Source organism: Ornatilinea apprima (genome assembly GCF_001306115.1).
GTDB classification, from domain to species: Bacteria; Chloroflexota; Anaerolineae; order Anaerolineales; family Anaerolineaceae; genus Ornatilinea; species Ornatilinea apprima.
The window spans coordinates 222,926-277,448 of record NZ_LGCL01000024.1 but is presented as its reverse complement, the minus strand read 5'-3'; the positions used below and the strand labels follow the sequence as shown (position 1 = coordinate 277,448).

The window sequence follows — 54,523 nt, the reverse complement described above, 5'->3', positions numbered from 1 at the left end:
TTCCAGCGCGTTCATTTTGAACTCTGGTGGGTATTCTCGGTAATTTCTCTTTTCCATGCCTGATCTCCATTTCTTTAGTTTTACCCGATCAGGACATTTTTTGTGTCCACTTTTTTGCACCATTCCAGCCGCGATATTTCCCCGCTGACGCAGGGACGGGTGAGCAGAGTGCAAGTCACCTCCCCTGGCTTGCCGGATGGGCAGTGCGAATGCCCCATCCCCGCGGCTGCGCCGCGACCCTTCCCCGCTGACGCAGGGAAGGGTGAAGAGAATGGAAGTCACCTCCCCTGGCTTGCCGGGGGAGGCTGGGAGGGGGTCGTAACTCGCATGCCTTTTGCGCGCGTCAGTGAGAGACTGCAAGAAAATCCAAAAAGGTGGATTTGAAATGGCAAATTTATCCAAAAAGCAAATCAGCATGATCCACGCGCGAGAAATGAGGAAATTACCAACACCCGCAGAGGATAAGCTCTGGCAGCGCATTCGTCATCACCAGATTAACAACATCCATTTTCGACGGCAGCATCCCATTGGCGACTACATTGTGGATTTTTGCGCTCCAGCAAGAAAGCTGATCATTGAAATTGATGGCGGGTTTCATGCAGGACAATTCGATTATGATTCCGAACGGACCGCAATTTTTGAGTCCAAGGGGTATAGTGTCTTGCGTTTTCGTAATGCTGAAGTCCTGGAAAACATCGAGCAGGTGATTCAAGAAATCAAAAAAGTGGTGAAATAAAGTGGCCTCATCCCCGCGTCGCAGGGAAGAGGCTGAAGACCAGGTATCCTCATAACCGAGATTCTCTCCCCCGCTGTGCGGGGGAGCCGGAGGGGGAAAGTGAATCTTTTTCCCGCGGCAGGGGCACGGCTCTTAAAAAATAAAAAAAGCTCTTTGGGCATTCTTCTTCTCCCCTGGCCCATGAGCTTTTTCTTTTTTGTCCGGAGGGGCTCCCCTCTTCCCCTGACCCGGACCCGGATGGCGTGTTCAGATATGACCATGATATCCGAATCACTCGTCCGTATTTGTGGGTAAGTCTGCCAATTTGGAGCGGTTTTCTACATCGAGTCCGTAAATGGCTGCCATTCCACGGGTGCGGTCCACCATCATCTGGCGCAATTCGGGGCAGCCCAGCACTTCGCAGCCGTCGCTGTACGAGAGCAGCACCTGGGCGGCCTCCCACAGGTTATCGGTGGTGGCGGTGATTTCGGCACGGCCGTCGGGCAGGCGTGTGATGTGGGTATTCTCAAAGTGATGGCTGATCTGCCCGCGCGCCAGGCGCGGCTCAAGACGGTAATGCACTTCGTAGCGCGGCGGGGTGCGCGCAACGCCCGGCAGGCGGGTGGGGCTGATGATGAGCTTTTCATCGGCGCAGATGTATTGGACGCGGAAGTTTTTATAACCGCTGTCAAAGCGTTCTTCACCATAGGGGTCGCGGCTGTAGAGGTCGAAGGCGTACAGGTACCAGTGGCCGCGCTGAAAGCGCATTTGCGCGGGAGCGGCCTCGTGGTAGCGCGGCAGGCGGTCTTCGTGGCGCGGGGAGATGTAGTTAAAGCACAGCTTGCGCTGGACGCGCACGGCGCGCTCGACGGTTTGCCACACCACTTCCGGGATGGAGCCGCGGTCTACGTCTTGCTGCAGATCAAGGTCAACAGCCGAGTTGAGAGTCTCCAGGCGGCGCTGATCGGCCGGGGAAAGGCGGGTGGTCAGCTCCTGCAGCAGGGCCTGCACCTCCTGGCGCGCGCCCATTTGGCCGGTGAAGGCTTCGGAGAGCAGCCGCACGGCGCGCAGGGCGGAATCGGAGAGGTGCAGGCGGCCAAACGGACCGGCCTGGGTGAGGGCGTATTGGCGCGCGGCCGGATCGTAAACAAAATCGGCGTCGAGGTGCTGGCGCAGGTGGTCGCGGTCATGCTTGAAGGCTGCCGCGCGGGCAGATGGGTCTGGCGGGTAGGCATCCGGCCCCAGGGCGTCGCAAACGGCCTGCACCAGCTCTTGGGGCGAGGCAGGACCGCGCTGCAAGCGCGCTACAAGCGCCAGGCAGCGCCTGACGACCATCCAATCACTACCGCGCGCGCCGCGAGGGGGCATAATGGGTCTCCTTTGGCCGGTAAACGTGAAAAAAACCAGCCGAGAAAATGACAGCTGTACAGCTTTTTAGTATAGCGAAATTCGCTTTCTTTGATAAGAATCCTGATATAATACCATCTAAGACGTCCTCATACGAAAAGAGATGCAGAGAATTGATGCAAGCAAAAAGCAGCCTGATCGGATGAGAAAATATTTGACCCAGTTCAAAGGAAAAGAGAAATGAATATTTACGTTGGCAATTTGCCCTACAGTGTAAGTGAAGATGACGTCCGACAGGCTTTTGAGGCTTTCGGTGAAGTTGCTTCCGTATCCATGATCAAAGACAAAATGACCGGCCAACCGCGCGGTTTTGGCTTCGTCGAAATGAATGACGATGGTGAGGCGCAGGCCGCCATTGACGCTCTGAATGGCAAAGACCTGAAAGGCCGCGCCATGGTTGTGAATGCAGCTCGCCCGCGCGAAGAGCGCCCGATGGGCGGTGGCGGCGGCCGCGGTGGTTTCGGCGGTGGCAATCGCCGGCCTGGTGGTGGTGGCGGCTTTGGCGGCCCTGGCGGCGGCAACCGTCGTCCCGGCGGCCCCGGCGGCCAGAAGCCCCCGCGCCGCGAGTGGTAATCCACAGGCAAGTTTTCCCCCGACCATCTGGCCGGGGGATTTTTTAGTTAAAGGTTGAGCGCCTGTGAAGCGGACAGGTCACAGGCGCTCTAGAAAAGGGATCTTCCCCCTGATTCCCTTAACCGTCTTTATTCGTACATATCCAGGAATGATGGGTTGGAGTAATGAATGGTATCGTCGAAGTTGATCTCCATTGTGGTGGTGCCAAAGATTTCCGCGGTGTAGGCGATGATCTGGGTACTGAACTGCCCCAATTGGTTTGAGGTGCCACCCACGTTGACATGCCCATCGGGTGCGTAAACCGTGCCTTTGTATTCAGAAATGCTGTTGCCGAGCAAAGAGATACTGCCTTTGTTGCCAGAGGCCATGTAAATCAACATGCCGTACCACGGGCCGGACCGCGGGGCGCGGATGTTAATTTGCGCATCGCCGCTGGAATCGAAGTTGGTATCTTTGCTGCCGTCTTTCTGTAGATAAAACATCACATCATCGCCGGCAATAATGCCTCCCGTCAGTTTAATGTCTCCGCTGACGCAGTACAGGCCGGGCTTCAAATTCACTTTTCCTTTACTGACGGATATGCCAGTGTATCGCCCCGGGTTAAGAGTTACATTATCGGAGTCGTTATTGATTTTCACCTCACCATACGCACTCAATTTCGCGCAGTCGGCGTCGGCAGGCGGGTAGGTGAAGGTGGGCAGCTCTTCGGCCGTCTGCGCGGGGGTGGGACTGATGGTTACGCCGCCGTCGGCGCTGTAACCATCGACAAAGCGGATGCCTTCATCGGCGGTTACCTTAACGTTACCGTTGCCTTTCATGCACGAGTTGGAGAACATGCCGGAGTTGTTAATGGTCACCAGAGAATTGCCAGACACCTTGAGGTTACCGTAGTTGGCCTGGCAATCTTTGCTGAGGACCGCGATGGCGTAGCCAAAGGCGCCCGAGGTGCGCGGTTTGACCCGCACCACGGCTTCAACCGAATTGCGGAAGCCGCCGGGGTAAAACATGTGGGCAAAGGTGGTGGCGACGTCGGAGGAGATGTCGACCATCACATCGATGTAACCCTGTGTCCAGGCGTCGTGGTCTTCTTCGCCGCAGGCGATGTAAACGCCGTGTTTGGCCGCGTCCAGGTCGGCCTGGGTGGGCAGCTCGGTGAGGGTGAAGCGGTTATCGAGCGAGCGGTCAATGGCGGCGTCGGCGGCGTCTTGCATGGCGGCGATCACTTTGCTGTCGCTGCATTCAAAACTGCCGTTGGTGATGTATTGGTTCTCAATGCTCTGGGCAGCGGCCACCGCCCCGGCCACCGCCGAGGCGTCGGCGGCGCTCTGGTCAAAGCGCCGGTCGGCAAAGATCGTGCCGCCGTCGACCACCAGGGCGGCAAAACCCAGCAGGCCCACCAGCACCAGGGCCAGAATGACCATAACTTGTCCGGATTCGCGTTGTTGGTTGAAATTCATAACTTTTCTCTCTTCTGGCATCAGGGTGAAGCCATACCACAGGGAGGCTGGATGACGGTGCCGCTGACATCAGCGGTTAAATTAATGGTTTGGCGGCCGATAAACGCGCCCAGCAGCGGCATGGTGACGGGAAAATCGGGCTGCGAAACGCTAATCTCAATTTCATTGCCCGAACAGGCCACCAGCTCAACATCGGCGTCGCCGCAGGAATAGGTGGAGCTGCCGTCGGAGTATCGAATTTCCATGTCCACCATCATTCCCGGGTTGAGGTTGTCGATGATGCGGTCTTCAATCTGGTTGCAGTGGCCGGGAAAGGCCGATCCGTAGGCAACGCCTTCCATGGCGGCATCGCGCAGCATGATAAAGGTATAAAAAGCGCGTCCCAGGTCTACCACACCGGCGAGCAGGATGAGCAGCAAGACCAGCACCAGGCCAAACTCCAGGAAAGCCTGGCCTTTTTCGTTTTTGGGGGATGGGTTCTTGAAGAGTTGTGATCTCATCTTATTTCCAATTCACGATCAATGATCTAACGGGGCAAGTTCTCAATGGGTGTGTGGATGGGTGATGGCGTTTCGCCCTCCAATGGCAGCGGCGTAAAGGTGGAAGTGGGGGTAGGCGTATTGGTGGGGGTATTGGTGGGCGTTGGTGTGAAGGTATTCGTCGGCGTAGGGGTGTCGGTGGGCGTGTTGGTGGGCGTGTTGGTAGGCGTGTTGGTAGGCGTATTGGTGGGGGTATTGGTCGGCGTTTGGGTAGGCGTGATGGTGGCGGTTCGGGTGATGGTCGCGGTGCGGGTTTGCGCGTAAGAAGGTGATGGAGCCGGTGTGCCAATAACGCTGGCACGGATGATGATGGTGCGGGCGCTTTCGATGGTTATAGGTACTGCCGGGATCTTGACGAGCCCGGCTGCTGGCTGGTAGCTGGCGGAGACGCGTACCACCACCCGATCGCCAAGGTTGACATCGTGGGTGGGCGGGCAGGCGGTGTCGAAAGGCGTCTGCCCTGGCCCGTGATCGTAGCGGATTTCGATCTGGCTGGGGTCATTGACCGATAAAATCCCCACGCGCATGGCTGCAGCCTTGATTCCATCGCAGTCCTCGTAGAACTGCAGTCCGCTTCCGCTATCCCCTACTGCCGAACCGTATCGCGCAGCTTCGCGGCTGGCGCTGTATGCCGAGATATAAATGGCGAACAACCGTCCGAACTCCATGATGCCTAGAATGAGCACGAGCAAGAGCGGAATCACCAGGGCGAATTCCACCATCCCCTGGCCGCGGCGTTGTTTCAATAATGGTTTTCTGCTCTTTTTCAACTACGTTTTTCCTTGTACCTTGTTTCAATCAATCAAAAGACCCTCTGGACTTGGTTCTCCAGAAGGTCTGCATATCGTTTTCCCTTTGATAAGACTTCCCCGAAGGCTACTTTTCTTTCTTCTCAGGCTTTTCAGGCTTGTCGGGTTTGTCTTTGTCTACCTGACCAGGCGGCACTTTGGTTGGCTTCGGTGTTTGGGTGGGTTTGGGTGTCGCGGTCGGGATGGACCTTTTTTCGGGCGTGCTCAATGTGGTGGGCTTGCCCTTTTCGGGAGTGTTGATGTCTTCTGGTTTCCCTGCCGGTTTTTCTTTTGTCGGTTGAGGCGTTACCGTTTTTTCTGGTTTTCCTTTGGTCTCCTGCGGCTCCAGGTCGCTTGTCGATTGAATGGCTTTTTCAATCGCCGGGCGCGCGCTTTCAGGGACTTTGTCCAGCAAGCTGGTTAATACCTGAATGCGGTTATTGTGCGCGGTTTCCAACAACAGTTGGTGGGCTTCAGACCGCTCCGGGCTCTGCGGCGGCAGGCTGGCCATAGCGTTTGCCAGATCGGAAACTTCGCTGTCAAAGGTAGCCAGAGCAACCTGCAAATCTTCAAAGCGGCCTGCTTCAACCAGGGCTTCAATTTCCTCCACGCGGGTCTCTAAATTACCGTTAATTTGCTCTACCCGCTGTTCCGGAGAGGCGACAACGAGCTGCGCCTGCTCTATTAAGATTTTGATGTTGTACAGTGAATCACCGGGCAGCGCGTCGCTGGAGGCCAGTACAATGTTGGTTCCGCCCACCGATAACATAGCTACCAATAAAACGATGCTCATCAACACCAACGCGGTGCGGCGTTTGATTTTGAATGAGCTAAGCCCTTCAGTAAATATAAGACGAAGCCCTTGCCAAAATGTTACAGGCTTAGGCTGATCAATCTGTTTGAGAATGCGCTGGCGGCTTTGCTGGCGGAACTGGGCAGAGGGTTCTGCTTTGGGCGCCTGGGTGATCCAATCGGCAACGGCCAGCAGCTCTTGCAGCTCTTGTTCTTCGTGTTCCAAGAGCGGCAGCGGCACATCTCCCTGCTCGCCGCGGTTATCGAGCAGGTCGGCCAGCCGCTGGGCTGGTTGGGTGTTGCCGGGTAAGGTGTTCTTTAAGTCAGGCATTTAATAAGACCTTCATCTTCTTCAACGCGCGATATTGCAAGACGCGCATGTGGTTTTCGCTGATACCCATGACGGTGGCCGCGTCGGCATGGCTGAGCTGGTTGACAAAGCGCAGCAAAAGCACCTCGCGCGAGATCTCATCCAACTGGCTTAAGGCCTGTGCCAGTTGTTGAGCGCGCTCATCCTGCTCAACCTGCTCCTGCAGCCCAGGATGATTGACCTGTAAGCGGTCAATATCCTCAATGGAGACGGCGTGACGTGCCATGCGCTGGTGATCGATGACTGTGTTGCGCGCGATGCGGTACAACCAGGCGCGGAAGTTCTGCAGCGGCTGCCGGTTGGGGCGTGGGCGGGTCAAACTCTCCCAGGCTTTGATAAAGACTTTTTCGATCAGGTCTTCGGCTTCCATGTGGTCCATCACCCGGTAATACACATACCGGTAAATTTCGGCCAGATACAATTCATACAAAGCCGCAAACGCAGGTTTGCTGCCGCTTTCAGCCTGGGTGATGAGCCCTGCTTCCTGTTCGACTTGCAATGACATGAGCGAATCGCTTTACGTTAATTAAGACGAATACTTTACAATTCCATTACAGAATCGGTTAAAGTTGGGCATAGAAATTGCCATGAATCGGTAGTGAAGCCCCCCTTTTTGCCTTTTCTGCAGCAGACGATGTTAAAAGTATAACCTGCTTTTTCCCTGAGAGATGGATTCCGTTTCAGGAATGAATATGTTTAACACCAAAAACTTCCCGCCTTGAAGCGGGAAGTTGAATGGGTTGGCTGCTGGCGGGCGGATTATTTCTCGCCCAGGCTGTTGAGGGTGCCCACGCCGTCAATGTCGCGGGTGATTTCGGGCTTGCCGTAGTAAGCCACTTCTCCGCCGCCGCTGATCTCCACGTTGAGCGTTTCGATGGCCCACACGCTGGCCTGCCCCACCCCGCTGATGGAGATGCTGACCGAATCAGCGCGCAGGTCTTCGGCATCCAGGCTGCCGCCGCCGGACGAGTCCATGCGCACCGAGCGCGCTTCGCCGTCCAGGTCCACGTTGCCCAAGCCGCTGATGCTGATTCGCACGTCTTTGGCGGTCAGGTCGCGCAGTTTTACCGAGCCGCCGCTAATGCCAATGTACAGGTCTTGCAGGGCCAGGTCGTCGGCTTCCACATTGGCCAGGCCGGAAATTTGCAGCTTCTGCAGGTCTTTGACCTGGATGGTGAACTTCATTTTGCTGGGCAGGTTAATGTTGTAGCCTTTCTCGATGCCGATGACCAACGTGCTGCCTTTCACCTCGGTGGTGATGAGCGGCAGCAGATTGTCGTCGGTGGTGATGGTGAGACCTTCTTCGCTGCCCTGCACAATTTCCACGTCGCCCAGGCCGTTGAATTCAATACTGTTAAACCCCGACACGTCGCGGGTTTCGGTGGTGATATTGCCCGAGCCTTTCACAAAGCGCCCGTCATTGTTGATGTTAATTTCCCATCCGCCCGCGCTGCAGGCCAGCATAGCCAGCATCAGAGCCGCCAGAGACAATAAAAGTGTTTTCTTCATAAGATTAAGAGACTCCTTATCATGGATGCGGCTTTTGTTTTGCCGCGGATATGTTTTTGCTTACACTGCATATACGCTGGCCGGCGGCTTTGGTTGCACAAATTCCGAAAAAAGACCGCCATTGGCAGAAAACGGGCCGGACTTTGCCGCGACTCACGGTATAATTTTTGCAATCACAGGAAGCGAGACGTAGAAGAATGAAGATGACCCCCCGGCGCGAAGACGCGCGAACCGTCTATTCCACGGAATTGGGGCGCGTATGCCCCGACTGCGGCCGGCCCATCGACGCGTGCGCCTGCCGCAAGAAGCCCGCGGCGGCGGCCGGCGACGGTAATGTGCGCGTGCGTCTGGAGAAGAAAGGACGCGGCGGCAAGGCGGTTTCGCTGGTCAGCGGGCTGCCTTTGGCGGAAGAAGACCTGCGCAAGCTGGCCGCTGAATTAAAGAAACGCTGCGGGGCGGGCGGCGCGGTGAAAGACGGCCAAATTGAAATTCAGGGCGATCACCGCGACACGCTGGTGGCCGCTCTGCTGGCGCTGGGCTACCGCGCCAAAAAGGCCGGGGGGTAAAGACCGGAGCGGATGAAATTTCCCCCGCCGGGATGACCCTGGCAGGGATTGGATGGATGGTAATAAAGGAAGAGGTATGGCGAACGAACCCAATAAAGTGATTTATTCCATGGTAGGGGTGAGCAAGTTTTACGAGAAAAAACCGGTGCTCAAGGATATTTACCTGGGCTATTACTACGGCGCGAAGATTGGCGTGCTGGGCCTCAACGGCGCGGGTAAATCCAGCCTGCTGCGTATTCTGGCCGGGGTAGATAAAGAGTTCAACGGCGAAACGCACGTCTCGCCCGGCTACACCATTGGCTACCTGGAGCAGGAACCCCGGCTGGACGACAGTAAAACTGTCAAAGAAATGGTGGAAGAGGCTGTGGCCGATAAGATTGCCCTGCTGAAAGAGTACGAAGAGATCAGCAACCGCTTTGCCGAGCCGTTAAGCGACGATGAAATGAACGCGCTGATCGAGCGCCAGGGCGAGTTGCAAGAGCAGATTGATCACCAGGATATCTGGGACCTGGACGCGCGCCTGGAGATGGCGATGGACGCCCTGCGCTGCCCGCCTGGCGACACGCCCATCAAGGTGCTTTCGGGCGGCGAGCGCCGCCGCGTGGCGCTGTGCCGCCTGCTGCTGCAGGCCCCCGATATTCTGCTGCTGGACGAGCCGACCAACCATCTGGACGCCGAAACAGTCGCCTGGCTGGAGCATCACCTGCAGCGCTACGCCGGTACGGTGATCGCCGTGACGCACGACCGCTATTTCCTCGATAACGTGGCCGGCTGGATTCTGGAACTCGACCGCGGGCAGGGTATTCCCTGGGAAGGCAATTACTCTTCCTGGCTGGAGCAGAAGAAGAACCGCCTGGCACAGGAAGAGAAAGGCGAGAGCGAGCGCCAGAAAACCCTGGAGCGCGAGCTGGACTGGATTCGCATGTCGCCCAAGGGCCGCCATTCCAAATCCAAAGCGCGCATCAGCGCCTACGAGAAGCTGCTCAACCAGGAAAGCGAAAAGCTGGCCCGCGACCTGGAAATCTACATCCCCGCCGGGCCGCGCCTGGGCGATGTGGTCATCGAGGCGCAAAAGGTGAGCAAGAGCTACGGCAGCCGCGTGCTGGTGGAAGACATGAACTTCAGCATCCCGCCCGGCGCGATTGTAGGCATTATTGGCCCCAACGGCGCGGGCAAAACCACCCTGTTCCGCATGATCACCGGCCAGGAGCAGCCCGACAGCGGCGTTCTGCGCCTGGGCGAGACGGTGCAGTTGGCCTATGTTGACCAGTCGCGTGATGACCTGGACCCGGAGAAGACCGTTTGGCAGATGATCAGCGACGAGCAGGAGACGATTCAACTGGGCAACCGCCAGTTCAACTCGCGCGCTTACGTCTCACGCTTCAACTTCACCGGCTCCAGCCAGCAAAAATTGGTCGGCGAGCTTTCGGGCGGCGAGCGCAACCGCGTGCATCTGGCGCGCATGCTTAAGTCGGGCGCCAATGTGCTGCTGCTGGACGAGCCGACCAACGACCTGGACGTGAACACCATGCGCGCCCTGGAAGAAGGCCTGGAGAATTTCGCCGGCTGCGCGCTGGTCATCAGCCACGACCGCTGGTTTTTGGACCGTGTGGCTACCCATATTATGGCCTTTGAAGGCGACAGCAAGGTCTTCTGGTTTGATGGCAATTACACCCAGTATGAGGCAGACCGCAAGGCACGCCTGGGGGTGGAAGCCGACCAGCCACACCGCATCAAGTACCGCCAGTTGACCAGGGATTGACCGCTACGAACCCCGCCCCAAGCCCTCCCCAAAATGCTGGAAAACGCATTTTAGGGAGGGTGGTTTGTATTCATGGGTCGGGTTGCCGCTCAGGGCGGATTCTTTGTAGGGCGGGTAGAGGGCGGAGCAACGGGTTTTAAGTATTGGATGGCCTAAAGAAGAATCTGAACCGTCGTTCTTATGTAGGGGCGCGAGGCCTCGCGCCCGTTTTTTGGGGTGCCTGCGCCCGTGATTTTTTCGGCCGGACGGCCGTCCGCCCCTACCGAAGAGTATTGCATATGCGGGCTGCATAGCTGCGCGTTCAATGATAACTTTGTGGCGTCAAACAGGGCTGCGGATGAATTGAAATACGGCGGATTTCGGGCAATTCGAGGGGAATTTGTCAGGTTGTGTTTGTTTGCCCTCAATCCGCCCTACAAGAATCTTGGGATGGGGGTAAATCACCGCTGGTCTGGTTTACTCTTTCCTGGCCGTGAGGATTAAATTGGGGCTGGTTTGCGGGTCGAAGGGCGCGCCCTGTATATCTCCATAGCGGATCACTTCGCCAAAACCGGCGGCGGCCAGGGCGGGTAGCAATTCACTTTCGCGCTGCGGCCACAGCCAGGTGGTGGTGAGCTGCTGGCTCCAATTGCCCTGTGGCGAGCGCTCCAGGGTGAGGATATTGAAGGCAATTTTTCCATCGGGTTCAAAATCGTAGAAGCGCACAAAGACCCATTCGCGCTCCTCGTCGCGGAAGCTCTGCGGCTCCATCCAGCGCTGGCGGCTCTCCAGCACGGCGTCAAAGTTGCGGTTTTGCACCAGCAACAGACCGCCCGGCCGCAGGCAGGCGGCGAAATCTTCCAATGCGGCGGCCAGTTCGGCCGCGCTGAGCACATGCGGCAGCGAATTTCCCAGGCAGAGCAGCACGTCAAACGCTTCGGATCCAAAGGCGGCCTGCAGCTGGCCAAACCCCGCCGTCTCAAAGCGCGCCGCCACCCCGGCCGAGACGGCGTTCTCGCGCGCGCGTTCAATCATCTTCGCGCTCAGGTCCGCGCCGGCGGCGGCATAACCGCGCCGCGCCAATTCGATGGTGTGCATGCCGGTTCCACAGGCCGAATCCAGCACGCGGAATCCGCCGCCAGATCCGCTGCGGCGCATTTGCTGTTCCAGGAAGGGCATCTCGTAGGCCAGGCGCGACTGCCAGTTCACGAAACGGTCATAATGCGTGCTGAATTCGTCGTACATATACACCTCTGCTGTTTATTGAGGACAACTTTTATCTTATTATCGCATAAAGTGGATTAAATAGAAGAGGCTGCCCTCTACGGACAGCCTCTTTTGCGGCTAAAGATCATTTATTTAGCCATCTGCTGGTCTACATAGAACGCCATCGCTTCTTGCAAAAACTCCGGCAGATCGGGGTGGATTTTGGTGAAGGTGGCGCGGAATTTGGGATCGTTTACATACAGGTCGCCCAGGCCGCGGAAGATCTCCAGCGTGCAGGTGTAGAAGACGTTGAAGTGATCATGCAGGGCGGGCATCCAGCGCTGAACTTCCGCGCTTTCGGGGCCGTACCCCTGCTGCATGCAGTCGAATACACCGGCAAAGATTTCTTCGCCGCGCTGCCCGAGGGCCTGTTTTTGTTCTTTGCTCATGCTTTTCCACCGCTTCCATGATTCATCGACCACTTGCGGGTCGTACAATTGGCGCGCTTCGGCCTCGTATTGTTTCTCTTCTTCTTCGCTAAACCCTTCGAATAATTTCTTTTGGCTCATGGTTGTGTTTCCTTCCAGATATTGAATCGTGTTTTCCACGGTTTGAATCAGGAGATTCAAGCGCTTCACCTGCTTGTGCAGCGATTGGCGGTGGTCTTTGAGCGAGTCGAGCACATTAAAGTCCGGCCGGTCCAGAATGGCTTTGATCTGCTTCAAGTCCAGGCCCAGTTCCTTGTAGAACAAAATCTGCTGCAAGCGCAGAAGGGATGCCTCATCGTAATGTCGGTAGCCGTTGCCGCCATATTCGGGCGGGGCCAGCAGACCGATCTCGTCGTAGTAGTGCAGGGTGCGCGCGCTGACGCCTGCCATTTTGGATAACTGTTTGACGGTGTAGGGCATCGTTTGATCTCCGAAGGATAGTCTAAACTATGACGTAACGTTAATGTCAAGAGGGAATTGTAATTGAAATTTAGAAGATACTCTATCTGCGCCACTTCTATTAATTAAGGATGCATCCTGGCCTAGAAGAAAAATTTTGTTCGAAGAACTATACCTTTCGGTTGACAATAACGTATTCCAAGTTTACAATACAATTCAACAAGTTGACAATAATAATTATATCTTTTGACAATAAAAGGAAACCGGATGTCTCAAAAATTTGATGATATTACTAATTTTATCCTTCGGCATGTTCGAGAATACCCGAGCGAGGTCACAAGAATGGCTGTGGATCATTTTGGGATTTCTCGCCAAGCTGTGAATCGGTATATGAAATATTTAGTGAAGGAAGGTGTTTTATCTGAATCAGGCAATACTCGCAGTCGAAAATATACGATAAACCCAATCCTTAATGAATACTGGGATTTAAATGTAAAAGAAAACCAGGAGGAAGATAGAGTCTGGCGGAATTTGTTAAAACCTTATACGACGAATTTACCGAAAAATATTCAAGAAATATGTCAATATGGATTTACGGAAATTTACAACAATGTCATTGATCATTCGGAAAGCCAAACAGCAGTCATTTCACTAACAATATATCCTGATTGGATCAGAATAACTGTTAAGGATAATGGAGTTGGAATATTCAACAAAATTCAATCTCATTTTAACTTGGATGATCCCATGCATGCCATCCTGGAATTGTCGAAAGGAAAATTATCTACAGATCCAGGAAGGCATTCGGGGGAAGGAATTTTTTTTACATCCAGGATGTTTGATACTTTTTCAATAGTCTCCAGTCATCTAATTTTCTGCCACTCAAAAGAAGGTGGAATGGATGCTTTGTTTGAAGAAAAGGAATTTTCTGCAGGTACAACCGTAGTTATGGAGACTTCTTTATTTTCTTCAGCTACAACAGAGGAAATATTTAATGAATACAGTATAAATGGAGGATTTGGGTTTGATAGAACCGTTATCCCTGTTTTTTTAGGGGGATACGGAGATGAAAACCTGGTTTCACGATCCCAAGCAAGACGTTTGCTGGCACGAATCAATCGATTTAAGCTAATAGTCTTTGATTTTAATAAAGTAGAGATGATAGGCCAGGCATTTGCAGACGAAATTTTTCGTGTTTACGCTAATGAAAACCCAGCTATAAAGTTGATGTATGTGAATGTCAATAAAAAAGTGGAGGGAATGATAAAACGCGTGATTGATGCTAGGATTGGTGATTAATAAAGCGAAGGCCTCATTTCCCTTGCCCCTTCCAATTGTGTTAGAATCTTTCATCAATGGAGAAGCGCAATTTTTTACTGGCTTCAAATTCGCCGCGCCGCCGCGAGATGCTGGGCTGGCTGGGCTGGCAGTTCACGGTTTGCCCTGCCAATATTGATGAAAGTCCGCTGCCCGGTGAAGCGCCCGAGCCGTATGTGCTGCGCCTGGCGGGCAGCAAGGCGCTGGCCGCCCTGTCGAACGCCGAAGCGCATCAAACCGTGCTGGCTGCCGATACGATTGTGGCCGACGGCGACGTTTTGCTGGGCAAACCGGCCAACGCCGCAGAAGCGGCCGCCATGCTGCGCCAGCTGCGCGGGCGCAGCCACACCGTATGCACCGCCCTCGCGGTGATTTTCCCCGAAGACCGCGCCAGCGTGCGCCGCGCGATTTGCGTCTCGCAAGTGCCGATGCGCGCTTATTCGGAGGAAGAAATTGAAGCCTATGTCACCAGCGGCGATCCGCTGGACAAGGCCGGGGCGTATGCCATTCAGCACAGCGGGTTTCACCCTGTAGAGGGCTTTGCGGGCTGCTTTGCCAGTGTGATGGGCCTGCCGTTGTGCCATCTGCTGCGCCTTACCGGCCAGACGGCCGACCCTTATGCGATCTGCAAATCAAAATTAGGCTATGATTGTCCTATCTCTGCCGCCGTGTTGCGCGGCGAAGCGCTGGGATGACCCTCTCCGCGCTGCTTTGAGGAACTGAGAATGAAGATGAAGAAATTCCTTTCATTATTGCTATTGACGGTTGTGCTGCTCTCTTCCTGCCGGCCGCAGCCAGCGCCGGCTGAAGCCACGTTGACGCCAGATAATCCGGCTGGCGAATTGCCCCAGCCGGCTGTCAACACTACCGCCGCGCCCGACCCGCAGGCAGCCGCCCGCGCTTTTTTGGATGCCTGGCAGCAGGAGAACTACGAAGGTATGTACGCGCTGCTGGCCCAAACGAGCCGCGACGCTATTCCGCAGGAAGACTTCTCGCAGCGTTACACCAGCACTGCGCTCAGTTTGAGCCTGGTGGAGCTGACGTATGAGCTGCTTTCCACCCTCACCAACCCGCGCTCGGCCACGGTGGCTTACCGGGTAACCTTTTCTACTGCCCTGGTGGGCGAGCTTCAACGCGATATGGAGATGGGGCTGGTGCTGGAGAACGGCGAGTGGAAAGTGGAATGGGAAGATGGCATGATTATGCCTGAACTGCGCGGCGGCAACCGCCTGGCGATGGACGTGAGCACCCCTTCGCGCGGCGAGATTTATGACCGCGAGGGCAATGTGCTGGTGGCCGAAGCCGACGCGGTAGCTCTGGGGATTGTGCCCGATCAAATTGAAGACGGCCGCGAGGGGCAACTGCTGGACGAGCTTTCGCGCCTGACCGGTAAAACTCCTGAGTCGATTCAGGCGCTGTATGAAGATGCGCGCGGCACCAACTGGTACTTCCCGGTGGGCGAGACCTCGGCCGAAGAACGCGATTTTCGCTACGATTCGCTCTCTGGCCTCGGCGGGCTGGTGATGAATGATTTCCGCTCGCGCTATTATTTTGACGGCGGGATTGCCCCGCATGTAACCGGTTATGTGCAGCCGATTCCCCTGGAGGAACTGGAAGATTATCAGCGCCAGGGTTACCTGGGCGATGAAAAAGTGGGCCGCTCTGGCCTGGAAAAATGGGCGGAGAGCTACCTGACCGGCCAGCGCGGCGCGTCGCTGTATGTGGTGGACGCGCAGGGGCAGATTGTAACCCGCCTGGCGCAGGTCGATTCGCGCCCGGCGAAAAACATCACAACCACCCTGGAAAGCGACTTCCAACTGCAGGTGCAAGACGCCATCTCGGGCTTTACCGGCGCGGTGGTGGTGCTGGAGCGCGACACCGGCCGCGTGCTGGCGATGGCCAGCTCGCCCGGATTTGACCCCAATGTGTTCGAGCCGAGCAACTACAACCGCAACGCCATGCTGCAAGAGCTGTTCAGCAATACCAACCAGCCGCTGCTCAACCGAGCCACCCAGGGCGGGTATCCGCTGGGATCGGTTTTCAAGATTATCACCATGGCAGCGGCGCTGGAAAGCGGCATCTACACCCCCGATACGATCTATGAGTGCGGCTACGAGTTCAACGAGCTGCCTAACCTTACCCTGTATGACTGGACCTACGAAAAAGAGGTGGCTGCCAGTGGAACGCTGACCCTTTCAGAAGGGCTGATGCGCTCGTGCAACCCCTACTTCTGGCATATTGGTCTCGATCTGTACCGCCAGAACCAGCCCAAACTGGTCTCGGAACTGGCGCGTGGTTTTGGCCTGGGCAAGCCAACCGGCTTTGAGCAGGTGGCCGAAGATATTGGCAGCATGCCCGACCCGGCCAACGAAGGCGACGCGGTGCAGCTGGCGATTGGACAGGGCACCATGCTGGTAACGCCTTTGCAGGTGGCGCGCTTTGTGGCAGCTATTGGCAACGGCGGCACGCTTTACCGCCCGCAGGTGATTGAGCAGGCCGTCTCACCCGACGGCGAGGTGGCGCTGCAGTTCAAACCCGAGGCGCAGGGCGAGCTGCCCATTTCGGATGAGACGCTCAAAGCCGTGCAGGATGCCATGCGCATGGTGGTCAATGCCCCGCGCGGCACGGCCCGCCGGGCGTTCTCCGGCCTGGAAATTCCGGTGTACGGCAAAACTGGCACGGCGCAGAACCCGATGGGTAAGCCGCACGCCTGGTTTGCCGGTTACACGCGCAACGAAAACCCCGATCGGCCGGATATCGCCATTGCGGTGATTGCCGAAAACGCCGGTGAAGGCTCGGATATTGCCGCGCCGATCTTCCGGCGTGTGGTGGAGCTGTACTTCTACGGCAAGCCGCTGCGCCTGTACGATTGGGAATCGAAGTTCAATGTAACCGCCACGCCTACGCCGCTGGTCACCGAAACCCCTCAGGCGGAAGAATAAAGGCCCCAGGGAGTTTATGGCACACCCGCCGCGCATTGAAGGTCTGATCACTCGCTACCAATCTGGGTTTTACGCTGTTCGCACCGCGCAAGGCGAAGCGTTGTGCCATTTGCGTGGGAGGTTGAAGAAGCAGCGCGCGGGCAGCGACTTGTTGGCGGTGGGAGACCGGGTGGAGATCAGCCTGCAGCCCGACGGCAGCGGGATGATTGAATCCATACACGCGCGCGAGCGCGCCCTGGTGCGCCTGGCACCCACGCCGCGCGGCGATTATCGCCAGGTGCTGCTGGCCAACCCCGATCAGATTGTGCTGGTGTTCGCCTGCCGGCAGCCCGACCCGCACCTGCGCATGCTGGACCGGTTTCTGGTGATCTGTGAGAAAAACCATCTGCCGGTGGTGATTGTGGCCAATAAAACGGATTTAATCGCGGCGGAAGAAGCGCGTGAGCTGTTTTCGATTTACCCGCCGCTGGGTTACCGGGTGATTTTCGCTTCGGCGCAGGATGGTGAAGGAATTGAAGACCTGCGCGAGGCGCTGCGCGGCAAGCTTTCCGGGTTGGTGGGACCTTCGGGGGTGGGCAAATCTTCCTTGTTGAACGCCGTGCAGCCCGATTTGGGGCTGGCAGTGAGTGATGTGAGCGACCAGACCTCGAAAGGCCGCCACACCACGGTGGTGCGCGAGCTGTTTCCTTTACGCGAGGGCGGTTTTGTAGCTGATCTGCCAGGGCTGCGCTCGCTGGCGCTGTGGGACACCGAGCCAGAGGAACTGGACGGCTACTTTCCAGAGCTGCGTGAGCTGGTGCGGCACTGTCAGTTTAGCGACTGCACCCACCAGCACGAGCCGGGCTGCGCCGTGCTGCAGGCGGTGGAAGAAGGGCGCGTTCACCCGCACCGTTATCAATCGTATCTGCGCCTTCGTTTTGGCGACGAGCTGGACGACTGAGCCGCGGGCTGTTTCTGATCATTTTCCAGGGAGGGATGTATGGGAGAATCTCAAGGGCGGGTACGCTGGCAGCAGCTTACCTTGCAACTGCGTAATCCATTTCGCTTGTCCTACGGGGTCAGTGATACCCGCGACGTGTACTGGCTGCGCCTGGAGGGAGACGAAGGCTGGGGCGAGGCGGCCATCCCGCCCTATTACGGAGTAGACACGCCGGCGATGATCGCTGTGTGGCAGCGCGCCGCCCATAATTTGCAGCCGTTTCCCGACGAACCGCAGGCGGTAGCCGCCTGGGTGGGCGGTGACGGCCCCGCCCCGGCACGCTGCGCGCTGGAACTGGCGTTGTATGACCGCATCGCGCGCCGGCAGGGTGTGCCCTTGTGGCAGTTACTGCACCTGCCGCAGCCCCAAAAAATAGCCACCTCTTTCACCATTGCCATCGACACTCCCGAAGCGATGGCCGAAATGGCCAGCGGAATTGCCAGCTTTCCGATTATTAAGGTCAAGCTGGGCAGCGAAGATGATGAAGCGCGTCTGGCCGCCATCCGCTCCGCGCGCCCGGACGTGAAGCTGCGGGTGGACGCCAACGCCGGTTGGACGCTGGAACAGGCGCGCGATCTGGTCGACCGATTGTGCCGCTACGACCTGGAGATGATCGAGCAGCCCTTGCCCAAAGAGCAAATCGAAGCAATGGGCGCGCTGCAAAAAAAATGCCCGGTGCCGGTAACAGCGGATGAATCGGTGCAGACCTTGCAAGACGTGGAACGCCTGGCGGCCGCCGGTGTGCAGGCGATCAATGTGAAGCTGATGAAAGTGGGCGGCATCACCCCCGCGCTGCACATCTTCCGCCGCGCGCAGGAGCTGGGGCTGCGCGTGATGTTGGGACAGATGATTGAAACCTCGATTGGCGCCACAGCCATGGCACACTTCACCGGCCTGGCAGAGTGGGTAGACCTCGACTCGCCCATGCTGGTGTCCAACGATCCTTTTGAAGGGATTTTGTACGACGCTCATGCGGTGATTCAAATGCCCGCGCGTGTGGGGATTGGTGTGCGCGGCCTGGAAAGCGATTAGGAGATGATGATGCGCGAAGATTTGGAAGCCATCTTAAAAGAACTTGCAGAGCGGTTCGCGGATACCCGCGCTCACCTGTTTGAGGTCAACGTGCAGTCGCTGGAGGGAAACACTGCCGTGCTGGCGGGGCGGGTGCTGGAAGAGGCCACCCTGCAGGCGCTGCGCCTGGCGCTGGCCGAAACACTGCCCGGGCTGCGGGTTGTGGATGACGGCGTGCAGGTGCTGCGCCAGGACAACCCCAAAATCCTGTCTGTGGGGACCAATCTTACCGGGTTGTACGCGCAGCCCGAGTTTGGCGAGCTGCTGAGCGAGCTGATGTACGGCTGGGCGCTGGAAATTGTGGAAGAGCGCGGCGATTGGGCGTTTGTGCGCCAGCTGGACGGCTACCTGGGGTGGGCTTACCTGCCTTACCTCACCGATGATCTGATCCCCGTTCCCACGCACCTGGTGATGGAACCGGTGGGCCTGCTGCGCGCTGAACCGCGGGCCAACGCCCCGCTGCTGGGGCGGGTATTGGGCGGCACGTCGGTGCGGCTGCTGGATCTGAAAGACGGCTGGGCGCGCGTTTCGGCCAGCCCCCACGGCTGGCTTCCCACCGATGCGCTGCGCGCGTTTGAAGAACTTCCGGAAACCGCCCTGGAAAAACGCGCCCAGATGATGCAAGACGCGGCGCGCCTGACTGGTGTGCCTTATTTGTGGGGCGGCTGCTCGGCAAACGGCATTGATTGCTCGGGGTTCGCACAACTGCTGCACCGCTGGGTGGGAATAGCCACCCCGCGCGACGCGGACATGCAGTACCGGCACGGCAAGCCGATTGAGCCGCCGTTTTTGCCCGGCGACCTGCTCTTCTTTGGCGACACCGATACCAGCCGCATTACGCATGTAACCATCAGCCTGGGTGGCTGGCAGATCATTCACTCCTCGCGCGCGCGCAACGGCGTGTATGTAGACGACGTGCAGAGCGTGCCGCACCTGAAGGAAAGCTATCTGCGCGCCTGCACCTACATGGATGACCGCGAAGGCTAATACAAAAAATGGCCCCTCCGCGGGCCATTTTTTTGTTACGTTACCTATAAGGCTTACCAGTAAACGGTTCCTGCGCCAGCGCGTTACGGCTGGCGACTGAGCAGGTAATCGATCATGATCTGTTTTTCTTCTTCGCTGATCTGCGCGCCGTAGCCGATCATGCGGTCGAGGGTCTCTTCCCACTCTTCGCGGGTTTTCACGGCGTTGAAAATACGCTCCACGTCGTGATTGCCAGCCACTTTTTCGATGATCAGGGCTTCCACGTCGATTTCAGCGGCAGCAGGCTCTTCCATCTGCGCGGCGGTTGGCTCTGGCATGGCTTGGGTGGGGGCAGGCTCTTCGGCTACCGGGGGCTGCGATGCAGCCGGGGGCTGGGTGGGTTCTTCTGCAGCCGGGGGCTGCGACGCGGCCGGGGGCTGGGTTTCCGCGGCAGGCTGGGCAGCCGGGGCGCACGCGGCTAAGACCAGAACAGCGATACTCATTAACACAGCGGCGGTGACGAATTTCTTTTTCATACGTTTCTCTCCTGAAAGAGCAGTCAATATCCGTTTAATTAGATAGATATTATCTAATTAATAATTTGATGTCAAGCAGATCAGGAGAGATGTACAACGTCAGGCGTGGGCCGGGTTATTCCGCCCCTTCAACCATCAACCGCCCGGCCTGACCGAAGATTTCCAGCATGGGAAGCTGGTCTTGCACTTTTTGGGTCAGCAAGAAGATGCGGCAGCGGTCAGTGAAGCCCCAATCGTGCAGCACGCCGGGGATAAAGCCGGGCTTGTGGTAGAAAACCAGTGAATCCAGCTCGATGCGGCGCATCAGCAGGCAGTCGGCCTGCACGCACATCATCGGCAGAATCCAGGCGCGCTCGGCCGGGGTGAGCTGATCAAAGAGCTGGTAAAAGCGGATGCAGTCGCGCGCGCCGATCCAGTTATCCAGTCCGCGCTCGCGGGCGGCCAGGTCCATCAATTTACGCTGCATACGGGTATGCTCCAGGCCGAGCACATCTTGAAATATCTGGTTGACCCGTTCCAGGCCAATGCGCTGCACCACCAGGTTGGTGCACAGGTTGTCGGAGAGAGAGATCATCATCATCAAGATATCGTGGTACGGCAAGCGGCGGGCGTGCAGCATCCACGAGAAACCGGCGCCCTGCACCTGCGGCTCGTCATCCAGACAGCACATCTCGCGCTGGTCCACTTCACCGGCGCGCTCAAGGTGCGCCCAAGCCAGCAGCAGGGGGATTTTGATGACAGAAGCCGATGAAAAAACCTCGCAGTTGGAGAAAAAGACCGGCGGCTGCCCGTTGTTGGCCTCGAAATAGAAGGCAAATTCACTATGACTTTTGACCAATTGATTGTGCAGATTTTGGATCATCATGGCATAATTATATATATATTTCATCATTCAAACAGGTGATGGCTATCCTGTGTTGTTTGACACTCTAATTAATTCGGGTTATACTTTTCATCATCCCGAAATCTATTCTAGATCTTTTGAAGGTATGAAGATTGATATTGTTTTCTTCTTTTGCTTCCCCAAATCAAAATCCAATAAAGGATAAGGTTGCATGGCTGATCTTCTGAATGTGCAAGGCCTTGAAACACAATTCAAAACGCGAGAAGGAATTGTGCACGCGGTTAACGGTGTTTCATTTCGACTCAAAGAAGGTGAAACGTTAGGAATTGTGGGCGAAAGCGGTTGTGGTAAAAGTGTAACCGTTATGTCGATGTTGAGTCTCATCCCCACCCCTCCGGGAAAAGTGGTGGCGGGCACGGCTCATTACCAGGGTAAAGATTTAATCAAAATGTCCGCGGAAGAAATTCGTCATATTCGCGGGTCGCAAATCAGTCTGGTCTTTCAAGACCCGATGACTTCCTTTAACCCTGTGCTCACCATTGGCCGCCAGGTGGCCGAGCCGCTGGAGATTCATAATGGCGTGAGCCGCCAGCAGGCGTTTGACCGCGCGGCGGAGATGCTGGAAATGGTGGGCATCCCCAAGGCCAAAGAACGTCTCAATGATTATCCGCACCAGTTCTCTGGCGGCATGCGCCAGAGAGTAATGATTGCCATGGCGTTGATCTGCACGCCGCAGATTCTTATCGCCGACGAGCCCACCACCGCGCTGGATGTTACTATTCAGGCGCAAATTGTGGAGCTGGTCAAACGCCTGCGCGATGAGCTGGGAATGGCCATTATCTGGATTACGCACGATCTGGGGATTATCGCCGGCCTGGCCGACCGCGTGATGGTGATGTACGCCGGCCTGGTGATTGAAGAAGCCAATGTGAAAGATTTGTATGCCAACCCACAACATCCCTATACGCTGGGTTTGCTTGGCAGTTTGCCGCGTGTAGACCAAAGAAAAGAAGAACGGCTGATTTCGATTGACGGCTTGCCCCCTGTTTTGATGGAGCGCCCCAATTTCTGCCCGTTTGCTCCGCGCTGCACCTACGCCGTGGAGCGCTGCTGGAAAGAAAATCCAACGCTCGCAAGCGTAGGCTCAGAACACAATGTGGCCTGCTGGGTTGATCCTAAGACTGGGAGTGAACGCTCATGACCTCGAATTCCAAAGAAGTACTGCTTAAAGTTAATAATCTCGTCAAGCATTTCCCCATCACGCAGGGCATTGTCATCCAACGCCAGGTTGGGGCGGTCCACGCTGTGGACGGCGTCAGCTTTGATGTGTATAAAGGCGAAACCCTGGGGCTGGTGGGCGAATCGGGCTGCGGCAAGTCGACCACCGGACGCACCATTTTGCAGTTATACCGCCCCACTTCGGGAGAGGTGCTGTTTGAGGGGCGCAACCTGGTGGATTTAAAAGGCGAAGAGCTGCGCAAAACCCGCCGCCGCATGCAGATGATTTTCCAGGACCCGTATGCCAGTTTGAACCCGCGTATGACCGTGGGCGAGATCATCGGTGAGCCGATGCTGATTCACCGCACGCACACCGCTCAGGAAATTCAAGACCGGGTTGCCGACCTGCTGGCGCTGGTCGGGTTGAATCCCGCTTTTGCCAACCGCTACCCGCACGAATTTTCGGGCGGCCAACGGCAGCGCATTGGCGTGGCGCGCGCCCTGGCGCTGGATCCCTCTTTGATTGTTTGCGACGAGCCTATTTCGGCGCTCGACGTTTCCATTCAGGCGCAGGTAGTTAACTTGCTGGAAGATTTGCAGCAAGAGCTGGGCCTGACCTATCTGTTCATTGCCCATGACCTTTCGATGGTGCGTCACATCAGTGACCGGGTGGCGGTGATGTATCTGGGTATCATTGTGGAACTAGCCGATCGCGATGAACTCTACAACAATCCGCTGCACCCTTACACGCAGGCGCTGCTCTCCGCGGTTCCAATTCCGGACCCCGTGGCCGAAAGCAAGCGCCAGCGCATCATTTTACAGGGCGATGTACCCTCTCCGGTTAATCCTCCCTCAGGGTGCCGGTTCCGAACGCGCTGCCCGCTGGCGGTCGAGGTTTGCGCGCAGAAGAAGCCGGAATTCAGGGAGATTAAACCAGGCCATTTTACGGCCTGCCATTTGGTGTAGTTTGAAAGGAGGTGGCTGCGGGACAGTACAACCAAAAAATACTAGAACGCTCTATCTCTTTGAAGAACCACCAACTCCATTTCTAGTTCTTTCATCTTAAGAAGGAGGAGAAAGAATGCAATCGAAGAAACTGTTTGTGTTTGCTGCGTTGCTGATCGTTGCCAGCATGCTGTTGGCAGCCTGTCAGCCGGCCGCTGCCCCTGCTGAAGCGGTGGCAGAGAAGAAAGTGTTGAACCTCAATATGGGTCCTGGTGACATCCCCACCCTTGACCCCGCTCTGGCCACCGACACCTCGTCGAACCAGATTATTGAGCTCATCACCGTGGGCCTGACCCGCCAGAATGAAGTCACCACCGATGTCGAGCCTGGTATGGCTACCAGCTGGTCTATGGCTGATGATGGTGTAACCTACACCTTCACGCTGCGCGAAGACGTTCCGTGGGTGAAATACGACGCCGTTTCCGGCGAAGTTGTCCAGGTGATGGATTGCGAAGGCAACCCGCGCATGGTTACCGCCCAGGACTTTGTGTATGGTATGCTGCGCACCCTGGCCCCCGCCACCGCCTCTGACTATGCCTATGTGTTGGCCTTCGCCCTCAAGGGCGGCGCCGAGTACAATGCCGGCACGCTGGTGGATGTTGCTACCGGTGAAGTGATCGAAGACCCTGAGACCTTCGAAGGCGAATCTGCGCCCATCGGCCCCGAAGTTGTGGCTGTCAAGGCGATTGACAACAAGACCGTTGAGATGACCTTCAACGAGCCGGCTGTCTTCAACCTCAATATCGCTGGTATGTGGGTTGCCCACGCTATGCCTGCGTTCCAGATTGACGGTGACGACTGCACCGAAGCCAAAGGCGACCGCTGGACCGAGACCGGTTTCAACGTCTCTTACGGCCCGTACGCCCTGAAGGAATGGGTCCATGACTCTTACATCACCCTGGTGAAGAACCCCTTCTGGCCTGGACAGGACAACATCCCGCAGGCGAAGATTGACGAAATTACCTGGAAGATGCTGGATGAGGTTCCCGCCTACTCTGAGTACGAAGCTGGCACCCTCGACATCGCCGCTGTTCCGCTGGCCGACATCGACCGCGTAAAGGCTGACCCGACGCTCTCGAAAGAGCTGGTTATCGCCCCTGACCTGTGCACCTACTACTACGGATTCAACACCACCGCCCCGGTTGTGAACGACGTCCGCGTTCGCCGCGCCCTGTCGTTTGCTGTTGACCGCCAGAGCCTGATCGACAACGTGACCAAGGGCGGCCAGGAACCCGCTGGCTGGTTCTCTCGCCCCGGTCTGGCTGGCGCCCCCACCCGCGAAGAATATCCGGATCTTGGCGCGAAGTTCGACCCCGAATACGCCAAAGCCCAACTCCAGGAATACCTGGATGAGACGGGCCAGACGGTAGCCGACCTGGATATCAGCCTGATGTTCAACACCGGTTCCGGCCACCAGAAGATCGCCGAAGCCATTCAGGCAATGTGGAAAGAGAACCTGGGCCTGGACGTGAAACTGGTCAACCAGGAATGGAAAGTCTACCTCGAGACCATTAAGGGCGAAGAGACTCCTCAGATCTGGCGCCTTGGCTGGTGCCAGGACTACCCGGATGCCAACAACTTCATCCGCGAGGTGCTCGCGGTGGGTGGTTCGGCCAATACCGCCAAAGACGGTGTTCCGTTTGGTGGCGTAACCTGGAAGAATGAAAAATTCGAACAGGGTGTTCTGGATGCCGCTCGCGAGCAGGATCCTGACAAACGCACCCAGATGTACGCGGACCTGGAACAGTTGATCACTGTTGAAGACGCCATCATGATCCCGATCTACTGGTACACCCGTGTATCCACCACCAAACCGTACGTCGAGCGCACCTTCTCTGTGTTGGGCGGCCTCGAGCATATGGAAAAATGGGACATTAAGAAGTAAAACTTTGCTGTAAACATGGGCTGTTCGAGGGGGGGACTGTGTCCCCCCCTCATCTCCGCACCGTTTGATGGTGCAATCTTATTTGGAGGGCCTGCATGGGTCGTTATATTGTCCGACGTTTGTTATATATGGTTGTTGTGCTTTTTGTGGTATCGGCCATTACCTTTGGCCTGATGCACGCGGTCCCTGGCGGACCATTTGACCGTGAGAAGGCGCTGCCGCCTGAGATCATGGCCAACCTGGAAAAGCGGTATCACCTCGATGATCCGCTGCTGGTGCAGTATGGTAATTATCTGTACGATGTGTTTATTCCGCAATTCAGTACCACGGCTCCCACCCTGTCCATTGAGGACGACGCTTTGTTGAAGTTTAACGTGGGTGGCATTTATGTGAATTGGATGAACTTTGGTCCATCCTTCAGTTCACGCAGCCGCACCGTCAATGACATTTTCCGCGATCAGCTGCCGATCTCCATTCAATTGGGTATTTTGGCGCTGCTGGTGGCGATTATAATTGGCATGCCGTTGGGCATTCTCAGCGCGCTGAAACAGAACACCATTTTCGACTACCTGGGTATGTCGGTGGCGATTTTTGGGGTGTCGGTGCCGGTGATTGTATTGGGCCCGATCCTGATCTGGATTTTTGGTGTGCTGTTAAAAGTGCTACCCCCCACCGGCTGGGGCACCAAACCCCCGTTTTTACTGGGTTTCCTGCCCACCGACTATAGTTGGGAAGGTTTTTGGAAATATACCATTATGCCCGCCATCGCGCTGGGGCTGGGCAGCTCGGCGATTATCGCCCGCTTGACCCGCGCCAGTTTGCTGCAGGTGGTGCGCGAAGACTACATCCGCACTGCGCGCGCCAAGGGCTTGCGGGAAAATCTGGTGATCACCCGCCACGCTCTCAAAAATTCTCTCATTCCGGTTGTTACCATTCTCGGCCCCATGTTTGCCGCCCTGGTTACTGGTACCTTTGTAACCGAGTTGACCTTTGGCATCCCTGGTATGGGCCGTTATTTTGTAACCAGCATCACCAACCGCGATTACCCGGTCATTATGGGCACGATTTTGCTCTACGCGTTTTTCCTGGTCATCGCCAACCTGATTGTCGATATGGTTTACGCCTATCTTGATCCGCGCATCCGCTACGATTAAGCCAGGCCAAAATTTTGAGAGAATTGCGCTGCCGGATGAATACTCGGCAGCAGCTTGAGAGGAGGAAAAATGACTGCACAATTAAAAGTGGAGTCTCAAGATCACAGCCGCGGAGGCCAACCGCTGACGCAAAAACGGGAAAGCCTTTTTGCCGACGCATTCCGGCGCTTGCTGCGCAACCGCGCGGCGGTCATTGGCGGCAGTATCATTATCATTTTGATTGCTTTGGCGGTGCTCGCTCCGTATATTGCCCCCGCGCCGTTCGATAAACAGGTGCTGGAAGACCAGAACACCATTCCCCAGTGGCTGACGAGCGTTTTCCCCACCATGGCACCCTACGCGCGCATTTCAAACAATTACCCGCTGGGCGCTGACTATGTAGGCCGCGACCTGCTGAGCCGCATCATCTACGGCGCGCGCATTTCGCTGACGGTGGCGTTTATCGGCCCGATCATCAGCCTCATCATCGGTGTTACCTACGGGTCCATCGCCGGTTTCTTTGGCGGGCGCGTGGATAACATTATGATGCGCTTTGTGGATGTGCTTTACGCCTTCCCCAGCCTGCTGTTCATCATTTTGTTGATGGCCTTTTTCCGCTCCACTTTCTCCAAGCCAGACCCTGGCTCGATCACCTATGCGATCAGCCAGTTAGATGCCAAGATGGGCGGCATGCTCTTTATCTTCATTGGCATTGGTTTGACCGCCTGGGAGACGATGGCGCGCCTGACGCGCGGCCAGGTGCTCTCGGTGCGCGAGAAGGAATATGTTGAGGCTGCCCGCACCATTGGCGCGACCAACGGCCGCATCATGTTCAACCACATCCTGCCCAATATCGTAGGTCCGCTGGTGGTAGCCGAGACGCTGGCCATTCCCAGTTATATTTCCACTGAGGCGTTCCTGTCCTTCATCGGTCTGGGTGTGAACCCGCCCACGCCGTCTTGGGGCGCGATGATCTCGGATGGGGCGCAGATGGTGCGCACCTACCCCAACCAGACCATCTTCCCGGCGCTGGGGCTGGCGATTACCATGTTCGCCTTCAACTTCTTGGGCGACGGTCTGCGCGACGCGCTCGACCCGCGCCTGCGGGGCACGCAGTAATTCTCTTTTTCCCCATGCAGCTTTCGGCCTTCCCGCACCCCGGGAAGGCCTTTTTCTTAAGTACCCAGATTCCATCTGCGCCTGAATCGCGTTCAATGGGAGGTTATTGGTTATAATAAAGCGTGCCTGCGCGCCCTTGGGCGGCGCGCGGATGGATTTCAACGAACAAGGAGTAAGCATGCGTTCCCAAAAAACGCTTTGGATATTCATCGCTATATTGATGGCTGCCGTCCTGACCGGCTGCCAGGCGCAGGCAGCCGTAGAGCCGACTGCTACATCGGAGCCTTCTGCCACCCCCGTTCCGCCCACCCCCACCCCGCTGCCTGAGCGCTCGCTGGTGGTGTGCCTGCAGCAGGAACCGGCCACCCTTTACCCCTATGGAGCGTCTTCGCGCAGTATGTGGAGCGTGTTGGAGGCGGTATACGACGGCCCCTTTGATACCAACAGCTTTTCGGCCCAGCCGGTGATCCTCGAAAAGATGCCCTCCCTGGCAGACGGAGACGCGCGCATTGAGGCCGTGGATGTGAAAGCCGGCGATACGGTGATCAACGTCAACGGCGATCTGGTGGCATTAGGGGCCGGCGTCAGCGTTCTGCCGGCAGGCTGCACCGGCCCAGACTGCGCCGTGCAGTGGGACGGCGCTTCTGCCTTGCAGATGGAGCGTCTGGTGGTAGATTTTCAACTGCGGCCGGGTATCACCTGGTCAGACGGCGCACCGCTGACCGCCCAGGATTCGTTGTATTCCTTCCAACTGGCCTCCGACCCGGCCACGCCGGTATCGCGCTACCAGGTGAACCGCACCGCCGCCTACGAAGCCGTGGATGAGCAGACCATCCGCTGGACGGGTGTGGCGGGTTATATGCCACAGCGCTATGAAACTCTGTTTTGGATGCCGCTGCCTGAGCATGCCTGGGGCCAGACCGCGCCGGCCGACCTGCTGACTGCTGATATTTCGGCGCGCGCGCCGCTGGGCTGGGGCGCGTATGTGGTCAGCGAGTGGGTGGCGGGCGACCATATTAAACTGGTCAAGAACCCGGCTTACTTCCGCGCTGGCGAGGGGCTGCCTTATTTTGATGTGCTGGTCTACCGCTTTACCGGCGAGCAAACTGACAGCAACCTGGCGGCCATGTTGAGCGGTGAATGCGATGTGGTCGACCAGGCCGACCTGATGGATGAAGAGATTGAAGTGGTTTCTGACCTGCAAAAAGCAGGCAAGCTTAAAGCATACGTGGCGGTTGGCCCGGAATGGGAGCAGGTAAGCCTGGGGATTAAACCCGCCAGCTACGATGATGGGTATAACCCGGCCAGCGGCGACCGGCCGGACCTGTTTGCCGATGCGCGCGTGCGTCAGGCGCTGGCCATGTGCATGGACCGCCAGCAAATTGTGAACCGCTGGCTGCAGGGCTTCTCCTCGGTGCCGGCCGCCTATCTGCCGCCGTCGCACCCGCTCTTCCAGGCCGATCTGACAGCCCTGCCCTATGACCCCATTCAGGGCGCGCTGCTGCTCGACCAGGCAGGCTGGAAAGATTTTGACGGCGACCCTGCCACTCCGCGCACGGCGGCCGGGGTGCTGAATGTGCCCGATGGAACGGTTTTCTCGATCAACTATGCCACCACCAAGGCGCAGCTGCGGGTGAAAATTGCCGAGCTGATGGCCGAAAACCTAGCCGAGTGCGGTGTGCAGGTGAATGTGCAGTATTACGAGCCGGGCGACCTGTACGCGGCCGGCCCAGACGGTCTGCTTTTTGGGCGCAAATTTGACCTGGCGCAGTTTGGTTGGGAAAGCGGCGTGGTGCCGCCCTGCCAGTTCTTTGAGACCGCCCAGATCCCCGCGCCGGGCAACAACTGGCTGGGGGTGAATGTATCGGGGTACAGCAGCGCCCAGTTTGACGCGGCTTGCCAGTTGGCGCGCCAGACACGCCCCGACGCGGCCGAGTTGTACGCGTCGCGCCAGGCTGACGCGCAGCGCCTCTTCGCCAGCGATCTACCCGCAATTCCGCTGTATTACCGGATTAAGATCGCCCTGTCGCGCCCCGACCTGTGTGCGATGGAGGCGGACGCTTCGGCGCGCAGCCAGATGTGGAATATTGAAAGTCTGGATTACGGCGCGGCCTGTCAGTAAACCAGTTGCCAGAATGAACGCTGCAGAGGCGCGCGGTCCGCGCGCCTCTGTTGATTCTTTGTTGATGATCTACACTTTGATCTGCAATGGCCGCTGGCTTCACCTCGCGCGGCGTTTGCCGCTATAATTAAGGCAGCGGGGGAATCAATAGCCCTTGACACTGACGGATTGAGGATAAGGGGTATGCGAAGAGTGCTCATCGTTGAAGACGCGCAGGAACTGGGGAGGCTGCTTCAGGCATCACTAAAAACGCTCCCATTCCCGATTGAGAGCGTAATCGTTCCTTCGGCGGAAGAGGCCATGCTGGACGCGCGCCAGCACCCGCCGGACTTGCTGGTAACCGATATCCGCCTGCCGGGCATGAGCGGGCTGGATTTGATTCAGAAGCTGCGTGATCGCTTGCCGCAAACCCGCTATGTGGTCATTACCGCCCTGGCTGAAGATGAACACCGCATCCGGGCGCGCAAGATGGGTGTGCGCGCTTATTTTCAAAAGCCGATGGAGCTGGCCGATTTTCTGGCGGCGGTAACGGCGGCGCTGGAAGTGAGCGAGTCGGAATTTGAATCGGAATCGCCGCGTGGCGCGGAGAAAACCTTACGCCCGCCTCACAACGCCTTTTCCATTTCAGAATGGCTGGCCAATTTGCGCGCCGGGTTGAAAGCTCAGGCGGTGCTGGTGCTGGACGATCACGGGCGGATCACCGGTCAGGCCGGCGACTTTCCGTCCCCTGATGTGGAGCAGCGCTGGATTCCGGCCATGATGGCGGCCAACAGCTCGCATCACCGCCTGGCCCACATGCTGGGCGAGGCTCACCCGCACAGCCTGCAGGTATTTGCCGGCCGTGAATTTGATCTGTTCCTGGCCCCGGTGGGCGATTACGCTCTGGTGTTGGTATTTGGAGTGGGCAGCGCGGCCAGCTTTACGGCGCAGGTGTATGGCCAGATTCTGGAAGCCCAACTGGCGCTGGTTGAGTCTTTCAGCCAGGTGGGCGCGCATTTTCAGCAAGAAGAACCGTCTGCGCCTGCGCCAGCCGCCGAAGAAGCCGGGGAAGCGCCGGAAGAGGACAACCTGAGCGCGCTGGAGGCACTGCTGGCCAACCCTGGCGAGTCGCTGCAGGTGCAGGATGCCGACGCGTTCTGGCAAAACACCAACGGTGAGCCTTCGTCGGGCAGGGTAACCCTGCCGGGGGCCATCTCTTACGAACAGGCGCGGCAGTTGGGGCTGCTCCCCAAAGATGCCCAGGAAGAATAAAAAAAACAGCGCGTGGAAACCCCACGCGCTGTTGATTTGAGCGAAGCTTCAGCCGCTTACTTCAGCGTCCACTTCTCGTAGCGTTCGTAACCGGTTACCGAGGGTTCCATCTGGAAGCGTGATTGGCGCAGTTCCAGGCTGCTGTACCAGTACAGCGGGGCAACCACGGCTTCGTCACTGACCAGGATCTGCTCAGCGTCAGCGTATAATTGCTGGCGTTTGGCTGGGTCGGTCTCTTTGGCAGCGGCGGTAAGAATTTCCACAAACTTTTCATGCGACGGGCCAGACCAGTCGACCACATCCGCGAAACCGGCGCCGGGGATGCCGAAGACTTCCATGAGGAAGTTGTTGGCGTCCGGGTAGTCCTGAATCCAGCTTGAGCGGTAGATATTCTCCCCGCCTTCGGTGCGGGTTACTTTGTACACTTTCCATTCCTGGTTGGTGAGCTGCACATCGAGGCCCAGATTTTCTTTCCACATTTGCTGGATGGCTTCCGCGCGCATCTTGTGGCCTTCGGAGGTGTTGAACATCAGCACCATGTCGAGGTCTTCGCGGGTGAGGCCTTTTTCGGTCAGGTAGTCGTCCAGCAGGGCGTTGGCGGCTTCGGGGTCAAACTTCACACCCAATTCCGGGAATTTCTCGGGGCTGGGCGCACCGGTGGCGCCGGGGTGGGTGAAGAAGGGCGCCACAATGCCTTCTTTGATCACTTTCACCAGGGCTTCGCGGTCAATGGCCATCGAAAGGGCCTGGCGCACGCGCACGTCATCGGTGGGGGCTTTCTGGGTGTTGAAGCTGTAGAACTCGGTGCCTAGCTCAGTGACGGGGAAGAGCATGTCTTTGTATTTGGTGTCCGAGACGATGCGGTCGAAATCGCCGGAGGGGATTTCGGAGATGTCGGCGGTGCCGGCTTCAAACTCGGCCAGGCACGAGCTGCCGCTGAGCGTGGTCCATACAATTTGGTCAACGGTGGGGCTGGGCACAACCGCGTCGCCTGGCCAGTAGGGGTTCTTCACCAGCGTCAGGCGTGAGTCGTGGATCCATTCCTTGAGCACAAAGGGACCGTAGCCCTGGAAGAAGCCGGTCTCTACCCAGCGGTTTCCCACGCCTTCGGTGCAGTCGTCGCCGTCGATCAGCCAGGAAGGCTGGGCGTGGGTGAACCACAGACCGATGATGCTGAGGTTGTACACGTTCGGTTCAAGGAATTTGATTTCCAGGGTGGTGTCATCGATGGCTTTGATACCCACACCAGAAGCATCTTCAGCCTCGCCGGCAGAGTAGGCTTCAGCGCCAGCTACCGTCAGGCCGAGCACATAAGCATAATCAGCACCGGTATCGGGGTTGGCAGTGCGCAGCATACCGTACTCAAAATCTTTGGCGGTCACTTTGCGCGGGTTGCCTTCGCAGTCCAGCACTGGCACAACTTCTTTGGCCACGCCGTCCCATTTGACCCACTGGACGTCATCACGGATCTTGAAGGTGTAGGTGAGTCCGTCATCCGAGACGGTGTAGCTGGTGGCCATGGCCAGTTCATTCTCGGTGGTTACTTCGTTCTGGCGGGTGAGGCCAACCGTGGTTTCGTCAATGATCTGGATGGAAATCACGTCCCACGCCAGAGCGGGGTCGATGGTGGGAATATCGCCGGCGGTGCTGCGGCAAATGTTCAGCACAACCGGTTCGGTCCCGGCTGCCGGGACTTCTGCGGCAGGGGCGGGCTGGCAGGCAGCCAGCAGCATGGAGGCAATGAGCACAACGCTGATAATCAGCCAGGTTTTAACACGAGACATCTTCTGTTCCTCCTCAAAGGTGATTGTTCGGAAAGTAAAACAACATGGAAAGGGTATGCGGTCAGGCTTGTGAGGGTGACTCCTTTCTATATCCTGTTCTCCTGTGGGATATGGGCAAATAAAAACCGCTAGCAAAAATTTAACGGGCTGGGCATGCCCGATAAAAGCATCCAATAAATGGTTTTAGGCTGTCAGGAAAATGTGGGAGCAGACGGGGAACCCTTTGGGCTGTCTCACCGCCCGACCCTGATCTGATCAAGGCAATCTATTCAAAAGCCGCCTGTATTGGGAGACAACCGTCCTGGCAGGGTTACTGATGAATAGCGAGTTAAATTTCATAAATAAAGAATTTTATAGCACAAAATGTCTTACAAGGCAACCGCACTATTGCCAGTTTAGCAAGAATTGTGTTAAAATTCAATCCTGATGACCTGTAAACACAGGGGCGTGGTGCAATGGCAGCACACCAGACTTTGAATCTGTTGATCTTGGTTCGAATCCGAGCGCCCCTGCCTGAGACTTTCGCTGCTCAAAAGAAAAACAGGCTTTGCGTCGCTTTGTCGGCAGCGCAAAGCCTGTTTTTGTCTCATACACTGCTGTCTTGCCTGGGAGGAAAACCAAAATGAATGTTAGTGCTGTGATTCTCGCGGCTGGTCAGGGGACCCGCATGCGCTCCAAATTACCCAAAGTGCTCCACCCCATTTGCGGGCGCCCGCAGATCGAGTACAGCTTGCGGGCTGCCGCCGGCGCGGGCGCGGAAACAATTGTAGTGGTGGTTGGCCACGGCGCCGAGCAGGTGCGCGAGGTGGTGGGCGAGCGGGCGGTTTTCGCGCTGCAAGAGCAGCAGTTGGGCACCGCCCACGCGCTGCAATCGGCGCGCTCGCAAGTGAGCGGCAGCGCAGGCCTGGTGCTGGTGATCAGCGCGGATATGCCCCTGCTGACCGGCGAGACGCTCTCCGCGCTGGTGGAGGCGCAGCGCGGCAGCACGGGCGCGCTCAGCCTGCTGACGGTCATCTCTGACCATCCGCGCGGCTTTGGACGCGTTGTGCGCGGCCCCGATGGATTGGTGGTGGCGATTGTGGAAGAGCGCGACTGCACGCCCGAACAGCTTGCCATCCGTGAGCTGAATGTGGCCGCCTACTGCTTCAACGAAGCCTGGTTGTGGGGCGCGCTGGAGCGCGTGAAGAAGTCTCCCAAGGGTGAATATTACCTGACCGATGTGGTGGCGCTGGCCGCGCAAGACGGTCTGAAGGTCAACGCGATTGTGCTGCAAGACCCCGCCGAAGCGATGGGGATTAACACCCGCGTGCATCTGGCCGAGGCCGAAGCCGTGATGCGCCAGCGCATCAATCAGCGCCACATGCTCAATGGCGTAACGCTGATTGACCCGGCCACCACCTTTATTGAAGACAGTGTGCAGATCGGCATGGACACAGTGGTGTGGCCAAACACCTACCTGCGCGGCAGCACGCACATCGGCGAAGACTGTCAGATTGGCCCGAACACGATGATGGACGACTGCCAGGTGGGCAATCGCTGCAAGGTGCTGGCGGCGGTGATGGAAAAGGCCGTGCTGGAAGACGACGTGGATATGGGCCCCTTTGCGCGGCTGCGCAAGGGCGCGCACCTGGCCCAGCACGTTCACATGGGTAATTTTGGCGAGGTGAAAGACTCGTATCTGGGGCCCGGCACCAAGATGGGCCATTTCTCATACATTGGCAACGCGCAGATCGGCCCGGACGTGAACATTGGCGCGGGCACCATCACCTGTAATTACGACGGAGTGAAGAAACACCCCACCGAGATTGGCGCCAATGTGTTTATTGGCAGCGACACCATGCTGGTCGCGCCGCTGAAAATCGGCGATAATAGTAAAACAGGTGCGGGATCGGTGGTAACGCATGACGTGCCCCCCGACACGGTTGTTGTGGGTGTGCCGGCCCGCCCGTTGACGAAGAAAACTGAAAGGCACGATGGATAATCTTTTGTGGATGGGTCTTGGTTTCGCGCTGGCGGTTGACCTGCTGGTATCGATGGCGCGCGCCAGCCTGGTGCACGCGCGCCTGCCGCATCTGATCAGCCGCCGCGAAGAAAACCAACCGGCTGTGGACCGCGCGCTGGCTCTGTTGGAAAAGACGCACCTGATGGCCAGCTTGCGCTTCAGCCTGGCGCTGGCGCATTTCATTCTGGCCGGGTTTGCCTGGCTGCTGGCCAGCCAACTGCTGCCCGCGGCAGGCCTGGGCGTGCTGCTGCTGGTGGCTTTGGGGGCCGCGCTGCTGGCAGTAGCGCTGGAGTTTGCTCTGGAGGGCGCTATTCTGCGCGATCCGGAAGGTTGGGCAATGCGCCTGGCCCCCGTCTCGGCGGTGTTGGTGTGGGTGTTCCGCCCGGTTTCATGGCTGCTGCTGCGCTTGCTGGGCTCACCCGAATTGCTGGTGCGCTCGCCGGGGTCGGTAACGGAAGATGAGCTGAAGAACTGGGTGGAAGAAGAACAGCCGGAAGGCGGGCTGGAGATGGGCGAGCGCAAGATGATCTATTCCATCTTCCACTTCAGCGACACGCTGTGCCGCGAGATTATGGTGCCGCGCATCGACGTCTTCGCCCTGGACGTGAAATCCACGCGCGAGCAGGCGGTAGAGGCCGTGCGCCAGTCGGGCCATTCGCGCTTTCCGGTGTATGAAGAGACCATCGACGAAATCATTGGCCTGCTGTATGCCAAAGATATGCTTGAAATTGATAACGGCCATCCTCGCCCCATCCGCGAGCTGCTGCGCCCGGCCTATTTTGTCCCTGAAGCCAAAAAAGTGGATGAGCTGCTGCGCGAGATGCAGGCGCGCGGGGTGCACATGGCGGTGGTGGTGGATGAGTATGGCGGCATGGCCGGGCTGGTCACCCTGGAAGACATTGTGGAAGAGATCGTCGGCGAGATTCGCGATGAGTATGACGAAAAAGAAGAACTGCCCTTCCAGAAGATCAGCGCGGACGAGTATTTATTCCAGGGGCGCATTGACCTGGACGATATTAACGAACTGCTGGGCACGCACCTGACGAAAGAGATTGCCGATACGCTGGGCGGATTTTTATACGGTGAGATTGGCGGCGTGCCCCTGGGTGGTGAAGAAGTAACAATTGAAGGTTGGAATTTAACCGTGGAACAGGTGAGCGGGCGGCGCATTCGCCTGGTGCGTGCCGCGCGCCGGCCTGCCGAGTCGCTATTGGAGGAGAAAAACCATGACGCTGACCGCTGAAATGCGTGACCGCCTGATTCAAATGGCGATCGAAGCGCGCAAATGGGCGTACGTGCCCTACTCGCATTATCCGGTAGGGGCGGCCCTGCTGACGGCTTCGGGCAAGGTGTATGACGGCGTGAATATTGAAAACGCGGCCTACCCCACCACCATCTGCGCCGAGCGGGTGGCTGTGTTTAAGGCTGTGTCGGAAGGTGAGCGCCAGTTTGAGGCGATTGCCGTGGTTACCGATAACGGCGGTTCGCCGTGCGGAAGCTGCCGCCAGGTGCTGGCCGAGTTTGGCCTGGATACGCTGGTCTATATCGCCGATAAGGACGGGCAGGTGCGCATGGAAACCACCGTGGGCGGCCTGCTGCCGGGGGCGTTTACTCCCAAAGATTTACCCCGCGATTAACCCGCATGCCCAATGAAGTTCGCTCGCTGCGCGTGGAGGGGGTGGTGCTGCGCCATTCCGATTGGGGTGAGGCTGACCGCTTGCTGCTGGTCTACACCCGCGAGCGCGGCAAGCTGCGCGCGCTGGCCAAAGGGGTGCGTAAGCTGCGCTCGCGCAAGGCAGGCCACCTGGAGCCGTTTACCCGCGTGGCGCTGATGCTGGCGCGCGGGCGGGATATGTGGATTGTAACCCAGGCCGAAACCGTGGAGGCCTACCTGCCGCTGCGCGACAATCTGCTCAAGCTGGGGCAGGCGGCCACCGTGCTGGAATTGGTGGACCGCTTTGGTTATGAAGAGGGTGAAGACCCCGGCCTGTACCAGCTGCTCACCGCCACTTTGCGGCGCATCTGCGAAGAAGAAGACGCGTTTCTGGCACTGCGCTATTTTGACCTGCGCGTGCTGGACCTGTTTGGCTTCCGGCCGCAGTTGTTTCATTGCGCGCGCTGTGGGGCCGAAATCAAAGCGGAAGACCAGTTCTTCTCGGCGCTGCAGGGCGGAGTGCTGTGCCCGCGCTGCGGTCCGCAAGACCCTACCGCCCGCCCGGCTTCGGTGGAGGCGCTGCGCTTTCTTCGCCATATCCAGCGCAGCAATTACACCGAGAGCAAACGCGCCAATATTCCCGCGCCCATTCGCAGCGAGATGGAACAACTACTGCAATATTACTTTACCTATCACCTGGAACGAAAGCTGAACAGCCCGGATTTTCTGCGCCGTATTCGCCAGAACGGCAGAAACGGCAGCGCAGAAGGCTAGCCGCTGGGAATCACCCAGCAGCCGGCCTTGGTGGGGTGATCTTCCACCTGGCTGGCTGGCGGCACCTGCCGCAGCAGCCACAGCACCAAAAAGTCGCCGCTGGCGGCAAAGGTGAACACCGCGCCCCACAGCATCCAGCCCGCTTCCCCGCTCCACAACCCGTAAAGATAGGGCAGCAGCCCAACCACCAGGCCTGGCATCATCGTGCCCAGCCGGTAGATGTTAACGTCCAAAGGGGTTTTTACGTGGGCGTAGGGCGTGAGGGTTTTCCATTCCACCCCAAAATGCAGGTCCGAGAGGCGCAGGCGGCCAAACAGCACCCAGCTCAGGCCGTGCAGCCACTCATGCGCAAGGATTCCGCCTAAAAATAGCCCCAGTAGTATCAGCGGGCGGGGAAAGCTCCACTCCAACGCGCGCGCCAGCGGAGAAAACCCCCAGCGCGCGGTGTAAGCCCAGCCGCAGGCGGCCAGCAGCGGCAGGCCAATCGCCAGGCCGTAGAGATTGGCAGCCAGCATGGACACAGCGTATTCGGTACGGGCGGGGGGCGCAGAGTTCATCGGCGGGTGATCCTCAATTTTTTTTCGCAGACTGCATTTTGATTGTACACCAAAGACTCTACGGAGCGGCGCAGGGCGGGCGCTTTAGGGTATACTTCTTCCACTGCGCTTATGAACCCGACTATGACTCTCCAACCCCGCCCACTGACCTTGCGGCGCATTATCAAAACCTGGTGGCCGCTGGCGGCCAGCTGGCTGATGATGACCCTGGCGTTCCCGGCGATGAACGCGGTGATCGCGCGCCTGGCCGACCCGGAAATCAACCTGGCGGCCTACGGCAGCGTGGTGCACCCCATTTCGCTGATCATCGAATCACCCATCATCATGCTGCTGGCAGCATCCACCGCGCTGAGCAAGGATTGGGCCTCTTACCTGAAGGTGCGGCGCTTCACGCACATCGCGGCGGTCAGCTTGGGCCTGCTGCATGCTTTGGTGGCTTTTACCCCCCTGTACTATTTTGTAACGCGCCAATTGTTGGGCGTGCCGGAAGAGATCATTGAACCGGCGCGGCTGGGGCTGATGTTTATGACCCCCTGGACGCCGGCCATCGCCCTGCGCCGCTTCGAGCAGGGCGCGATGATCCGCTATGGCCATTCGGACGCGGTGGTGGTGGGAACTGTGATTCGCCTGGTTACCTATCTGCTGGCGCTGGGGGTGGGGTACAGTCTGCAGACGGTGCCGGGAGCCGTGGTGGGGGCAGCGGCGCAGGCGTTGAGTGTGACGGCGGAAGGCACCTACGCTGTGCTGCGCGTGCGCCCGGTGTTGGACGAAATCCGCGCCGCGCCGGCGGTAGAGCCGCTCACCTGGGGTAAATTCTTCGCCTTTTATGTGCCCCTGGCGCTGACCTCGCTGATGAGCTTCTTGTGGCAGCCTGTCGCTTCGGCCGGGCTGAGCCGCATGCCGCGCGCGCTGGAATCGCTGGCGGTGTGGCCGGTGGTCTATTCATTGGTCACCGTGCTGCGCAGTTTTGGCACCGCCTATAACGAAGTGGTGGTGGCGTTGATGGGCGAGCCGCGCGCGCACACCAGCCTGCGGCGCTTTACCACCGGCCTGGCGCTTTCCACCTCCGGCTTGCACCTGCTGCTGATGATCACCCCGCTGGCTTACCTGTATTTCAACCAGTTGAGCGCGCTTTCGCAGCCGTTATCCAGCGTGGCGGTTCAGGGAACGTGGATTCTGCTGCCGATTCCCGCGCTGGTGGCCATGCAAAGCTGGTACCAGGGAGCGATTATGCACGGCAGCGACACGCGCGGCATTTCCGAATCAGTCGCGATTTTCCTGGCGACGGCGGCTCTGGTGCTGGCTGTGGGTGTGGCGCTGGGGCGCGGCATAGGCCTGTATTACGGCGCGCTGGCGTACCTGCTGGCCAGCCTGGCGCAGACTGCCTGGCAGTGGTTGCGCAGCCGCCCGGCGATGCGTGCCGCGCGCTCCGAATCCCGGTAATTTTTTAAGACAAATCCAGTTCGCCCAGGGCCGCGTCTACCGCGGCTTCTGCGTGAATGCGTGTGGTGTCGAAGAGCGGCAGGTCAACGTCGCCTTGTTTGACCAGCAGGCCAATCTCGGTGCAGCCCAGAATGACACCCTGCGCGCCTTCGGCTTGCATTTGGCTGATGATGCGCGCAAACTCCGCCCGTGAGGCGGGTTTGGTTTGCCCCAGCACCAGTTCGTCGTAGATGACGCGGTGCACCAGGCCGCGCCCGGCGGCGTTTGGGACCAACACTTGCAGGCCGTGCAGGCTTTCCAGCCGTCCGCAGTAGAAGTCTTCTTCCATGGTGAAGCGCGTGCCCAGCAGGCCAATCTTGGTCATGCCCGTCTGCTTTACGCGCGCGGCGGTGGCGTCGGCGATGTGCAGCAGGGGGATTTGCAGCGCGGCGCGCACTTCTTCGGCCATGCGGTGCATGGTGTTGGTGCAGATCATCAAAAAATCCGCGCCGCCGCGCTGCACCTGCAGGGCCGCGTCGACCATCATTTGGGTGGCCTCGTCCCAGCGCCCGCTGCTTTGCAGTACCTCGATCTCCGCGAAATCAACTGAGACCATAACGCTTTTGGCCGAATGCAGCCCGCCCAGCTTTTCGCGCACGCGCTGGTTGGTGATGCGGTAATACTCGATGGATGATTCCCAGCTCATCCCGCCGATCATGCCGATAGTTTTCATATTTTGTTTCCTTGAGGTAAGGGTGAAATGAATAAGGAATTGTATCATTGATGGCGCGGACCCCACCCCAAGCCTTCCCCAAAATGCTGGAAAGCGCATTGTAGGGAGGGAGCCGCAGTTCTTCCGTAGGGTGCGGCGGTACACCGTCTTGGGGATGGCGGTCAATCGCAATTTGCCCATCAACGGACGGTGGGTTGCGGGCGGGGACAAAATGGTTTTGACTCAGCGTTGGTTGATCCGCCCTCAACGCCACCCTACAAGAGAACTCAATCCGCGGTAGGGTGAGAGCAAGGCGGGCCCGCCTGTTCAATGGTAAACCGGCGGAATGATCCGCCCGAATCCCACCAACAAAAGCCGACGGTGGGTTGCGGGCGGCGACAAAATGGTTTTGGCGCAAAGTAGATCGGCCGCCCTCAACGCCACCCTACAAGAGAACCCAATCCGCGGTAGGGTGGGAGCAGGGCGGATCAGCCTGTTCAATGGTAAACCGGCGTAGCTACCCGCCCGAATCCCACCAACAAAAGCCGACGGTGGGTTGCGGGCGGGTAAAATTTGCTCTACCTCAAAAAAGACATTCCGCCCTCCACGCCACCCTACAAGAGAACCCAATCCGCGGTAGGGTGGGAGCAGGGCGGATCAGCCTGTTCAATGGTAAACCGGCGTGGCTACCCGCCCGAATCCCACCAACAAAAGCCGACGGTGGGTTGCGGGCGGGTAAAATTTGCTCTACCTCAAAAAAGACATTCCGCCCTCCACGCCACCCTACAAGAGAACCCAATCCGCGGTAGGGTGGGAGCAGGGCGGGCCCGCCTGTTCAATGGTAAACCGGCGGAATGATCCGCCCGAATCCCACCAGCAAAAGCGGACGGTGGGTTGCGGGCGGGGACAAAATGGTTTTGACTTAAAACAAACCGTCCGCCTTCAACACCGCCCTACAAGAGAAATGTTCTTCTGAAAACTGTAACGAAACGAGCGCCGAGAACGTCCTACTTATTGTGCCGGTTTGTTTTTCGGCAGCGAAAACGCCCCGCGCGGGCCAGCGTACCCATTGACTGGTCAGCCTGGCAGGGCAGGCCTGACCATTTGGCTGACCTGCGAGCGCTGGGATATGGGTTACAATGCATCTGCTGGAAAAGTACATTAAAGAAGAGGATGTTTTCGCGTGAAAGCCATAGAAGTAGATCATTTACAACGCATATTTCGGCCGACGATTGGCGTGTTCCGCCGCACCACCAAAGAAGTGCTGGCTGTGGAAGATGTCAGCTTTGAGGTGGGGGCGGGCGAGCTGTTTGGCCTGTTGGGCCCCAATGGAGCGGGCAAAACCACTACGGTGAAAATGCTCACCACGCTGCTGCTGCCCACGCGGGGCGGCGCGCGCATTATGGGGCTGGACGTGGTGAAGAACGCCACGGAGGTGCAGAAGCGCATTGGCTTCATCTTTGGCGGCGAGCGCGGGCTGTATTGGCGGCTCTCTGGCATTGACAACCTGCGCTATTTCGGCAGCCTGTATCATGTCGACCCGGATGTGTCCAAAAAGCGCATCCCTTACCTGCTGGAACTGGTGGGGTTGAAGGATCGCGGCAATGAGCGCGTGGAAGGCTACTCGCGCGGCATGAAGCAGCGCCTGCACGTGGCGCGCACCCTGCTGCACGATCCGCAGGTGTTGTTTCTGGATGAGCCTACCATCGGCCTCGACCCGGTGGGCGCGCGTGAATTTCGCGCGGTGATTAAGAACCTGCAGTCGGAGAACAAGACCATTTTGCTGACCACGCATTATATGTTTGAGGCCGACGCGCTCTGCCAGCGCATCGCGGTGATTGACCACGGCAATCTGGTGGCGCTGGATACGCCCGAGGCACTGAAGCGCTTTGTCAGCGACCTGTCGGTGGTGGAGGTGGAGGTCTACGGCATCCCCGACGAGCTGGTGCAGAAAATCAAAGCCCAGCCCTATGTTGACTCGGTGCATATTGAGAACCGCGAGCAGAAGCAGCTGCTGCAGGTGCAGTCGCTGCGCGGGGCCGAGGCCGTGCCCGACCTGGTAACGCTGCTCAATGGCCTGCGCGTGGGGCGCGTGATTGTGCGCGAGCCAACCCTGGAAGACGCTTACGTGCGCCTGGTGGGAGGCAAAAAAGCATGACGCGCCTGTGGAAAACGTACGGACGCGCCATTTTGGCCGTAGCAGAAATGACCTTTCGCCACAACGTGATGGACGCCTTCATCATTTTCACTGTGCTGGTGCAGCCACTGCTGATCGCCGTCATGGCGATGTGGATGCTGGGCGACAAGGGGCCGGAGATGGCGATATTTGTGGTGGTGGGCAGCGGGATGACCGGCCTGTGGAGCAGCCTGCTTTTTGTGAGTGGCAACAGCATCAACGTGGAGCGCCGCTCCGGTACGCTGGAGACGCTGGTGGGCGTGCCCACTCCGCTGGAAGTGATTGTGTTCGGCAAGAACCTGGCCGACGTAACCCAGTCGCTGGTCTCGATGGTAGCCAGTTACCTGCTGGCCGCGCTGCTTTTCGGGTTTGATCTGTCCATCCAGCAGCCGCTGCTCTTTGTTGTTTCGCTGCTGCTGGCGGTGGTGGCTTTTATCAGTTTTGGGTTGATCATCGCGCCGATCTTTGTGATGAACCCGGCTGTGCAGCAGTTTCAAAACGCGTTGGAGTTCCCGGTCTACATTCTCAGCGGGTTTCTGTTCCCCATCGCGCTGCTGCCAGGTTGGACCACGCCGCTCAGCTATCTGCTGCCGCCGTATTGGGCGGCGCGCGCCCTGCACGCCACCTCGAGTGGAACGGGTGCGCTGCCAGAGGTGCTGCTGTGCTGGGGCATGATGCTGCTGTTTTCGTTGGTGTATTTCTTCCTTTCCAGCCGCTTGTTTAAGCTGATGCTGGTGAAGGCGCGCACCGACGCCACTCTGGATATGGAATAGGAGCCGCCATGCTGCGACAATTGACGGTTAACATCCGCATTTTCTGGCAGGGCACCCTGCTTTCTTATATCGGTATGTTTCACTGGCTGCGGCCGACCACCTACCTGGCTTCCAAGGTGCTGATGCCGCTGGCGCAGATTTTGTTCTTTACACTGCTGGGTATTTATGCCAGCGGGCGTGAGAACGCCAGCTTTTATGTCATCGGCAACGCGGTTCAAATCAGCGCGGTGAGCGGCATCTACGGGGTAACCATGAGCATCGGCGGCGACCGCTGGAACGGCACGCTGCCTTATCTGTTTGGCACGCCGGCCAACCGCTTTTTCCTGTTTGTGGGGCGCGCCTTTATGCACGTCATCGACGGCATGCTGGGCGTGGTGGTGGGTCTGATGTGGGGCGTGCTGCTGTTGGGATTGGATCTTTCGAACACCGATCTGCCCGCTCTGGCGCTGACCATTCTGGTCACGACCATTAGCTGCTCAGGGATGGGGCTGTTGATGGGCTGCGTTGGCCTGATTACGACGAACATTATGTTTGTGAACAACTCGGTCTATTTCTTGCTGCTTATCTTTTCGGGGGCCAATATACCGGTTGACCGCCTGCCGGTGGTGTTCCAGGTGTTGGCGCAGGGTCTGCCGCTGACGCGCGGGATCACCTCGGCGCGCGCGCTGATCGCCGGGGCCAGCCTGGAAAGTGTGCTGCCCCTGCTGCTGGGTGAGCTGGCGGTGGGACTGGCCTACGGGCTGGCGGGCTTCTGGCTGTTCCGTTGGTTTGAGACCAAAGCCAAGCAAAAAGGAACGCTGGAAACCGTATAAGGATCTGTAGAAAACATTAAATTTGCCGATAACGATAAAGAAGGGGTAAATTGACGGTGGAACATCAGGCCGTCTCACCCGGTTTATGGGTATCAAGCGACATTTCATTTACTGGATTACCGATTAACCTATGACTCTTCGCTATAAAACCCTGCTTGCCACAATCGCCGCGACCCTCATTCTGGCCGGTCTGCTGTCGGTTGTCTCTCGGGCTTTCCTTTTCCGCAGTTATATGCAGTTGGAAGAAAAGCGCGTCCAGTCCGATCTGGATGTGGCGCTGTCGGTGCTGGAGTCGCAAAAAGGGCAGTTGGCCAGTTTCGCGCAAGACTGGGGCGCCTGGGATGACACCTACCTCTTTGCCAACGGCGAGAACGAGACGTACGCCGAAACCAATCTGCTGGATGAGACGTTTGTCTATATGCGCCTCAATCTGTTCGCTGTCATCCGGCCGGATGGTGAGCTGCTCTACGCCAAGGGGTTTAACCTGCAGGCGATGGAGGAAGAAGCGCCCCCGCAAGGCTGGCAGGAAGTCTTCAGCCGGCACCTGGACCTTGGCAGCTTTGAATTAGAATCGGACGCGCGCGCTGAAATTGTGATGTTGAACGGTATGCCGTGGCTGGTCGCCGCACATCAAATCATCACCAGTCTGTACGAAGGCCCGGTGGCGGGGACGCTGGTGGTGGGCCGTGCCCTGAATGCGGCGGAGATGGGGGTTCTTTCCGAATTGCTTAACATGCCGGTTGAAATCCGCGAATATGACCCCGCCGCTCTGCCGGAAGATTACACGGCGGCGCTGGCGAATATGCAGGCCTCCGGCAGCCAGAAAACGGCCCTGACCAGAGACGAGGACTGGATCGCCGGGTACACCATGTTGAGCAACAATGAAGGCGATTTGCATTTGATTCTGCGAATTCTGGAGGTGCGTGAATATTACAATCACGCCAAAATCTTCAACCGCTATTTCATCGCGGCGGTAATTTTGATTGGTATTTTCTTCTCGGTAACGGGCAATCTTGTTATTGAGAAAAATATCATCCGCCGCCTGGATGTGATTCACCGGGGGATTGACCTGGCGCGCACGACCCAAGACCTTTCCACGCGCATCAGCCTGCCCGGAAACGATGAATTTTCTCAACTGGCGCGGAAAATTAACCAGACCTTTGAGGCATTGCAGAATTCGCAGAAGGCGCTGGAAGAAAATGAACAGCGCCTGAACCATGAGACCCTGCACGATACCCTCACGCGCCTGCCCAACCGCACCTTCCTGCTCTCGCTGCTGACCGAGATCCTCTCTCAACCAGCGGATGGCGCGCTGACCGGCGTTTTGTTCATTGACCTGGACCGCTTCAAGCTGATTAATGACAGCTACAATCACCAGACCGGGGATCAGGTTTTGGTGCTCACTCGTGACCGCATTCTGGCCTGCCTGCGCCAGGAAGACTTTTTGGCGCGCATGGGCGGGGATGAGTTTGCTGTGGTGCTGCAGAACCTGAAAACAGAAAGCGAAGCGGTGGATGCCGCCGCGAGAATTTTGGATGCGTTCAAATCTGCTTTTGAGATCAATGACCGCAGCATCTATCTGACAGCCAGCATCGGCATTGCCACCTCGAAACATGCCCGGCAGGTCGATGTGCTGCTGCGCGATGCCGACCTGGCGATGAACCGCGCCAAGGCCAGCGGCAAGGCGCGCTGGGTGATGTATAACATGCGCATGCATTCCGACAGCCTGACCCTGCTGCAGGTGGAAAGCGATTTGCGGCGCGGGATTGAGCAGGAAGAGTTTGTGCTGCACTACCAACCGATTATCCGCATGGATACCGGACTGATCGAGGCGGTGGAGGTGCTGGTGCGCTGGATGCACCCCACCCGCGGGCTGCTCTTCCCGGGTGAATTTCTGCCGGTAGCTGAAGAAACCGGCCTGATTGTGCCCTTGAACGAGTGGATCATGGTCCAGGCTGCTCAGCAGTGGCTGCGTTGGCACAAGCAGGGGCACAGCTACCTTAATCTGGCGGTTAATGTGCCGGCCCAGCAGCTGCAAGACGCGTCGTTCCAGGCCATGATCGAACGCTACCAGCCGATTTTAGCGGAGAAGTGCGCCCAGCTGCAGGTGGAGATCACCGAAAGCACGGCCATGGCCGATTACGACCTGGCGCATAACAACCTGGCGCATAACAACCTGGCGCGCATGCGCGAGTTTGGCGTGCGCATTGCCATCGACGATTTTGGCACCGGTTATTCATCGCTGTCGTACTTAAAACGCTTCCCGGTGGATATTTTGAAAATTGACAAATCCTTCCTCGAGCGGATTCAAGAAAATGTTACCCTGTTAGACGCGATCATCGCCATGGGGCATGCTCTGGGGCTGCAAGTAACCGCCGAAGGGGTGGAAAACGAAGAGCAGCTGGAATTTTTACGCCAGCACGGTTGCGACAAGGCGCAGGGTTACCTGTTTAGCCGCCCAGTGAGCGTTTCCATTATGGAAAACCTGCTGGAGCGAAATCTGCTGGCGATGGACGTGGAGGGGACTGAAGAGCCGCTGGAGCTGGTGTAGTCCCGCGCGCTGAAAAAGAAAGCTGGTTCTTTGCACTCACAGGCAAAGAACCAGCTTTTGTGGTTAACTCGCGGGTTGGCGGCTGCCCGCCCGCAGGTGGTGATCGAGAATGATATACATGGCCTGCGACCAAAGCAGCGGGTTGGCAATCGGCCCCCAGCGCTGCACCCAGGGCTGGTAATGCTCCGGGGCGTTAACATGCAGGGGCACCTGTTCGGGCAGCCAGCCCAGCGGATTGGCCTGGGCTTCAATCCATGCTTTGGCCTGACGGGCTTTTTCCGGGTCTCCGGCCAGGCTCCAGTACCAGCCCCACCAGGCGGTGAGCAGCACCCATTCTCCGCCGCCGTAATAGGTGTCTTCGGCATAGCGCTGGATGCCGCCCGCGTGCAGCAGATCTTGCTCGATTTTCGCGACGGTGGCGCGCATACGCGCGTCTCGCGGGTCCACCACGCCGTAAGGGACGGCCAGGCCGAGCAGACTGGAATCGACCAGCGGTGTGCCGATGAACTTGGAGAAATACGCGCCGTTGAACAACTGCGTGTCGATTTTTTCGCGGATGGCCGCCGTAACGGAGCGGTAATCGGCGAGACCCATGCGCGTGCAGGCTTCCAGGCCGCCGTAGATGGCCGCCAGGGTGTAGGCGTGCACGCGGTCGCCAAACTCTTCCCAGCAATCGTAACAGGGATGCTGCCACAGGGCGGCCAGATAATCGGCAATCAGGCGGGCGGCGCGCTCGCACTCGCCGCTGAGAGGCGCGGAAGAAATTTCAAGGTGCTGGCTGAGGCCCCACAACCAGGCCCCAAAACCGTCGGATTGGAAGTTGGGCCAGTCTTCGGCGGCGGCTTCGCCAGTTACGGTATAGCGGGTGTGCAGCACGTCTTGCGGGCTGAGCGGCTGTCCGGCGCGCGCTTTTTCAGCGGCGCGCTGGGCGGTGCCTTCGTGGCGTAAAATCGTTTGGGCCACCCACTGGTGGAACTGGCGCGCGCTTTCGGTCTCCCCGGCCAGATCCATAGCGTAGGCGATGTAGGTGCCGTCGCGGAACCAACTGTAATGGTAGGTGGGAAAATTGGGGCTGGCCAGGTACGCGCCCGAAGGGTGCTGGTTGGCCAGAATGATCTCGATACTGCGCTGCAGCAGGGATGGGGTCATGATTAATTCGTCTCCTCAAATTCAATGAAGATGGTTGTCCAGACGCGCAGCTCTGGCAGCGACACGCGCAGGCGTCCGTCTTTGTGTTGGAAGGCAACAAGTCGCGCGGAGAGGTCGGGACCGTCTGGCGAGGCGGCCAGCACGCGCGCCACCGGCCGCCGCACAGGCAGCGAGACCTCAATCGCCGTTTGAACAGGCGGGAAGGGCTGCGCTTCTGTCCAGAAAGGGTCAGGCGCGCTGCCCAGGTTCACCAGGCAAACAGCCAGCCCGCTTTCTGACTCGCGGCAGGTTATTTCTACCCCGGCGGGGGCAGAGATGTCTTCCTGTTCCAGGTGGGCGGCGGACGGGCCGAGCCATTCGGCGTAGCGCACTTGGAAGTCGTGGTAGCGGCGCAGGGCGGCCAGGGTGGGCGTGTCGAGGGGTTGGTGTTTGGGGAAGTACGGGTCGGCCAGCAGGCGCTGCTCTTCGCCCAGCTCAATGCGCGCGCCGCCAGCCGAGATGATCAGCGCGTCTGCCAGCAGGAGGTTGGCAGGCTGACTGGCGGGCAGGTAAAGGGCAATGATCACCGGGCGGTTTTCTGACAGGCGGCGGGCGTTGAGGGTGATGTCTTTCAGGTCTCTGAAGCGGGGTGTGGGCGGCCAGATTTCGATGTAGACAAAATCTTCGGGGGCGCTGGCCAGGGCCTCGATAGGCCAGTTGCCAACGGCGTTGAAAGTAACAGCCGCGCCGGGGTGCGCGGTTTTCAGACTGTGAATAAACTGGTGGAAAGCCAGCGCAAGGTCTACCGGCACGCCGGCAGCGTTCCAGACCTGTTTGGGCTCGCCGTATTGGTCAACGTGCAGGCCGTCCCAGGGCAGGGCTTGCAGGGTCTGGGCGCACTGATCCAGCAGGTGCTGCACCCAGGGGCCGCCCGCGGCAGGGTTCATGATGCCTAGAAAGTCTTCAAAGGTGTGCGGTTTACCGTCCGCGTCGTACAGACCCCAGTCGGGGTGCTGCCGCCAGAACTGGATGGACGCGCCGTACACGGCCAGGTAGGGCATGGCGGCCATGCCGTGCGCATGCGCGGACTGAATCAGATCGCGGATGGTAACCAGTGAGAGGGCGCGGCCGAGCGGGTCGATGAACTCTTCGGAGGGGGCGGTGAGCTGGTCGTGGCGGTACTGCCAGTCGTAGAACTGCAGACCGTTGATGTGGTGCCGGGCCAGACTGCCCAAAGTTTCAGCGATGTTAAAGCGGTTGGGGAAAAAGTCGCAGAGAAACCCGTAGCGCGGGAAGCGCGTCCAGTTGGCCAGCACATCAAAGGCGGTTTGGGCCGCGGCGGAGGGACCTTCTGGCAGGCAGGTCAGGTTGAGATGCGCGCCGTAACCCTGCTGCGCGCCGCTGGGCGGGGTCCAGCGCAGCGGCAGGCTGTGTTCACCGGCGGGCAGGTCCCACACGGTGGAAAGCCGGCCGGCGGACTGGCTGAAGTGGAAGATCTCAAGGGTGGCTTGCACGCGCCGGGACTGGGAGAGACTCATCTCTACCTGCAAATCCACTGGCGAGCCGGGAGCATAACAACCTTTCATTGGATAAAAATCAATCAGGCGCATAAGAACTTATCCCTTCATACCGGTGGTGGAAATACCCTGAACAAAATATTTTTGAAAAACGAGGAACACAATCACCACCGGAGTTAAGGCGATGATCGAAGCGGCGAAGACCAGTCCCCAGCGGGTGAGGTGCTGCGATTGGAAGAGCGCGATGGCGATGGGCAGGGTGCGTTTGGTGGCCTCTTTTATCGCTACATTCGCCCAGGGAAACTCGTCCCAACTGTATAAGAAGGTGAAGATGGTGACGGTGGCCAGGCCGGGCTTGGAGAGCGGCAGGATGATGCGCGTGAAGATCTGCCACGGGCTGGCCCCGTCAATGAGGGCGGCTTCTTCCAGGTCACGCGGAATGTTGGCGAAAAAGCCGCGCAGTAAAAAGGTCTGCATGGAGAGGTTCATGGTTACATAGACCACCACCAGGCCGATCAGCTTTTCGCGCAGGCCCAGGCTGGTGGCAACCAGAAACTGCGGGATGATGAGCATCACCGGGGGGATCATCATGCCCAGCAGTAGCAGGTAAAACAACACGTTGCGCCCCGGAAATTTGAAGCGGGCGAAGGCGTAGGCCAGCATGGCCGAGACCAGCACGGTGGAGGCCGTGGTAGCCGTGGCTACCACCAAACTGTTGAGAAAGTAGACGCCAAACGAATCGCGGTTAACGGCTTCGACGTAGTTGTCCAGCGAGGGCGTGGTTGGCCAGAGGCGCGGAGGAAATTCAAAGACGTAAGATTGCGGCTTGAGCGAGGTAACAAACATATACCAGAAGGGCAGCGCCACGCACGCCAACCCCAACAGGAGCAGGCCCACGGACAGGGCGATTTTGAGTTTCTTTTCAGTTTTCGCGTTCACGCTTATACCTCCGCGGACTGCTTCTGGAGCAGTTGGATTTGAAAGACACTGACGACGAAGACCACCACGGTCAGCAGGTAGCTGATGGCCGAGCCGTAGCCGAAGTCGAGTTTGGTGAAGGTGGCTTCATACATCAGCGTAAGGACGAAGTGAGTCAGGTCGAGGGGGTTGCCGCCGTCGGTGATCAGCAGGTTTGAAATGTAGGCGTTCAGACCGCCAATTACCAGCACCACCAGCAAGAAGATCAGTGTGGAGCGCAGCAGCGGCAGGGTGATATACCAGAACTTATTGAAGGTATTAGCGCCGTCCACTTCGGCGGCTTCGTACAATTCTTGGGGAATGGCCTGCAGACCAGCCAGGAAGATGACGGCCGTCCAGCCTACGCCTTTCCAAATACCCAGCAGGTGAATGGGAACAAAAGTCAGCACAGGGTCAGCCAGCCAGCGGATGTTCTGTTGGATCAGGCCGAACACGTCGCGCAGCAGGTAGTTGATCAATCCGGCCTGCCCGCTGAACATGTACTCAAAAAGCAGGCTGACAATGACCCATGAGGTGATCACTGGCAGGTAGTAAGCCACGCGGAAGAACACCCGGCCGTGGAACTTCTGGTTGAGGAGCATGGCCACCAGCAGGCCCAACAGCATCTGGGCTGGCACGGTAACGAGGGTGTAAACCAGCGTGTTGAGGGCTGCCTTGCGGAAGATGGGGTCTGCCAGGGCGCGCTGGTAATTTTCGAAGCCCACAAAGACTGATCGCTCAGGTTTAACGATGTTCCAATCGTAAAAGCTGATGCGCAGCGAATACAACATGGGGCCGATGATAAAGGTAAGAAAAAGAATGATGCCGGGCAGCAAAAACAGCAATACGGGCAAATACTGGCGAACACGGCTGGGATAGGCTGATTGCATGAGCGCCTCCAGTGCGAATGAAAAAAAGCAGGTTAAATATCAGCCCCGCCCCAGATACGCGGAGCGGGGCTGAAAGAAGAACAGGTTACTTGAGCAAAGCGTCGATCTCGACAGCCGCCTGGTCTAAGGCTTGCTGGGGCGTTTGCTCGCCGCGCAGCATGCGCTGGAAGGCGTTGTTGATGGCATTGTCCATATCCGACCATTTCGGGTGCGGCACGCGCGCCTGAGCGGTCTCAAGCTGGGTGAGGAAGACGCCGAAGTATTCCGGCAGGCGCGCATCGCCGGTGAGGGAAGCCAGGGTGGGCATCACGCCGACCTCGGCCATCATCACCTGGGCCTCTTCGCTGAGCAGGAAGGCCGCCCACTTCATGGCCGCGTCCGCGTGCTTGGAGCCTTCAAAGATGACCAGATCTTCGCCGCCAACCACCGAGCTAGTGGTGCCAGCCGCGCCGGTGGGGATGGGGGCAAAGTTGACTTCAAAGTCGGGGTATTGGCCTTTGTAGATATCCACCATCCAGGGGCCGTCGATGATCATCGCGTACATACCGGTGGCGTGACCGTCTGATGTGCCGATGCCGCCGCCCAGCAGGTTCGGTGATATGCAGCCCTGGTTGTACATGTCGGTCAGAAGGGTGAACGCGGCCACGCTTTCGGCGCTGTTGATGTAGCCGCTGGCGGTGGTAATGGCATCGTCAACCACTTTGCCGCCCATGGCGTAGAAGATGGGTGCCGGGGCCCAGAAGTAGGTGCCTCCCAGGGCGTAGCCGTATTTCTCGTTGGCGGCGTCCGAGAGCTGGCAGGCCATCTCTTTGAACTCGTCCATTGTTGCAGGTGGCTGGCTGAGGCCGGCAGCTTCAAAGACTGCCTTGTTCCACAGGATCACCTGGGTGTTGGTGTTCTGGGGCAGGCCGTAATAATGGCCCTGCCAGAAGTTGGTGGAGAGCGGGCCGGGGAAGGTTGCGGCGGCGATGGAGTCAAAGTCGGGCATCACGCCGTCGAGCTGCATCAACGCGCCCTGGTTGGCAAACTCGGAGACCCAGGCAATGTCCATGCGGGCGGTGTCGGGGGCCTCGCCGCCGGCGATGGCGGTGAGCAGGGCGGGTTTGAAGTCGTCCCACGAATAGCGGGTGGGCTCGACGTTAATCTCAGGGTTGGCGGCTTCGAAGGCGGCAATCACGTTGGCAAGCTGGTCTTCTTCGGCGTCGCTCATGGTGTGCCAGTACGAAATGGTGACCGGCTCAACCGGAGCTGGCTCGGCGGTGGGCTCGGCTGGCGCTTCAGCAGGGGCCGCGGGTGCTTCGGTGGCGGGCTGCTGGGCGGCGTCGCTCGCGGCTGGCTGCTCGGCAGGCTGGTTGGCTGCCGGGGCACAGGCGCCCAGCAGGATCGATAAGGCGACCAGCAGGCTGATCGCAATCAGGGAAACTTTTGTTGGTTTCATCTCCGTTCTTACTCCATTCTTAAATCGTTTTCAAATTGGGTTGGAAGACTTCTCGACGTATCAATGACTAATTCAGCACAGAACCAGACAGACACCTCCTTTGCAAACTTTTTTCATTGATTGAAATAATGGATCCAAAATTTTTTTGAAAAGATCACCCCGCCTGCTCGCGGTAGATTGGCGATTCGAAGATGCCGTGCAGCACCAAGCCGGCCGCGCCGCGCGCCCAGGCGTCGTCTTCCCACACGTCAATTTTGATCTCGGCATCGCTGGCCAGGCCGTCCATGCTGTGAAGCTGCACCTGTTGGCGCATGGCGTTGAAGAAAAAGTCTCCCGCGCCCACGCCCTCGCCGCTGATCACCACCAGGGTGGGGTTGAAGATGTTAATGAGGTTGGCCAGGCTGCGCCCGAGGATTTCTCCAGCGGCGGCGAGGATGGATTGCGCGGCCGGACTGCCCTGTTCGGCCATTTCAGCCAGCTCGCGTGTGGTGGCGGGCAGTCGCTCCAGGCGGCCCTGTTCAAAAGCCAGACGCGCATCGCGCAGCATGGCCGGGTCTGCGACAAAGGTTTCCAGGCACCCGTGCTTGCCGCAGCCGCACAAGGGGCCGTCGGGGCTGACCACGGTATGCCCCAGCTCGCCCGCGCCGCCGCGCCCGCCGCGGTAGAGCTGGCCGTTGACCACAATGCCCATGCCCACGCCGCGCCCGATGGTGACCACCAAAAAATTTTCCACTTTTTGCCCCACGCCGAACCACTTCTCAGTGAGGGTAAAGGTGTTCACGTCGTTGTCCACATAGACCGGCACGCTGAGACTGGCCTGCATGCGGCTGGCGAGGGGCACATTGTTCCAGCCGATGATCGGCGAGTGGCGCAGCACGCCGGTTTCGGCGTTGACCACCCCTGCCAGGCCCACACCCACCCCCAGCAAACGTCCGGCTGGCACCTGATGGGCGGCTGCCAGGCTGGTGACCGCGCCGCACAGGGCCGCCACTCCTTCTTCCACCGATTTGCCGGTCAGCGGAAAAGTCTGCTTGGCTACCACCACGGCGCGCAGGTCGGTGAGGGCGGCGGTGATATGATCTTCAGTGAGTTTAAGGCCAATCACAAAGCCGCCGCGCGGGTTGAGGTCAAGCAATATGGGACGGCGGCCGCCGCTGGAGTCGCCGGTGGCTTTTTCAAAGATGAGGTCTTTTTCGATCAGCTCAGCGGAAATGCCGGTAATCGTGGCCGCGCTCAGGCCGGTGCGCTGGGCAATCTCGGTGCGCGAGATGGGCCCCAGGGTGCGGACGGTGTTCAGCACCAGGGTGGAATTGATGGCGCGGATCAGATCGCGGTTGCCGGTGGGGGAAATGGGCATGTCAGCTCCAATTACTTTATTCAATGAATGAAGTAATTAAACTATACCGACTTCCCGCCCGTCTGTCAAGTATCTTTTTTTGCTCAACAAAATATGTTTTGCCGGTAAAATAGAAAGATCTTGACTTCAACAGGATGGACATATGAACACCATCATTCCGCTCCCTGAATTTCACCCACTGGCTAACCCCCAGGCTGTAATCGTTACCCGGCAGGCGCGCTTCACTCTGCTTACCCCGCGCCTGGTTCGCATGGAATATTCGCCCGGCGGTCAGTTTGAAGACCGCCCCAGCCAGGCTTTCTGGCACCGCCAACAGCCCGCCCCGCTTTTCACCTCCTCCGAGACGGACGGCGTGCTGGTGGTAGAAACCGAAGCGCTGCGCCTGCGCTACGACAGCCGCGCGGGCGCGTTTAGCCCTGCCAGCCTGCAGATTGAGCTAAAAGAAAGCGGCGCGCTGTGGCGCTGCGGAGACGCGCCGCGCGGCAACCTGCGCGGTACCTACCGCACGTTGGACAATGCCAGCGGGCGCGTGGAATTGGAACCGGGTTTGCTCTCGACCGAGGGCTGGAGCGTGGTGGACGACAGCGGCAGCCTGGTGTTTGATGAAAGCGGCTGGCTGCGGCAGCGCGAGGCCGCCCCCGGCAGCCAGGATTTATATTTCTTCGGTTACGGCCAGGATTATGAAGCCTGCCTGCGCGATTATCTGCGCCTCACCGGCAGCGTGCCGCTCATTCCGCGCTGGGCGCTGGGCAACTGGTGGTCACGCTACTGGGAATATACTCAGCAAGACGTGATGGACCTGGTGGAAGCGTTTGATCGCCGCCAGGTTCCGCTCTCGGTTTTTATCATTGATATGGACTGGCACCTGGTGCAGAACGACAGCGGGGTGAGCGGCTGGACCGGCTACACCTGGAACCGCGACTTCTTCCCCGACCCGGCCGGCCTGGTAGCCTGGCTGCACCAGAAAAAACTGAAAACCGCCCTTAACCTGCACCCCGCCGACGGCGTGCAGCCGCACGAAGCCGATTACGCTGAGATGGCCGCCGCGCTGGGCATAGACCCTTCTACGCGCCAGCCGGTG

At 58.3% G+C, this 54,523-nt stretch carries 47 protein-coding genes and 1 tRNA gene (1 of these 48 only partly in view); 28 read left to right on the top strand and 20 right to left on the bottom strand.

Annotation, left to right across the window (positions count from 1 at the left end; genetic code table 11):
* Nucleotides 1-385 precede the first annotated feature (385 nt).
* Nucleotides 386-736: an endonuclease domain-containing protein gene (locus tag ADN00_RS11055; RefSeq protein WP_201781182.1), complete on the top strand. Its 351-nt coding sequence runs from the start codon at nt 386-388 to the stop codon at nt 734-736.
* A gap of 270 nt (nt 737-1,006) precedes the next feature.
* Here the strand turns inward: ADN00_RS11055 and ADN00_RS11050 are convergent, their stop codons facing one another.
* Nucleotides 1,007-2,083 (bottom strand): helix-turn-helix transcriptional regulator, encoded by a 1,077-nt coding sequence (locus tag ADN00_RS11050; RefSeq protein WP_075063032.1) that lies wholly within the window; start codon nt 2,081-2,083, stop codon nt 1,007-1,009.
* A 219-nt stretch (nt 2,084-2,302) separates the two neighbouring features.
* On the opposite strand from ADN00_RS11050, the gene ADN00_RS11045 reads away from it, so the two are divergent.
* Nucleotides 2,303-2,695: an RNA recognition motif domain-containing protein gene (locus ADN00_RS11045; protein WP_075063031.1), complete on the top strand. Its 393-nt coding sequence runs from the start codon at nt 2,303-2,305 to the stop codon at nt 2,693-2,695.
* 128 nt (nt 2,696-2,823) lie between these two features.
* On the opposite strand, the gene ADN00_RS11040 is transcribed toward ADN00_RS11045, so the two are convergent.
* The 6 genes from ADN00_RS11040 to ADN00_RS11010 form a co-directional block, all read right to left on the bottom strand.
* On the bottom strand, nt 2,824-4,152 hold the full coding sequence (locus tag ADN00_RS11040; protein WP_075063030.1) for a pilus assembly protein TadG-related protein: 1,329 nt from the start codon (nt 4,150-4,152) through the stop codon (nt 2,824-2,826).
* 20 nt (nt 4,153-4,172) lie between these two features.
* Nucleotides 4,173-4,652, bottom strand: a complete 480-nt coding sequence (locus ADN00_RS11035; protein ID WP_075063029.1) for a TadE/TadG family type IV pilus assembly protein — start codon at nt 4,650-4,652, stop codon at nt 4,173-4,175.
* 26 nt (nt 4,653-4,678) lie between these two features.
* Nucleotides 4,679-5,461: a TadE/TadG family type IV pilus assembly protein gene (locus ADN00_RS20140; RefSeq protein WP_082390066.1), complete on the bottom strand. Its 783-nt coding sequence runs from the start codon at nt 5,459-5,461 to the stop codon at nt 4,679-4,681.
* Nucleotides 5,462-5,567: 106 nt separating this feature from the next.
* Complete coding sequence (locus ADN00_RS11020) at nt 5,568-6,602, bottom strand: DUF5667 domain-containing protein (protein WP_075063028.1); 1,035 nt, start codon at nt 6,600-6,602, stop codon at nt 5,568-5,570.
* Nucleotides 6,595-7,146 carry an RNA polymerase sigma factor gene (locus tag ADN00_RS11015; protein ID WP_075063027.1) on the bottom strand — a complete coding sequence of 184 codons (552 nt, stop codon included), beginning with the start codon at nt 7,144-7,146 and terminating at the stop codon, nt 6,595-6,597. Before ADN00_RS11015 ends, ADN00_RS11020 begins: the two co-directional genes overlap by 8 nt.
* A 254-nt stretch (nt 7,147-7,400) precedes the next feature.
* A complete protein-coding gene (locus ADN00_RS11010) occupies nt 7,401-8,150 on the bottom strand; it encodes a head GIN domain-containing protein (protein WP_075063026.1) in 750 nt (249 codons plus the stop codon).
* A 197-nt stretch (nt 8,151-8,347) separates the two neighbouring features.
* Between ADN00_RS11010 and ADN00_RS11005 the strand changes: the two genes are divergently transcribed.
* Nucleotides 8,348-8,716: a translation initiation factor Sui1 gene (locus ADN00_RS11005; protein ID WP_075063025.1), complete on the top strand. Its 369-nt coding sequence runs from the start codon at nt 8,348-8,350 to the stop codon at nt 8,714-8,716.
* A gap of 76 nt (nt 8,717-8,792) precedes the next feature.
* Entirely contained in the window at nt 8,793-10,478 is a 1,686-nt protein-coding gene (ettA, locus tag ADN00_RS11000) for an energy-dependent translational throttle protein EttA (protein WP_075063024.1), read from the top strand.
* Nucleotides 10,479-10,934: 456 nt separating this feature from the next.
* Here the strand turns inward: ettA and ADN00_RS10995 are convergent, their stop codons facing one another.
* Complete coding sequence (locus ADN00_RS10995) at nt 10,935-11,702, bottom strand: class I SAM-dependent DNA methyltransferase (RefSeq protein WP_075063023.1); 768 nt, start codon at nt 11,700-11,702, stop codon at nt 10,935-10,937.
* Nucleotides 11,703-11,812: 110 nt separating this feature from the next.
* Entirely contained in the window at nt 11,813-12,571 is a 759-nt protein-coding gene (locus tag ADN00_RS10990; protein WP_075063022.1) for a MerR family transcriptional regulator, read from the bottom strand.
* 246 nt (nt 12,572-12,817) lie between these two features.
* Here ADN00_RS10990 and ADN00_RS10985 point away from each other — a divergent pair, with 246 nt between their 5' ends.
* From ADN00_RS10985 to ADN00_RS10960, 6 genes are read left to right on the top strand one after another with little or no spacing between them, the layout of a single operon-like run.
* On the top strand, nt 12,818-13,849 hold the full coding sequence (locus ADN00_RS10985; protein WP_075063021.1) for an STAS-like domain-containing protein: 1,032 nt from the start codon (nt 12,818-12,820) through the stop codon (nt 13,847-13,849).
* Nucleotides 13,850-13,905: 56 nt separating this feature from the next.
* Nucleotides 13,906-14,562 (top strand): Maf family protein, encoded by a 657-nt coding sequence (locus ADN00_RS10980; RefSeq protein ID WP_075063020.1) that lies wholly within the window; start codon nt 13,906-13,908, stop codon nt 14,560-14,562.
* A gap of 30 nt (nt 14,563-14,592) precedes the next feature.
* Nucleotides 14,593-16,809, top strand: a complete 2,217-nt coding sequence (locus ADN00_RS10975; protein ID WP_075063019.1) for a penicillin-binding transpeptidase domain-containing protein — start codon at nt 14,593-14,595, stop codon at nt 16,807-16,809.
* A gap of 16 nt (nt 16,810-16,825) precedes the next feature.
* Nucleotides 16,826-17,749 (top strand): ribosome small subunit-dependent GTPase A, encoded by a 924-nt coding sequence (gene rsgA, locus ADN00_RS10970; protein ID WP_075063018.1) that lies wholly within the window; start codon nt 16,826-16,828, stop codon nt 17,747-17,749.
* A 39-nt stretch (nt 17,750-17,788) separates the two neighbouring features.
* Nucleotides 17,789-18,820, top strand: a complete 1,032-nt coding sequence (locus ADN00_RS10965) for a dipeptide epimerase (protein WP_075063017.1) — start codon at nt 17,789-17,791, stop codon at nt 18,818-18,820.
* Nucleotides 18,821-18,829: 9 nt separating this feature from the next.
* A complete protein-coding gene (locus tag ADN00_RS10960; protein WP_075063016.1) occupies nt 18,830-19,846 on the top strand; it encodes a C40 family peptidase in 1,017 nt (338 codons plus the stop codon).
* A gap of 83 nt (nt 19,847-19,929) precedes the next feature.
* On the opposite strand, the gene ADN00_RS10955 is transcribed toward ADN00_RS10960, so the two are convergent.
* Nucleotides 19,930-20,361, bottom strand: coding sequence for a hypothetical protein (locus ADN00_RS10955; protein WP_075063015.1), 432 nt, complete (start codon nt 20,359-20,361; stop codon nt 19,930-19,932).
* Between the two features lie 115 nt (nt 20,362-20,476).
* Nucleotides 20,477-21,226, bottom strand: coding sequence for a serine hydrolase (locus tag ADN00_RS10950; RefSeq protein WP_160317516.1), 750 nt, complete (start codon nt 21,224-21,226; stop codon nt 20,477-20,479).
* Between the two features lie 190 nt (nt 21,227-21,416).
* On the opposite strand from ADN00_RS10950, the gene ADN00_RS10945 reads away from it, so the two are divergent.
* The 7 genes from ADN00_RS10945 (at nt 21,417) to ADN00_RS10915 (ending at nt 30,938) form a co-directional block, all read left to right on the top strand.
* Nucleotides 21,417-22,406: an ABC transporter ATP-binding protein gene (locus ADN00_RS10945; protein ID WP_075063013.1), complete on the top strand. Its 990-nt coding sequence runs from the start codon at nt 21,417-21,419 to the stop codon at nt 22,404-22,406.
* Nucleotides 22,403-23,389 carry an ABC transporter ATP-binding protein gene (locus tag ADN00_RS10940; RefSeq protein WP_075063012.1) on the top strand — a complete coding sequence of 329 codons (987 nt, stop codon included), beginning with the start codon at nt 22,403-22,405 and terminating at the stop codon, nt 23,387-23,389. Before ADN00_RS10945 ends, ADN00_RS10940 begins: the two co-directional genes overlap by 4 nt.
* Nucleotides 23,390-23,504: 115 nt before the next feature.
* The gene (locus ADN00_RS10935; RefSeq protein WP_075063011.1) at nt 23,505-25,313 is read left to right on the top strand and encodes a peptide ABC transporter substrate-binding protein; all 1,809 of its coding nucleotides are present in this window, start codon (nt 23,505-23,507) and stop codon (nt 25,311-25,313) included.
* A gap of 95 nt (nt 25,314-25,408) precedes the next feature.
* Nucleotides 25,409-26,467 (top strand): ABC transporter permease, encoded by a 1,059-nt coding sequence (locus ADN00_RS10930; protein WP_075063010.1) that lies wholly within the window; start codon nt 25,409-25,411, stop codon nt 26,465-26,467.
* 69 nt (nt 26,468-26,536) lie between these two features.
* Nucleotides 26,537-27,565 (top strand): ABC transporter permease, encoded by a 1,029-nt coding sequence (locus ADN00_RS10925; RefSeq protein ID WP_075063009.1) that lies wholly within the window; start codon nt 26,537-26,539, stop codon nt 27,563-27,565.
* A gap of 178 nt (nt 27,566-27,743) precedes the next feature.
* A complete protein-coding gene (locus ADN00_RS10920; protein ID WP_075063008.1) occupies nt 27,744-29,687 on the top strand; it encodes a peptide ABC transporter substrate-binding protein in 1,944 nt (647 codons plus the stop codon).
* A gap of 183 nt (nt 29,688-29,870) precedes the next feature.
* Nucleotides 29,871-30,938 (top strand): response regulator, encoded by a 1,068-nt coding sequence (locus ADN00_RS10915; protein ID WP_075063007.1) that lies wholly within the window; start codon nt 29,871-29,873, stop codon nt 30,936-30,938.
* A 56-nt stretch (nt 30,939-30,994) separates the two neighbouring features.
* On the opposite strand, the gene ADN00_RS10910 is transcribed toward ADN00_RS10915, so the two are convergent.
* Nucleotides 30,995-32,722, bottom strand: coding sequence for a peptide ABC transporter substrate-binding protein (locus ADN00_RS10910; protein ID WP_075063006.1), 1,728 nt, complete (start codon nt 32,720-32,722; stop codon nt 30,995-30,997).
* Nucleotides 32,723-33,163: 441 nt separating this feature from the next.
* Between ADN00_RS10910 and ADN00_RS10905 the strand changes: the two genes are divergently transcribed.
* From ADN00_RS10905 to recO, 5 genes are all read left to right on the top strand, one after another.
* A tRNA-Gln gene (locus ADN00_RS10905) sits at nt 33,164-33,234 on the top strand.
* A 110-nt stretch (nt 33,235-33,344) separates the two neighbouring features.
* Nucleotides 33,345-34,703: a bifunctional UDP-N-acetylglucosamine diphosphorylase/glucosamine-1-phosphate N-acetyltransferase GlmU gene (gene glmU / locus ADN00_RS10900; RefSeq protein WP_075063005.1), complete on the top strand. Its 1,359-nt coding sequence runs from the start codon at nt 33,345-33,347 to the stop codon at nt 34,701-34,703.
* On the top strand, nt 34,696-35,967 hold the full coding sequence (locus ADN00_RS10895; protein ID WP_075063004.1) for a hemolysin family protein: 1,272 nt from the start codon (nt 34,696-34,698) through the stop codon (nt 35,965-35,967). The genes glmU and ADN00_RS10895 overlap by 8 nt, the downstream gene beginning before the upstream one ends.
* Nucleotides 35,951-36,361, top strand: a complete 411-nt coding sequence (cdd, locus tag ADN00_RS10890) for a cytidine deaminase (RefSeq protein WP_075063003.1) — start codon at nt 35,951-35,953, stop codon at nt 36,359-36,361. The genes ADN00_RS10895 and cdd overlap by 17 nt, the downstream gene beginning before the upstream one ends.
* Nucleotides 36,362-36,366: 5 nt before the next feature.
* Complete coding sequence (recO, locus tag ADN00_RS10885) at nt 36,367-37,152, top strand: DNA repair protein RecO (RefSeq protein ID WP_075063002.1); 786 nt, start codon at nt 36,367-36,369, stop codon at nt 37,150-37,152.
* On the opposite strand, the gene ADN00_RS10880 is transcribed toward recO, so the two are convergent.
* Nucleotides 37,149-37,709, bottom strand: a complete 561-nt coding sequence (locus ADN00_RS10880) for a DUF3267 domain-containing protein (RefSeq protein ID WP_075063001.1) — start codon at nt 37,707-37,709, stop codon at nt 37,149-37,151. The genes recO and ADN00_RS10880 overlap by 4 nt on opposite strands.
* A gap of 123 nt (nt 37,710-37,832) precedes the next feature.
* Here ADN00_RS10880 and ADN00_RS10875 point away from each other — a divergent pair, with 123 nt between their 5' ends.
* Nucleotides 37,833-39,152 (top strand): hypothetical protein, encoded by a 1,320-nt coding sequence (locus ADN00_RS10875; RefSeq protein WP_075063000.1) that lies wholly within the window; start codon nt 37,833-37,835, stop codon nt 39,150-39,152.
* Between the two features lie 4 nt (nt 39,153-39,156).
* On the opposite strand, the gene ADN00_RS10870 is transcribed toward ADN00_RS10875, so the two are convergent.
* Nucleotides 39,157-39,864 carry an aspartate/glutamate racemase family protein gene (locus tag ADN00_RS10870; protein ID WP_075062999.1) on the bottom strand — a complete coding sequence of 236 codons (708 nt, stop codon included), beginning with the start codon at nt 39,862-39,864 and terminating at the stop codon, nt 39,157-39,159.
* 1,162 nt (nt 39,865-41,026) lie between these two features.
* Here ADN00_RS10870 and ADN00_RS10865 point away from each other — a divergent pair.
* The 4 genes from ADN00_RS10865 (at nt 41,027) to ADN00_RS10850 (ending at nt 46,155) form a co-directional block, all read left to right on the top strand.
* Nucleotides 41,027-42,001 (top strand): ABC transporter ATP-binding protein, encoded by a 975-nt coding sequence (locus tag ADN00_RS10865; protein ID WP_075062998.1) that lies wholly within the window; start codon nt 41,027-41,029, stop codon nt 41,999-42,001.
* Complete coding sequence (locus tag ADN00_RS10860; protein WP_075062997.1) at nt 41,998-42,792, top strand: ABC transporter permease; 795 nt, start codon at nt 41,998-42,000, stop codon at nt 42,790-42,792. The genes ADN00_RS10865 and ADN00_RS10860 overlap by 4 nt, the downstream gene beginning before the upstream one ends.
* Before the next feature lie 8 nt (nt 42,793-42,800).
* Entirely contained in the window at nt 42,801-43,604 is an 804-nt protein-coding gene (locus ADN00_RS10855; protein ID WP_075062996.1) for an ABC transporter permease, read from the top strand.
* A gap of 130 nt (nt 43,605-43,734) precedes the next feature.
* Nucleotides 43,735-46,155 (top strand): putative bifunctional diguanylate cyclase/phosphodiesterase, encoded by a 2,421-nt coding sequence (locus tag ADN00_RS10850; RefSeq protein WP_075062995.1) that lies wholly within the window; start codon nt 43,735-43,737, stop codon nt 46,153-46,155.
* Nucleotides 46,156-46,218: 63 nt separating this feature from the next.
* Here ADN00_RS10850 and ADN00_RS10845 read toward each other — a convergent pair whose 3' ends face one another.
* The 6 genes from ADN00_RS10845 to ADN00_RS10820 all read right to left on the bottom strand — a co-directional run bounded on the left by ADN00_RS10845 (nt 46,219) and on the right by ADN00_RS10820 (nt 53,442).
* A complete protein-coding gene (locus tag ADN00_RS10845; protein WP_075062994.1) occupies nt 46,219-47,304 on the bottom strand; it encodes a glycoside hydrolase family 15 protein in 1,086 nt (361 codons plus the stop codon).
* Nucleotides 47,305-47,306: 2 nt separating this feature from the next.
* Entirely contained in the window at nt 47,307-48,893 is a 1,587-nt protein-coding gene (locus tag ADN00_RS10840) for a glycoside hydrolase family 66 protein (RefSeq protein ID WP_075062993.1), read from the bottom strand.
* Nucleotides 48,894-48,899: 6 nt separating this feature from the next.
* Entirely contained in the window at nt 48,900-49,739 is an 840-nt protein-coding gene (locus ADN00_RS10835; protein WP_075062992.1) for a carbohydrate ABC transporter permease, read from the bottom strand.
* A gap of 2 nt (nt 49,740-49,741) precedes the next feature.
* A complete protein-coding gene (locus tag ADN00_RS10830; protein WP_075062991.1) occupies nt 49,742-50,647 on the bottom strand; it encodes a carbohydrate ABC transporter permease in 906 nt (301 codons plus the stop codon).
* A gap of 85 nt (nt 50,648-50,732) precedes the next feature.
* On the bottom strand, nt 50,733-52,085 hold the full coding sequence (locus ADN00_RS10825) for an extracellular solute-binding protein (RefSeq protein ID WP_075062990.1): 1,353 nt from the start codon (nt 52,083-52,085) through the stop codon (nt 50,733-50,735).
* A 154-nt stretch (nt 52,086-52,239) separates the two neighbouring features.
* Nucleotides 52,240-53,442 (bottom strand): ROK family transcriptional regulator, encoded by a 1,203-nt coding sequence (locus ADN00_RS10820; protein WP_075062989.1) that lies wholly within the window; start codon nt 53,440-53,442, stop codon nt 52,240-52,242.
* A gap of 142 nt (nt 53,443-53,584) precedes the next feature.
* On the opposite strand from ADN00_RS10820, the gene ADN00_RS10815 reads away from it, so the two are divergent.
* A protein-coding gene (locus ADN00_RS10815; RefSeq protein ID WP_075062988.1) for a glycoside hydrolase family 31 protein crosses the window boundary here: on the top strand, nt 53,585-54,523 show its 5' end (the start). The gene runs 1,719 nt beyond the window's last position; the window shows 939 of its 2,658 coding nt (coding positions 1-939); the start codon lies at nt 53,585-53,587; its stop codon lies off the right edge, out of view.

Bases quoted from the DNA above. Each gene is read 5' to 3' on its own strand.
- ADN00_RS10880 (WP_075063001.1), bottom strand. From the start codon at position 37,709: ATGAACTCTGCGCCCCCCGCCCGTACCGAATACGCTGTGTCCATGCTG.
- ADN00_RS11010 (WP_075063026.1), bottom strand. From the start codon at position 8,150: ATGAAGAAAACACTTTTATTGTCTCTGGCGGCTCTGATGCTGGCTATG.
- ADN00_RS10840 (WP_075062993.1), bottom strand. From the start codon at position 48,893: ATGCGCCTGATTGATTTTTATCCAATGAAAGGTTGTTATGCTCCCGGC.
- ADN00_RS11055 (WP_201781182.1), top strand. From the start codon at position 386: ATGGCAAATTTATCCAAAAAGCAAATCAGCATGATCCACGCGCGAGAA.
- ADN00_RS10930 (WP_075063010.1), top strand. From the start codon at position 25,409: ATGGGTCGTTATATTGTCCGACGTTTGTTATATATGGTTGTTGTGCTT.
- ADN00_RS11050 (WP_075063032.1), bottom strand. From the start codon at position 2,083: ATGCCCCCTCGCGGCGCGCGCGGTAGTGATTGGATGGTCGTCAGGCGC.
- ADN00_RS10895 (WP_075063004.1), top strand. From the start codon at position 34,696: ATGGATAATCTTTTGTGGATGGGTCTTGGTTTCGCGCTGGCGGTTGAC.
- recO (WP_075063002.1), top strand. From the start codon at position 36,367: ATGCCCAATGAAGTTCGCTCGCTGCGCGTGGAGGGGGTGGTGCTGCGC.
- ADN00_RS10855 (WP_075062996.1), top strand. From the start codon at position 42,801: ATGCTGCGACAATTGACGGTTAACATCCGCATTTTCTGGCAGGGCACC.
- ADN00_RS10965 (WP_075063017.1), top strand. From the start codon at position 17,789: ATGGGAGAATCTCAAGGGCGGGTACGCTGGCAGCAGCTTACCTTGCAA.
- ADN00_RS10980 (WP_075063020.1), top strand. From the start codon at position 13,906: ATGGAGAAGCGCAATTTTTTACTGGCTTCAAATTCGCCGCGCCGCCGC.
- ettA (WP_075063024.1), top strand. From the start codon at position 8,793: ATGGCGAACGAACCCAATAAAGTGATTTATTCCATGGTAGGGGTGAGC.
- ADN00_RS10995 (WP_075063023.1), bottom strand. From the start codon at position 11,702: ATGTACGACGAATTCAGCACGCATTATGACCGTTTCGTGAACTGGCAG.
- cdd (WP_075063003.1), top strand. From the start codon at position 35,951: ATGACGCTGACCGCTGAAATGCGTGACCGCCTGATTCAAATGGCGATC.
- ADN00_RS10830 (WP_075062991.1), bottom strand. From the start codon at position 50,647: ATGCAATCAGCCTATCCCAGCCGTGTTCGCCAGTATTTGCCCGTATTG.
- ADN00_RS10910 (WP_075063006.1), bottom strand. From the start codon at position 32,722: ATGTCTCGTGTTAAAACCTGGCTGATTATCAGCGTTGTGCTCATTGCC.
- ADN00_RS11005 (WP_075063025.1), top strand. From the start codon at position 8,348: ATGAAGATGACCCCCCGGCGCGAAGACGCGCGAACCGTCTATTCCACG.
- ADN00_RS10990 (WP_075063022.1), bottom strand. From the start codon at position 12,571: ATGCCCTACACCGTCAAACAGTTATCCAAAATGGCAGGCGTCAGCGCG.
- ADN00_RS10845 (WP_075062994.1), bottom strand. From the start codon at position 47,304: ATGACCCCATCCCTGCTGCAGCGCAGTATCGAGATCATTCTGGCCAAC.
- ADN00_RS10985 (WP_075063021.1), top strand. From the start codon at position 12,818: ATGTCTCAAAAATTTGATGATATTACTAATTTTATCCTTCGGCATGTT.
- glmU (WP_075063005.1), top strand. From the start codon at position 33,345: ATGAATGTTAGTGCTGTGATTCTCGCGGCTGGTCAGGGGACCCGCATG.
- ADN00_RS10850 (WP_075062995.1), top strand. From the start codon at position 43,735: ATGACTCTTCGCTATAAAACCCTGCTTGCCACAATCGCCGCGACCCTC.
- ADN00_RS10960 (WP_075063016.1), top strand. From the start codon at position 18,830: ATGCGCGAAGATTTGGAAGCCATCTTAAAAGAACTTGCAGAGCGGTTC.
- ADN00_RS11015 (WP_075063027.1), bottom strand. From the start codon at position 7,146: ATGTCATTGCAAGTCGAACAGGAAGCAGGGCTCATCACCCAGGCTGAA.
- ADN00_RS10915 (WP_075063007.1), top strand. From the start codon at position 29,871: ATGCGAAGAGTGCTCATCGTTGAAGACGCGCAGGAACTGGGGAGGCTG.
- ADN00_RS10950 (WP_160317516.1), bottom strand. From the start codon at position 21,226: ATGATGATCCAAAATCTGCACAATCAATTGGTCAAAAGTCATAGTGAA.
- ADN00_RS10925 (WP_075063009.1), top strand. From the start codon at position 26,537: ATGACTGCACAATTAAAAGTGGAGTCTCAAGATCACAGCCGCGGAGGC.
- ADN00_RS10940 (WP_075063012.1), top strand. From the start codon at position 22,403: ATGACCTCGAATTCCAAAGAAGTACTGCTTAAAGTTAATAATCTCGTC.
- ADN00_RS11045 (WP_075063031.1), top strand. From the start codon at position 2,303: ATGAATATTTACGTTGGCAATTTGCCCTACAGTGTAAGTGAAGATGAC.
- ADN00_RS10820 (WP_075062989.1), bottom strand. From the start codon at position 53,442: ATGCCCATTTCCCCCACCGGCAACCGCGATCTGATCCGCGCCATCAAT.
- ADN00_RS11035 (WP_075063029.1), bottom strand. From the start codon at position 4,652: ATGAGATCACAACTCTTCAAGAACCCATCCCCCAAAAACGAAAAAGGC.
- ADN00_RS10870 (WP_075062999.1), bottom strand. From the start codon at position 39,864: ATGAAAACTATCGGCATGATCGGCGGGATGAGCTGGGAATCATCCATC.
- rsgA (WP_075063018.1), top strand. From the start codon at position 16,826: ATGGCACACCCGCCGCGCATTGAAGGTCTGATCACTCGCTACCAATCT.
- ADN00_RS11040 (WP_075063030.1), bottom strand. From the start codon at position 4,152: ATGAATTTCAACCAACAACGCGAATCCGGACAAGTTATGGTCATTCTG.
- ADN00_RS10955 (WP_075063015.1), bottom strand. From the start codon at position 20,361: ATGAAAAAGAAATTCGTCACCGCCGCTGTGTTAATGAGTATCGCTGTT.
- ADN00_RS10875 (WP_075063000.1), top strand. From the start codon at position 37,833: ATGACTCTCCAACCCCGCCCACTGACCTTGCGGCGCATTATCAAAACC.
- ADN00_RS10825 (WP_075062990.1), bottom strand. From the start codon at position 52,085: ATGAAACCAACAAAAGTTTCCCTGATTGCGATCAGCCTGCTGGTCGCC.
- ADN00_RS10945 (WP_075063013.1), top strand. From the start codon at position 21,417: ATGGCTGATCTTCTGAATGTGCAAGGCCTTGAAACACAATTCAAAACG.
- ADN00_RS10920 (WP_075063008.1), top strand. From the start codon at position 27,744: ATGCGTTCCCAAAAAACGCTTTGGATATTCATCGCTATATTGATGGCT.
- ADN00_RS10935 (WP_075063011.1), top strand. From the start codon at position 23,505: ATGCAATCGAAGAAACTGTTTGTGTTTGCTGCGTTGCTGATCGTTGCC.
- ADN00_RS10860 (WP_075062997.1), top strand. From the start codon at position 41,998: ATGACGCGCCTGTGGAAAACGTACGGACGCGCCATTTTGGCCGTAGCA.
- ADN00_RS10975 (WP_075063019.1), top strand. From the start codon at position 14,593: ATGAAGATGAAGAAATTCCTTTCATTATTGCTATTGACGGTTGTGCTG.
- ADN00_RS11020 (WP_075063028.1), bottom strand. From the start codon at position 6,602: ATGCCTGACTTAAAGAACACCTTACCCGGCAACACCCAACCAGCCCAG.